The 56468-nt window shown below is 64.5% G+C and carries 56 protein-coding genes (1 of these 56 running past the window's edge); 35 read left to right on the top strand and 21 right to left on the bottom strand.

The annotated features are described in order from the left end of the window. From J2W36_RS20165 to J2W36_RS20110, 12 genes are all read left to right on the top strand, one after another. Nucleotides 1-530: the 3' portion of an extracellular solute-binding protein gene (locus J2W36_RS20165; protein WP_307691558.1), read on the top strand. Its footprint begins 1288 nt before the window's first position; the window shows 530 of its 1818 coding nt (coding positions 1289-1818); its start codon lies beyond the left edge, outside the window; the stop codon is at nt 528-530. Between the two features lie 13 nt (nt 531-543). Further along, a complete protein-coding gene (locus tag J2W36_RS20160) occupies nt 544-1584 on the top strand; it encodes a microcin C ABC transporter permease YejB (RefSeq protein WP_307691557.1) in 1041 nt (346 codons plus the stop codon). After that, complete coding sequence (locus tag J2W36_RS20155; protein ID WP_307691556.1) at nt 1568-2677, top strand: ABC transporter permease; 1110 nt, start codon at nt 1568-1570, stop codon at nt 2675-2677. Before J2W36_RS20160 ends, J2W36_RS20155 begins: the two co-directional genes overlap by 17 nt. Continuing rightward, the gene (locus J2W36_RS20150) at nt 2674-4284 is read left to right on the top strand and encodes an ABC transporter ATP-binding protein (RefSeq protein ID WP_307691555.1); all 1611 of its coding nucleotides are present in this window, start codon (nt 2674-2676) and stop codon (nt 4282-4284) included. Before J2W36_RS20155 ends, J2W36_RS20150 begins: the two co-directional genes overlap by 4 nt. A 24-nt stretch (nt 4285-4308) precedes the next feature. Further along, a complete protein-coding gene (locus J2W36_RS20145) occupies nt 4309-5514 on the top strand; it encodes a YbfB/YjiJ family MFS transporter (protein ID WP_307691554.1) in 1206 nt (401 codons plus the stop codon). 174 nt (nt 5515-5688) lie between these two features. Beyond that, nucleotides 5689-6324 carry a ribosome maturation factor RimP gene (gene rimP / locus J2W36_RS20140; protein ID WP_307691667.1) on the top strand — a complete coding sequence of 212 codons (636 nt, stop codon included), beginning with the start codon at nt 5689-5691 and terminating at the stop codon, nt 6322-6324. 18 nt (nt 6325-6342) lie between these two features. Next, nucleotides 6343-7827: a transcription termination factor NusA gene (gene nusA / locus J2W36_RS20135; RefSeq protein WP_307691553.1), complete on the top strand. Its 1485-nt coding sequence runs from the start codon at nt 6343-6345 to the stop codon at nt 7825-7827. A gap of 24 nt (nt 7828-7851) precedes the next feature. Next, nucleotides 7852-10791: a translation initiation factor IF-2 gene (infB, locus tag J2W36_RS20130; protein ID WP_307691552.1), complete on the top strand. Its 2940-nt coding sequence runs from the start codon at nt 7852-7854 to the stop codon at nt 10789-10791. A gap of 150 nt (nt 10792-10941) precedes the next feature. Then, nucleotides 10942-11313, top strand: coding sequence for a 30S ribosome-binding factor RbfA (rbfA, locus tag J2W36_RS20125; RefSeq protein WP_140838664.1), 372 nt, complete (start codon nt 10942-10944; stop codon nt 11311-11313). A 2-nt stretch (nt 11314-11315) separates the two neighbouring features. Further along, entirely contained in the window at nt 11316-12284 is a 969-nt protein-coding gene (truB, locus tag J2W36_RS20120) for a tRNA pseudouridine(55) synthase TruB (protein ID WP_307691551.1), read from the top strand. Next, nucleotides 12281-14104, top strand: a complete 1824-nt coding sequence (gene typA / locus J2W36_RS20115; protein WP_307691550.1) for a translational GTPase TypA — start codon at nt 12281-12283, stop codon at nt 14102-14104. Before truB ends, typA begins: the two co-directional genes overlap by 4 nt. 38 nt (nt 14105-14142) lie before the next feature. Continuing rightward, a complete protein-coding gene (locus J2W36_RS20110; RefSeq protein ID WP_307691549.1) occupies nt 14143-15039 on the top strand; it encodes a DMT family transporter in 897 nt (298 codons plus the stop codon). 108 nt (nt 15040-15147) lie between these two features. Here the strand turns inward: J2W36_RS20110 and J2W36_RS20105 are convergent, their stop codons facing one another. Together J2W36_RS20105 and smpB are read right to left on the bottom strand one after the other, a co-directional pair. Beyond that, complete coding sequence (locus J2W36_RS20105; protein WP_307691548.1) at nt 15148-15537, bottom strand: COG4315 family predicted lipoprotein; 390 nt, start codon at nt 15535-15537, stop codon at nt 15148-15150. A 155-nt stretch (nt 15538-15692) separates the two neighbouring features. Continuing rightward, nucleotides 15693-16178, bottom strand: coding sequence for an SsrA-binding protein SmpB (gene smpB / locus J2W36_RS20100; protein ID WP_307691547.1), 486 nt, complete (start codon nt 16176-16178; stop codon nt 15693-15695). Nucleotides 16179-16237: 59 nt separating this feature from the next. Between smpB and J2W36_RS20095 the strand changes: the two genes are divergently transcribed. The 10 genes from J2W36_RS20095 to J2W36_RS20050 all read left to right on the top strand — a co-directional run bounded on the left by J2W36_RS20095 (nt 16238) and on the right by J2W36_RS20050 (nt 24421). Then, entirely contained in the window at nt 16238-16684 is a 447-nt protein-coding gene (locus J2W36_RS20095) for a type II toxin-antitoxin system RatA family toxin (protein WP_307691546.1), read from the top strand. Next, on the top strand, nt 16684-17016 hold the full coding sequence (locus tag J2W36_RS20090) for an RnfH family protein (protein ID WP_307691545.1): 333 nt from the start codon (nt 16684-16686) through the stop codon (nt 17014-17016). The genes J2W36_RS20095 and J2W36_RS20090 overlap by 1 nt, the downstream gene beginning before the upstream one ends. A gap of 118 nt (nt 17017-17134) precedes the next feature. Then, complete coding sequence (guaB, locus tag J2W36_RS20085) at nt 17135-18604, top strand: IMP dehydrogenase (protein WP_307691544.1); 1470 nt, start codon at nt 17135-17137, stop codon at nt 18602-18604. Between the two features lie 76 nt (nt 18605-18680). Further along, nucleotides 18681-18929 (top strand): type II toxin-antitoxin system Phd/YefM family antitoxin, encoded by a 249-nt coding sequence (locus J2W36_RS20080; protein ID WP_307691543.1) that lies wholly within the window; start codon nt 18681-18683, stop codon nt 18927-18929. Then, complete coding sequence (locus J2W36_RS20075; protein ID WP_307691542.1) at nt 18926-19360, top strand: type II toxin-antitoxin system VapC family toxin; 435 nt, start codon at nt 18926-18928, stop codon at nt 19358-19360. The genes J2W36_RS20080 and J2W36_RS20075 overlap by 4 nt, the downstream gene beginning before the upstream one ends. Before the next feature lie 9 nt (nt 19361-19369). Then, on the top strand, nt 19370-20989 hold the full coding sequence (guaA, locus tag J2W36_RS20070) for a glutamine-hydrolyzing GMP synthase (protein WP_307691541.1): 1620 nt from the start codon (nt 19370-19372) through the stop codon (nt 20987-20989). A gap of 575 nt (nt 20990-21564) precedes the next feature. Beyond that, complete coding sequence (locus tag J2W36_RS20065) at nt 21565-22374, top strand: AraC family transcriptional regulator (protein WP_307691540.1); 810 nt, start codon at nt 21565-21567, stop codon at nt 22372-22374. Between the two features lie 91 nt (nt 22375-22465). Then, a complete protein-coding gene (locus J2W36_RS20060; protein WP_370869360.1) occupies nt 22466-23137 on the top strand; it encodes a B3/B4 domain-containing protein in 672 nt (223 codons plus the stop codon). Beyond that, the gene (locus J2W36_RS20055; protein ID WP_307691538.1) at nt 23134-23745 is read left to right on the top strand and encodes a LysE family translocator; all 612 of its coding nucleotides are present in this window, start codon (nt 23134-23136) and stop codon (nt 23743-23745) included. The genes J2W36_RS20060 and J2W36_RS20055 overlap by 4 nt, the downstream gene beginning before the upstream one ends. A 163-nt stretch (nt 23746-23908) precedes the next feature. Beyond that, entirely contained in the window at nt 23909-24421 is a 513-nt protein-coding gene (locus J2W36_RS20050; protein ID WP_370869363.1) for a hypothetical protein, read from the top strand. A gap of 69 nt (nt 24422-24490) precedes the next feature. Here the strand turns inward: J2W36_RS20050 and J2W36_RS20045 are convergent, their stop codons facing one another. Further along, the gene (locus tag J2W36_RS20045; RefSeq protein WP_307691536.1) at nt 24491-25150 is read right to left on the bottom strand and encodes a helix-turn-helix transcriptional regulator; all 660 of its coding nucleotides are present in this window, start codon (nt 25148-25150) and stop codon (nt 24491-24493) included. A gap of 67 nt (nt 25151-25217) precedes the next feature. On the opposite strand from J2W36_RS20045, the gene J2W36_RS20040 reads away from it, so the two are divergent. Then, nucleotides 25218-26663: an MFS transporter gene (locus J2W36_RS20040; RefSeq protein ID WP_307691535.1), complete on the top strand. Its 1446-nt coding sequence runs from the start codon at nt 25218-25220 to the stop codon at nt 26661-26663. After that, nucleotides 26660-27145 (top strand): DUF2165 family protein, encoded by a 486-nt coding sequence (locus J2W36_RS20035; RefSeq protein ID WP_307691534.1) that lies wholly within the window; start codon nt 26660-26662, stop codon nt 27143-27145. Before J2W36_RS20040 ends, J2W36_RS20035 begins: the two co-directional genes overlap by 4 nt. A 112-nt stretch (nt 27146-27257) precedes the next feature. On the opposite strand, the gene J2W36_RS20030 is transcribed toward J2W36_RS20035, so the two are convergent. After that, complete coding sequence (locus tag J2W36_RS20030) at nt 27258-27638, bottom strand: GFA family protein (RefSeq protein WP_307691533.1); 381 nt, start codon at nt 27636-27638, stop codon at nt 27258-27260. 66 nt (nt 27639-27704) lie between these two features. Next, a complete protein-coding gene (locus J2W36_RS20025; protein ID WP_370869359.1) occupies nt 27705-28766 on the bottom strand; it encodes a DMT family transporter in 1062 nt (353 codons plus the stop codon). Between J2W36_RS20025 and J2W36_RS20020 the strand changes: the two genes are divergently transcribed. The 4 genes from J2W36_RS20020 to J2W36_RS20005 all read left to right on the top strand — a co-directional run bounded on the left by J2W36_RS20020 (nt 28748) and on the right by J2W36_RS20005 (nt 33070). Next, nucleotides 28748-29317 carry an XRE family transcriptional regulator gene (locus J2W36_RS20020; RefSeq protein ID WP_307691532.1) on the top strand — a complete coding sequence of 190 codons (570 nt, stop codon included), beginning with the start codon at nt 28748-28750 and terminating at the stop codon, nt 29315-29317. The genes J2W36_RS20025 and J2W36_RS20020 overlap by 19 nt on opposite strands. A gap of 289 nt (nt 29318-29606) precedes the next feature. Continuing rightward, nucleotides 29607-30968, top strand: a complete 1362-nt coding sequence (locus J2W36_RS20015; RefSeq protein ID WP_307691531.1) for an acyl-CoA dehydrogenase family protein — start codon at nt 29607-29609, stop codon at nt 30966-30968. A 119-nt stretch (nt 30969-31087) separates the two neighbouring features. After that, nucleotides 31088-31729 (top strand): helix-turn-helix transcriptional regulator, encoded by a 642-nt coding sequence (locus J2W36_RS20010; protein WP_307691530.1) that lies wholly within the window; start codon nt 31088-31090, stop codon nt 31727-31729. A 21-nt stretch (nt 31730-31750) separates the two neighbouring features. Continuing rightward, nucleotides 31751-33070 carry an acyl-CoA dehydrogenase family protein gene (locus J2W36_RS20005; protein ID WP_307691529.1) on the top strand — a complete coding sequence of 440 codons (1320 nt, stop codon included), beginning with the start codon at nt 31751-31753 and terminating at the stop codon, nt 33068-33070. Between the two features lie 115 nt (nt 33071-33185). Here the strand turns inward: J2W36_RS20005 and J2W36_RS20000 are convergent, their stop codons facing one another. After that, the gene (locus J2W36_RS20000; RefSeq protein ID WP_307691527.1) at nt 33186-34136 is read right to left on the bottom strand and encodes an AraC-like ligand-binding domain-containing protein; all 951 of its coding nucleotides are present in this window, start codon (nt 34134-34136) and stop codon (nt 33186-33188) included. 249 nt (nt 34137-34385) lie between these two features. Here J2W36_RS20000 and J2W36_RS19995 point away from each other — a divergent pair, with 249 nt between their 5' ends. Then, entirely contained in the window at nt 34386-34814 is a 429-nt protein-coding gene (locus tag J2W36_RS19995; protein WP_307691526.1) for a nuclear transport factor 2 family protein, read from the top strand. 24 nt (nt 34815-34838) lie between these two features. Continuing rightward, on the top strand, nt 34839-35606 hold the full coding sequence (locus J2W36_RS19990; RefSeq protein ID WP_307691525.1) for an SDR family NAD(P)-dependent oxidoreductase: 768 nt from the start codon (nt 34839-34841) through the stop codon (nt 35604-35606). A gap of 93 nt (nt 35607-35699) precedes the next feature. Here the strand turns inward: J2W36_RS19990 and J2W36_RS19985 are convergent, their stop codons facing one another. Then, on the bottom strand, nt 35700-36092 hold the full coding sequence (locus J2W36_RS19985; RefSeq protein ID WP_307691524.1) for a hypothetical protein: 393 nt from the start codon (nt 36090-36092) through the stop codon (nt 35700-35702). 42 nt (nt 36093-36134) lie between these two features. Then, nucleotides 36135-37562, bottom strand: a complete 1428-nt coding sequence (locus tag J2W36_RS19980) for an MFS transporter (RefSeq protein ID WP_307691523.1) — start codon at nt 37560-37562, stop codon at nt 36135-36137. 91 nt (nt 37563-37653) lie between these two features. Here J2W36_RS19980 and J2W36_RS19975 point away from each other — a divergent pair, with 91 nt between their 5' ends. After that, on the top strand, nt 37654-38541 hold the full coding sequence (locus J2W36_RS19975; RefSeq protein WP_307691522.1) for an AraC family transcriptional regulator: 888 nt from the start codon (nt 37654-37656) through the stop codon (nt 38539-38541). 60 nt (nt 38542-38601) lie between these two features. Here the strand turns inward: J2W36_RS19975 and acs are convergent, their stop codons facing one another. The 11 genes from acs to J2W36_RS19920 form a co-directional block, all read right to left on the bottom strand. Next, on the bottom strand, nt 38602-40569 hold the full coding sequence (acs, locus tag J2W36_RS19970; protein ID WP_307691521.1) for an acetate--CoA ligase: 1968 nt from the start codon (nt 40567-40569) through the stop codon (nt 38602-38604). Between the two features lie 45 nt (nt 40570-40614). Next, nucleotides 40615-41523 carry an acyltransferase domain-containing protein gene (locus J2W36_RS19965; RefSeq protein WP_307691520.1) on the bottom strand — a complete coding sequence of 303 codons (909 nt, stop codon included), beginning with the start codon at nt 41521-41523 and terminating at the stop codon, nt 40615-40617. Continuing rightward, entirely contained in the window at nt 41520-42389 is an 870-nt protein-coding gene (locus tag J2W36_RS19960) for a triphosphoribosyl-dephospho-CoA synthase (RefSeq protein ID WP_307691519.1), read from the bottom strand. Before J2W36_RS19960 ends, J2W36_RS19965 begins: the two co-directional genes overlap by 4 nt. Then, entirely contained in the window at nt 42386-43066 is a 681-nt protein-coding gene (gene mdcG / locus J2W36_RS19955; RefSeq protein ID WP_307691518.1) for a malonate decarboxylase holo-[acyl-carrier-protein] synthase, read from the bottom strand. The genes J2W36_RS19960 and mdcG overlap by 4 nt, the downstream gene beginning before the upstream one ends. 34 nt (nt 43067-43100) lie before the next feature. Beyond that, nucleotides 43101-43802 (bottom strand): biotin-independent malonate decarboxylase subunit gamma, encoded by a 702-nt coding sequence (locus J2W36_RS19950; protein ID WP_307691517.1) that lies wholly within the window; start codon nt 43800-43802, stop codon nt 43101-43103. A gap of 13 nt (nt 43803-43815) precedes the next feature. After that, nucleotides 43816-44694: a biotin-independent malonate decarboxylase subunit beta gene (locus J2W36_RS19945; protein ID WP_307691516.1), complete on the bottom strand. Its 879-nt coding sequence runs from the start codon at nt 44692-44694 to the stop codon at nt 43816-43818. Further along, nucleotides 44691-45023, bottom strand: a complete 333-nt coding sequence (mdcC, locus tag J2W36_RS19940) for a malonate decarboxylase acyl carrier protein (RefSeq protein WP_307691515.1) — start codon at nt 45021-45023, stop codon at nt 44691-44693. The genes J2W36_RS19945 and mdcC overlap by 4 nt, the downstream gene beginning before the upstream one ends. A 13-nt stretch (nt 45024-45036) precedes the next feature. After that, nucleotides 45037-46719 carry a malonate decarboxylase subunit alpha gene (mdcA, locus tag J2W36_RS19935; RefSeq protein WP_307691514.1) on the bottom strand — a complete coding sequence of 561 codons (1683 nt, stop codon included), beginning with the start codon at nt 46717-46719 and terminating at the stop codon, nt 45037-45039. A gap of 36 nt (nt 46720-46755) precedes the next feature. Next, on the bottom strand, nt 46756-48129 hold the full coding sequence (locus tag J2W36_RS19930; RefSeq protein ID WP_307691513.1) for an SLC13 family permease: 1374 nt from the start codon (nt 48127-48129) through the stop codon (nt 46756-46758). A gap of 160 nt (nt 48130-48289) precedes the next feature. Further along, a complete protein-coding gene (locus tag J2W36_RS19925; protein ID WP_307691512.1) occupies nt 48290-49204 on the bottom strand; it encodes a LysR family transcriptional regulator in 915 nt (304 codons plus the stop codon). 36 nt (nt 49205-49240) lie between these two features. After that, nucleotides 49241-50338, bottom strand: a complete 1098-nt coding sequence (locus J2W36_RS19920; protein ID WP_307691511.1) for a DUF72 domain-containing protein — start codon at nt 50336-50338, stop codon at nt 49241-49243. A gap of 101 nt (nt 50339-50439) precedes the next feature. Here J2W36_RS19920 and J2W36_RS19915 point away from each other — a divergent pair, with 101 nt between their 5' ends. The 3 genes from J2W36_RS19915 to J2W36_RS19905 are packed head-to-tail and all read left to right on the top strand — an operon-like array spanning nt 50440 to nt 53172. Continuing rightward, on the top strand, nt 50440-51060 hold the full coding sequence (locus tag J2W36_RS19915) for an FMN-binding negative transcriptional regulator (RefSeq protein WP_307691510.1): 621 nt from the start codon (nt 50440-50442) through the stop codon (nt 51058-51060). A 16-nt stretch (nt 51061-51076) separates the two neighbouring features. Continuing rightward, nucleotides 51077-52189 carry a tRNA adenosine(34) deaminase TadA gene (gene tadA, locus J2W36_RS19910; protein ID WP_307691509.1) on the top strand — a complete coding sequence of 371 codons (1113 nt, stop codon included), beginning with the start codon at nt 51077-51079 and terminating at the stop codon, nt 52187-52189. Then, nucleotides 52186-53172, top strand: a complete 987-nt coding sequence (locus J2W36_RS19905) for an LD-carboxypeptidase (RefSeq protein WP_307691508.1) — start codon at nt 52186-52188, stop codon at nt 53170-53172. The genes tadA and J2W36_RS19905 overlap by 4 nt, the downstream gene beginning before the upstream one ends. On the opposite strand, the gene cadR is transcribed toward J2W36_RS19905, so the two are convergent. Continuing rightward, nucleotides 53166-53669, bottom strand: a complete 504-nt coding sequence (gene cadR, locus J2W36_RS19900; protein ID WP_307691507.1) for a Cd(II)/Pb(II)-responsive transcriptional regulator — start codon at nt 53667-53669, stop codon at nt 53166-53168. The genes J2W36_RS19905 and cadR overlap by 7 nt on opposite strands. Nucleotides 53670-53753: 84 nt before the next feature. Here cadR and J2W36_RS19895 point away from each other — a divergent pair, with 84 nt between their 5' ends. Beyond that, a complete protein-coding gene (locus tag J2W36_RS19895) occupies nt 53754-56105 on the top strand; it encodes a heavy metal translocating P-type ATPase (RefSeq protein ID WP_370869362.1) in 2352 nt (783 codons plus the stop codon). A gap of 91 nt (nt 56106-56196) precedes the next feature. Here J2W36_RS19895 and J2W36_RS19890 read toward each other — a convergent pair. Further along, nucleotides 56197-56468: hypothetical protein (locus J2W36_RS19890; RefSeq protein ID WP_307691506.1), on the bottom strand; the 272-nt coding region annotated here is incomplete at its 5' end.

Genomic DNA, 56468 nt, shown 5'->3' with positions numbered 1-56468 from the left:
ATGCGAAGAACCAGCCCATGGTGCTCGAGTACCTCGACAGCAAGGAGGGCGGCGCACGCACCGTGACGCCGTGGGTGCGCGCCCTCGAGAAATTGGGTATTACGCTGAACTTCGTGAGCGTGGATTTCGCGCTCTACCAAGAGCGGCTGGACCGCTTCCAGTTCGACATCACCACCATCAACTTTCCGGGTACCAACAACCCGGGCCAGTCGCTGCTCGAGATATTCGGCAGCAAGGCGGCCAAGACCGAGAGTTCGGGCAACTACATGGGCGTGTCGACCCCGGCGGTTGATGCGCTGCTCAAGAAAATCGTCGAAGCTGACACCAAGGCAGATCTGCTGCCGGCCTGCCGCGCGCTCGACCGGGTGATCATGCACAGCCACTACCTGATCCCTCAATGGACGCTGTCGAGCTACCGGTTGGTCTACAACGGTTGGCGACTCGGCTTCAAGGCACCGATGCCGCCGTATGCCGGCGCGGAAGACTGGGTCATGAACATCTGGTGGGCCAAGGCGCCGCCCAAGCCCTAGAAGGACGCGCACCGTGCTTGCCTATATCGTCAAACGACTGCTGCTGTTCATTCCGACCTTGTTCGGTGTGCTGCTGCTGACCTTCGTCGTGGTCCAGTTCGTGCCCGGGGGGCCGGTCGAGCAATACCTCGCAGAGGCCAAGGCGGCTGCGGGGCGTGGTGGCTCTGGCGGCTTCGAGTCGGGTGGCGGCAGCTATCGTGGTAATCAGGGCGTCGATCCGAAGAAGCTCGAGCAGATCAAAGCGCTCTATGGCTTCGACAAACCCGCACATGAGCGCTTCTTCAGCATGCTGGGCCAGTTTGCGCGCTTCGACCTCGGCCGCAGCTTCTTTCAAAACAAGGATGTGTGGACGCTGATCCGCGAGAAGCTGCCTGTCTCGATCAGCCTCGGGCTGTGGACTTTCTTCATCAGCTACGGCGTGGCCATTCCGTTGGGGATTGCGAAGGCGGTGCGCGCGGGCTCGCGCTTCGATCTCATCAGTACGCTGTTCGTGCTGGTGGGCTACGCCATACCGGGCTTCGTTCTGGGCGTGGCATTGCTCGTGGTCTTCGGCGGGCAACTGCAGTGGTTCCCGTTACGTGGCATCACGTCGTCGAATTGGGACGATCTGAGCTGGGGGGCGCGCATCGTCGACTACCTTTGGCACATCACACTGCCCGTTACGGCCATGGTGCTGGGCAGCTTCGCGGTGACGGCCATGTTGACCAAGAACGCTTTCCTCGAGGAGATTCGCAAGCAGTACGTGCTGACCGCGCGTGCCAAGGGTCTCGGTGAGCGGCAGGTGTTGTGGAAGCACGTGTTCCGCAATGCCCTGATTCCGATCATCACGGGCTTGCCCTCGGCCTTCATCGGCGCGTTCTTCGCGGGCTCGCTACTGATCGAGACGCTGTTCTCGCTCGACGGGCTGGGCTTGTTGGGATACGAGAGCGTGATCCGGCGCGACTACCCGGTCGTCTTGGGTACGCTCTATTTCTTCACGCTGATCGGTCTGTTTACCAAGCTGATTTCCGATCTTTGTTATGTCTGGGTGGACCCGCGTGTCAAATTCGACTGAGACCACCGTGCTCGTCGCGGCACTCGCCGATGCCGAGGTGCGCCCCGCATCGCCCGTATCCACCACAGCGCATGTGTCGCCGGGGCGTCGCGCCTGGCTGCGCTTCAAGCACAACCGGCTGGGCTTCTGGAGCCTCGTGATCTTCACGGTGCTGGTCGTCATGAGCCTGCTCGCCGAGGTGTTGTCTACCGACAAACCGCTCGTCGTGCGCTACGAGGGAACGACCTACTTCCCGGTGCTGCGTGATTATTCCGAGAAAACCTTCGGCGGCGACTTCGAGACCCCCGCCGACTACCTCGACCCGTTCATCCGCGACCGCATCACGAAGGGTGGCAACTGGGCCGTCTATGCGCCCAACCCCTACGGCCCCAAGACGCTCAACTACTTCGCCAAGGCGCCAAGCCCGGCCGCGCCGACGCGCGACAACTGGCTGGGCACCGACGACCGGGGGCGTGATCTGCTGGCCCAGCTCATTTATGGCTTCCGCGTCAGCGTGCTCTTCGGCCTCGCACTGACCGCCATCGGCACGGTGCTCGGCATTGCAGCGGGGGCCGTTCAAGGCTATTTCGCGGGCAAGACCGACCTGGCCTTCCAGCGCTTCATCGAGATCTGGGGCTCCATGCCGGAGCTGTATCTGCTGATCATTTTCAGTGCCATTTTCGCGCCCAGCGTGTCGCTGCTGCTCATCCTGCTGTCGCTGTTCGGCTGGATGGGGCTTTCGGACTATGTGCGCGCTGAGTTCCTGCGCAACCGGCAGATGGACTACGTGCGGGCTGCGCGCGCGCTGGGCGTGGGCAACCTGCAGATCATGTGGCGCCACATCCTGCCCAACAGCATGACGCCGGTCGTTACCTTCCTGCCGTTTCGCATGAGTGCAGCCATCCTGGCGTTGACCTCCCTGGATTTCCTTGGCCTGGGCGTGCCGCCCGGCACACCCTCGTTGGGTGAACTGCTGAGTCAGGGCAAGGCGAACATCGACGCCTGGTGGATTTCGCTGTCGACCTTCGGCGTGCTGGTGGTCACGCTGATGCTTCTCACCTTCATGGGCGACGCGTTGCGCGATGCGCTCGATCCGCGAAAGGCCGACCGATGAAGGCGCTGCTCGACGTCAAGGGCCTGCGCATCGGCTTCGCAGGCAAGGAGGTGGTGCATGGCATCGACTTCCAGATCGGTGTGGGCGAAAAGCTGGCGCTGGTCGGCGAGTCCGGCTCCGGCAAGACGGTGACTGCGCTGAGCCTCTTGCGTCTGGTGCAGAACGCCGAGGTCGCTGGTGCCGCGCAGTTCGCGGGCGCGGATGGCGGCGCGCGCGACCTGCTCGCGATGCCTGAGCGTGCGTTGCGCGGCATCCGCGGCAAGGAGATCGCCATGATCTTCCAGGAGCCCATGACCGCGCTCAATGCGCTCTACAGCGTGGGTGACCAGATTGCTGAAGTGCTGGAACTCCATAAAGGCCTCAGCCAGCGCGATGCGCAGGCGGTGGCGGTGCAGTTGCTGGCGGACACCGGCATTCCGGAGCCGGCGCGACGGGCGCGGGCGCTGCCGCACCAGCTCTCCGGCGGCCAGCGCCAGCGCGCGATGATCGCCATGGCGCTGGCTTGCAAGCCACGCCTGCTGCTGGCCGACGAGCCGACCACCGCGCTCGACGTCACGGTGCGCGCCCAGATTCTCGATCTGCTGGCCGACCTGCAGCGCAAGCACGGCATGGCCGTGCTGCTGATCACGCACGACCTCAACCTGGTGCGGCGTTTTGCCGACCGGGTGGCAGTGATGGAAAGCGGTCACATCGTCGAGCATGGCGCCGTGGCCACCGTGTTCGACGCACCTCGGCATCCGTACACCCGCAAGTTGATCGACAGCCGGCCCACGCGTGACGTGGCGGCCGTGCCGGCGCGCGCCGATGCCGCGCCGGTGCTCAAGGCAACGGCGTTGCGCGTGAGCTATCCGGTGCCGATTGCCGGCGTGGCGGGCTGGTTTCGCAAAGGCGCCTTCGTTGCAGTGCAGGGTGCCGATTTCCGTATAGCGCCCGGCGAGACGCTGGGCGTGGTGGGGGAGTCGGGCTCCGGCAAGTCGACGCTGGCGCTGGCGGCGCTGGGGCTGTTGCGCCACGAGGGCCAGCTGGACGTGGCGGGCCAGCGCTGGGCCGCCAGCCGCCAGAGCGACCGCGCGCTGCGCCGGGTCATGCAGGTGGTGTTCCAGGACCCGTTTTCCTCGCTGTCGCCGCGCATGACGGTCGAGCAGATCGTGGGGGAAGGGTTGACCGTGCATGCGCCGGAGCTGGACACGGCCGCCCGTCGCGCGCGTGCGCTCACCGCGCTGGCCGACGTTGGCCTGACGCAGGCGCAGTTCCCTGCGCTGCTCGATCGTTATCCGCACGAATTCTCCGGCGGCCAGCGTCAACGCCTGGCGATCGCGCGCGCGCTCATCGTCGATCCGCAACTGCTGGTGCTCGATGAGCCGACCAGCGCGCTCGACGTCACGATCCAGAAGCAGGTGCTTGGCCTGCTGCAACGCCTGCAGCGCGAGCGCGGCCTGAGCTTCCTGCTGATCACGCACGATGTGGAGGTGATCCGCGCGATGGCGCACCAGGTCATCGTCATGAAGGACGGTGCCATCCTGGAGTCGGGGCCGGTCGACCAGGTGCTCGATGCGCCCAGCCATCCCTATACACGCAAGCTGGTCGCCGCGGCGCTGGCAGACTGACTGACTAACAAGGCATCACCCGGAATGCAGACTCTCGGATACGACCGCCGCGGCGCCTGGCGCGCCGCGCTGGCTTGCATGGTCACGCTGGCGGTGGCCATGGGGCTGGGGCGCTTCGCCTTCACGCCCATGCTGCCGATCATGCTGCACGAGGGCAAGCTCGACCTGCAAGGGGGTGGTTTGCTGGCGTCGCTCAACTACCTGGGCTATTTCGTGGGCGCCGTGTCGTGCGCGTCGATCCGGTTTCGCGCCGCCTTCATGGTGCGCGCGGGCCTGGTCGCCACTGCGGCGCTGTTGCTCGGCATGGGGCTGCTGCACGGCTTCACTGCTTGGGGCGTCCTGCGCACCCTGGCGGGCGTCGTGAGTGCCTGGACATTCGTATTCGCTTCCGGCTGGGGCCTCCGGCGCCTGGCGGAAACCGGTTCGCCGGCCTTGGGCGGTGTGATCTACACGGGCCCGGGCATCGGCATTGCCGCCACGGGCCTGCTGGGCGGGGCGGTCGGCCGATGGGGCTCGCAGGTTGGCTGGATCGGGCTGGGTCTTCTCGCCGTGGTGCTGATCGCCATCATCTGGCGGGTGTTCAATGATGCAGCCCCCGCCACGACGCCAGGCAACGCGCCCATGGCGGCAGCGCCGACGCGCACCAATCCGGCGGCGGACCACCGCGATGCGCGCTGGCTGGTCGGTCTGTACGGGCTGGCGGGGTTCGGCTACATCATCACGGCGACCTTTTTGCCCGTCATCGCGCGGCACGCACTGCCCGGCTCGACCTGGCCTGACTTCTTCTGGCCGCTGTTCGGTCTTGCCATCGTTCCGGGCGCGTTGATCGGTGCGCGGGCGCCTGCGCATTGGGACAACCGGCTGCTGCTGGCGATCGCCTACGCGTTGCAGTCTGCCGGCGTCTTGCTGACAGTCGCCTGGCCGACCATCACCGGGTTTGCGCTTGGAAGCCTCCTTCTGGGCATGCCATTTACGGCAATCACCCTGTTCGCAGTAAGGGAAGCACGCCGGCTGCGCGGTGACGCGGCAGCGGGGCTGATCGGCTACGCGACCGCCTCCTACGGCGTCGGCCAGATTCTGGGACCGCTTTTTGCGGCGCCGCTGGCCCAGCGGACGGGCTCCTTCGGCGTTCCGCTGGTCGCCGCCGCGGCGGTGCTGGCGCTCGGCGCGGGGCTATTTGTCTTCGTCTGGCGTCGCGCTTTAGCCGCTCCCCAGAGCGCCGCCTATTGAATGCCCCTGTTTTTAAACACAATTGGCATATAATTCGAGGCTCACGACCAAACGGGCGGGTACCAACCGCCCGTTTTTTATTTGGTCGAAGCATTCTCGAAGTGGCTGGTCCGGCGTAGCGGCAAAGCGGCGCAGGGATGGCATCGGGCAACACCAGAAGGCGAATACAGACACGTGGCATTGCAGCAGACAGTGGAACAGACCGTGGCCGGGCTCGGCTATGACTTGGTCGAGATCGAGCGCTCGGCCGGAGGGTTGCTGCGTGTCACGATCGATTTGCCCTGGCAGGGCGCTGCGGCAGAAGGTGCTGCAGTAGGCGCACCTGAGCCGTTCGTGACGGTGGAAGACTGCGAAAAAGTCACGCGTCAGTTGCAGTTCGCCCTCGAGGTGGATGGTGCGGAATACAAGCGGCTCGAGGTGTCCTCGCCCGGTATCGACCGCCCGTTGCGCCATGAGCAGGATTTCGAGCGTTTCGTCGGCGAGGTGATCGACGTCACGCTCAAGGCCCCCATGGGAGCGGCCGCTGGCGGCCTCGTGTCGGCCTCGCGCAAGAAGTTTCGCGGCACGCTCGAGCGTGCCGATGGCGGTGGCTGGCAGATCGTCTGGAGCCAGGAGCCCGAAGGCAAGTCGGCACCGAAGCCGGGACAAAGAGTCAGCAAGAAGCGCCCGCCCGCACCGTTGCAGGCGCTGGGCTTCGTATTGGCCGAACTGCGCGAAGCGCGGCTCGCGCCGATCGTGGATTTCAAGGGTCGCAAGGCCAGGACCTCCGAGGGTTCATCGGATATTGGCGGCACGGAAGTGTCGGACTGACAAGAGGAGCGTAGTGGCATGAATCGCGAAATGTTGATGTTGGTGGATGCGATCTCGCGCGAGAAGAACGTCGAGCGCGACGTGGTCTTTGGCGCGGTCGAATCGGCGCTGGCGCAAGCGACCAAGAAGCTCTATCCGGGCGATGTGGACATCCGCGTCGCGGTCGATCGCGACAGCGGCGACTACGAAACCTTCCGTCGTTGGCACGTCGTTCCCGATGAGGCTGGCCTGCAGCTGCCCGAGCAGGAAATCCTCCTGTTCGAAGCCAAGGAAGAAATGCCCGACATCGAAGTCGACGAGTACATCGAGGAATCGGTGGACTCGGTGCCGATCGGTCGCATTGGTGCCATGGCCGCCAAGCAGGTCATCCTGCAGAAGATTCGCGACGCCGAGCGCGAAATGCTGCTCAACGACTTCATGTCCCGTGGCGACAAGATCTTCGTGGGCACGGTCAAGCGCCTGGACAAGGGCGACATCATCGTGGAAGCCGGGCGCGTCGAAGGCCGCCTGCGTCGCAGCGAGATGATCGCCAAGGAAAACCTGCGCAACGGCGACCGCGTGCGGGCCATGATCATGGAGGTCGACCTGACGCTGCGCGGCGCGCCGATCATCCTGTCGCGCTCGGCGCCTGCGTTCATGATCGAGCTGTTCCGCCAGGAAGTGCCCGAGATCGAACAGGGTTTGCTGGAAATCAAGAGCTGTGCCCGCGACCCTGGTTCGCGTGCCAAGATCGCCGTGCTGTCGCACGACAAGCGTGTCGATCCGATCGGCACCTGTGTCGGCGTGCGCGGCACCCGCGTGAACGCGGTGACCAATGAACTCGCCGGCGAGCGCGTCGACATCGTGCTGTGGTCGGAAGACCCCGCACAGTTCGTGATCGGCGCCCTGGCCCCGGCTAACGTGTCGTCGATCGTGGTCGATGAGGAAAAGCACGCCATGGACGTGGTGGTCGACGAGGAAAACCTCGCCATCGCCATCGGCCGTGGTGGACAGAACGTGCGCCTGGCTTCCGACCTGACAGGGTGGAAGATCAACATCATGGATGCGAACGAGTCGGCCCAGAAGCTGGCACTCGAAACCGACTCCAGCCGCAAGCTGTTCATGGAAAAGCTCGATGTGGACGAGGAAATCGCCGACATCCTGATCAACGAAGGTTTCACCAGCCTCGAGGAAGTGGCCTACGTGCCGATCTCCGAGCTGCTCGAAATCGAGAGTTTCGACGAGGACACCATCAACGAGCTGCGTTCGCGTGCCAAGGATGCGCTGCTCACGATGGAGATCGCCAAGGAAGAGAGTGCGGAGGGCGTTTCGCAGAATCTGCGCGACCTCGAAGGTCTCGACGCCGAACTCATTCCGAAATTGGCCGAGGCGGGTGTTCACACCCGTGACGACCTGGCCGACCTCGCGGTCGACGAACTCACCGAGATCACCGGCCATTCCGCCGATGACGCCAAAGCCCTCATCTTGAAAGCCCGTGAACATTGGTTCGCGGGCCAAGAGTGACGGTCATGGAGGCACGAACCACATATGTCCAGCACCACTGTCGCCGAGTTCGCTAACGAGCTCAAGAAGACCCCCGAAATCCTGCTTGACCAGCTCAAGAGTGCAGGCGTGCCCAAAGCGGCACCCACCGACGCGCTCACCGAGTCTGACAAGCAGCGCCTGCTCGGCTTTCTCAAAGCCAGCCACGGCACGGCCGAGCCCGAGCGCAAGAAGATTACGCTCGTCAAGAAGTCGACCAGCGAAATCAAGCAGGCCGACGCCACCGGCCGTGCCCGCACAATCCAGGTGGAAGTGCGCAAGAAGCGCACTTTCATCCAGCGCGACGAGGGCCCGGCGGCGGTCGAACAGGTGGAAGTCGAGGCTGCGCCGGTCGTGATCGAACCCGAAGCACCCAAGGTCGACGAGGCAGAACTGGCACGCCGCGAGGAAGAAGCCCGCCGCCAGGCCGAAGCATTGCGACGCCAGGAGGAAGAATTGGCCGAGAAACGACGTGTACGCGAGGCTGAAGAAGCCCGTGAGCGTGAGATTTCAGAACGCGCAGAGCGTGCCGAGCGCGCCGAACGCGAAGCTCAGTTGTTTGCGGACCACCGCGCTGCCCAGGCTGCGGCCAAGTCGGCGCCGGCCCGCAATGCTGCGCCGGCGGTGCCTAACGCGGCCGCCGTGGCTGCCGAAGACGCCAAGGCTGCGGCGGCGGCTGCAGCAGCACAGGCCAAGGAAGATGCGAAGGCAAAGGCTGCCGCCGACTCCAAGGCACGTGCCGACGAGGAAGCCGCGCGCGCCAAGGATCTGGACGAACGCCGCCGCAAGGCGCTGGCCGAAGCCGAAGCCATCCGCGCCATGATGAATGCGCCGGCACGCGTGCTGGTGCCGCACAAGGCGCCCGAGAAGCCTGCACCCGTCCCCGCTGCCAAGACCGTGGGAGGCGTCAAGGGCACGCTGCACAAGCCGGTCGCCCCTGCGGCACGCCCCGGTGCGGCCGCACCGGCTGTGCCGGGCAGCACCGCGCCTGGCGCCAGCAAGGATGTCAAGTCCGCCAAGCTGTCGTCGAGCTGGGCCGGCGATCCTGCGAAGAAGAAGGAAATCAAGACCCGCGGTGACGCCAGCGGTGGCGTGGGTCGTGGCAATTGGCGTGGCGGACCGCGTGGTCGCCGTGGCAACGACCGCGGTGGTCACGAAGAACATGTGCAGGCCGCACCGGTGGAGGCGCGCGTGCTCGAAGTGCACGTACCTGAAACCATCACGGTGGCCGAACTCGCGCACAAGATGGCCGTCAAGGCACAGGAAGTCATCAAGCAGCTGATGAAGCTCGGCATGATGGCGACCATCAACCAGTCGCTCGACCAGGACACCGCGATGATCATCGTGGAAGACATGGGCCATACGGCCGTGGTCGCTGCGCTGGACGATCCGGAAGCCTTCACTGACGAGGACGTCGGCGCCCACGTGGGCGAGCCTTTGCCGCGCGCACCGGTCGTGACCGTCATGGGTCACGTCGACCACGGCAAGACCTCGCTGCTGGACTACATCCGCCGTGCCAAGGTCGCCTCGGGCGAAGCCGGCGGTATCACGCAGCACATCGGCGCTTATCATGTCGAAACCGCTCGCGGCATGGTGTCCTTCCTCGACACCCCGGGTCACGAGGCGTTCACCGCCATGCGTGCCCGTGGTGCCCAGGCCACCGATATCGTCATCCTCGTGGTGGCGGCCGACGACGGCGTCATGCCGCAGACCAAGGAAGCCATCAAGCACGCGAAAGCTGCGGGTGTGCCGATCGTGGTTGCCATCAACAAGGTGGACAAGTCCGACGCCAACCTGGACCGCGTCAAGCAGGAACTGGTGGCCGAAGAGGTCGTGCCTGAAGAGTACGGCGGCGACGTGCCGTTCGTGCCGGTGTCGGCCAAGACCGGCCAGGGCATCGACGACCTGCTCGAGCAGGTGCTGCTGCAGGCCGAAGTGCTGGAACTCAAGGCACCGGTGGATGCCGCCGCCAAGGGTCTGGTCATCGAAGCACAGCTCGACAAGGGCCGCGGTCCGGTTGCCACCGTGCTGGTTCAGTCCGGTACGCTCAAGACCGGTGACGTGGTGCTGGCAGGTTCGACCTACGGCCGCGTGCGTGCAATGCTCGACGAAGATGGCAAGACCATCAAGTCGGCAGGTCCGTCGATTCCGGTGGAAATCCAGGGCTTGACCGAAGTGCCGCAGGCAGGCGACGAGTTCATGGTCATGGCCGACGAGCGCCGTGCCCGCGAAATCGCGACCTACCGTGCAGGCAAGTTCCGCAACACGAAGCTGGCCAAGCAACAGGCAGCCAATCTGCAGAACATGTTCACCGACCTGTCGGCGGGCGAAGTGCAGACGCTGCGCATCATCATCAAGGCCGATGTGCAGGGTTCGCAGGAGGCGCTGGCCCAGTCGCTGCTCAAGCTGGCGACCGACGAGGTCAAGGTGCAGATCGTCTACGCGGCCGTCGGCGGCATCAGCGAAAGCGACATCAACCTCGCGATCGCTTCCAAGGCGGTGGTCATCGGCTTCAACGTGCGCGCCGACGCTGGTGCGCGCAAGCTGGCCGAAGGCAATGGCATCCAGCTGAACTACTACAGCATCATCTACGACGCCGTCGATGAAGTGAAGGTGGCGATGTCCGGCATGCTGGCGCCCGAGCGTCGTGAAGAAATCATCGGTACGGCCGAGATTCGCACGGTGTTCGTCGCCTCCAAGATCGGTACCGTTGCAGGTTCGTACGTCACGTCGGGTTCGGTCAACCGCAGCGCGCATTTCCGCCTGCTGCGCGACAACGTCGTGGTCTACACGGGCGAAGTCGACTCGATCAAGCGCATGAAGGACGATGTCCGCGAAGTGCGCGAAGGCTTCGAGTGCGGTATCAAGCTCAAGAACTACAACGACATCAAAGAAGGCGATCAGCTCGAATTCTTCGAGATCAAGGAAATCGCCCGGACACTTTGATCACCCCCAGTCTTCGCGCACTTCGTGTCGCAACGCCCACCCCCTTGCAGGGGCAACACCTGCGGCCCGGCAAACCCGGTTCCGCGGTGTTTCGCGAAGGGTTCACGAACGCGATGAAGTCTGAGACGATGACGAGTCCTCGCTCCTCACATGCCTAAAAGAAAAGCTGCCGCCCCTAACCGCGCGTTCAAGGTTGCCGATCAGATCCAGCGCGATCTGACGGAGTTGATCGCGCGCGAGTTGAAGGATCCGCGCGTGGGCATGGTCACGATCCAGGCGGTCGAGGTCACGCCCGACTACGCGCACGCGAAGATCTACTTCAGCCTGCTCGTGGGCGATCCGGTCGTCACCACCGAGGCGCTGAACCAGGCCGCAGGCTTCCTGCGCAACGGCCTGTTCAAGCGCCTGCAGATCCACACCGTACCGACGCTGCACTTCCTGTTCGATCGCACCACCGAGCGTGCGGCCGACATGAATGCGCTGATTGCCCAGGCCGTCGCCTCCCGTTCGAAAGACGAATGACGGTGAACGCGCCACGCACACGGGTGCAGCGGCGCCCCGTGCATGGGGTGTTGTTGCTCGACAAACCACTCGGCCTTTCCAGCAACCAGGCGTTGCAGAAAGCCAAGTGGTTGCTGCGCGCTGAAAAAGCGGGTCACACCGGGACGCTCGATCCGCTGGCGACCGGCGTGTTGCCGTTGTGCTTCGGTGCAGCCACCAAGTTCAGCCAACTGCACCTCGATGCGGACAAAACCTATGAAGCGACGGCGCGTCTGGGCGTGAAGACGTCCACCGGGGATGCCGAAGGCGATGTGATCGCCGAGCGCCCGGTGCAGGTCTCGGTCGATGATCTGGCACGCGTTCAGGCGCAGTTCACGGGCCCGTTGCGTCAGGTGCCTCCCATGCACAGCGCCCTCAAGAAAGACGGCAAGGCGCTCTACGAATATGCCCGTGAAGGCATCGAGATCGAGCGCGCGCCGCGCGATGTCGTGATCCATGAATTGTCGGTGACGGCGATCGAGCCCGAACTGATCCGCATCGTCGCTCGCGTGAGCAAGGGCACCTACATCCGAACGCTCGGCGAAGACATCGGCGAAGCGCTCGGTTGTGGCGCCCATCTGCGCTCGCTGCGGCGCATTGCAACCGGCGATTTCGGCCAAGCGCAGTGCGTGACGCTGGCTGCGCTGGAGGCGATGGGCGAGGACGTGCGCCTGGCCCAACTGCTGCCGCCCGAAGCCCTGGTGGCCGGCCACGGTCGCGTCATGCTGGGCACGGAAGATGCGGCACGTTTTCTCTCCGGCCTGCGCCGGCGCGGCGACTGGGCCGATGCCGACGAAGTGGCCGTGTTCGGCAGCGCGCCGGTCGCCTTCCTGGGCACCGCGCACGTGACGGCCAACGAATTGATCCCGGGGCGCTTGCTGAACCCCATCGAAATCCAGCAAATCCTTTTGAACGCACCTCAGAACGCACCTACCTGCGAAACGACACCATGAGTACCAAGCAAATCCGCAATATCGCCATCATTGCCCACGTGGACCATGGCAAGACCACGATGGTTGACCAGCTTCTGCGCCAGTCCGGCACGTTCGCCGACCATGAAAAGGTCGTCGACACGGTGATGGACAACAACGCGATCGAAAAGGAACGCGGCATCACCATCCTGGCCAAGAACTGCGCCGTGACCTGGGAAGGCACGCACATCAACATCGTCGACACCCCCGGCCACGCGGACTTCGGCGGCGAAGTGGAACGCGCACTGTCGATGGTCGACGGCGTGGTGCTGCTGATCGACGCGCAAGAAGGCCCGATGCCCCAGACGCGTTTCGTGACCAAGAAGGCACTGGCGCTGGGCCTCAAGCCGATTCTGGTCGTGAACAAGGTCGACAAACCGGGTGCGCGCCCGGACTTCGTGGTCAATGCCGCCTTTGACCTGTTCGACAAGCTTGGCGCTTCCGATGAGCAGCTCGATTTCCCTGTCGTCTATGCATCGGGTATCAACGGCTGGTCGTCGCTGGAAGAAGGCGCACCGGGCGAGCAGTGGGGCCCCGACATGTCGGCCCTGTTCAACACCGTGCTCAAGCACGTGCCGCCCCAGAAGGGTGACCCGGCTGCGCCGCTGCAACTGCAAATCTCCGCGCTCGACTTTTCGACTTTCGTGGGTCGCATCGGCGTGGGCCGCATCAGCCAGGGCACGATCAAGCCGATGATGGACGTCGTGGTCATGGAAGGTCCGGACGGCAAGGCCATCAAGGGCCGTGTCAACCAGGTGCTGACCTTCCAGGGTCTGGACCGTGTCCAGACCCCGGAAGCCGGTCCGGGCGAGATCGTACTGATCAACGGCATCGCCGACCTGAACATCGGCGTCACCGTGACCGATCCGTCCAGCCCTGCGCCGCTGCCGATGCTCAAGGTCGACGAACCGACGCTGACCATGAACTTCTGCGTGAATACCAGCCCGCTGGCAGGCCGCGAAGGCAAGTTCGTCACCAGCCGCCAGATCTGGGACCGCCTGCAGAAGGAACTGCAGCACAACGTGGCACTCCGCGTGAAGGAAACCGACGAAGAAGGCATCTTCGAGGTCATGGGCCGTGGTGAACTGCACCTGACCATCCTGCTGGAGAACATGCGTCGCGAAGGCTTCGAGATGGCCGTGAGCAAGCCGCGTGTGGTGATGAAGGACGTGGACGGCGAGAAGTACGAACCCATCGAACTGGTGACTGCCGACATCGAAGAACAGCACCAGGGCGGCGTGATGCAGGCGCTGGGCGAACGCAAGGGCGATCTGGTCAACATGGAGCCGGACGGCCGTGGCCGTGTGCGCCTGGAATACCGCATTCCAGCGCGCGGCTTGATCGGCTTCACGAACGAATTCCTGAACCTGACGCGCGGTTCGGGCCTGATCTCGAACATCTTCGACAGCTACGAGCCACACAAGGGCGACATCGGTGGCCGCAAGCAAGGCGTGCTGATCTCGATGGACGACGGTGAAATCTTCACCTACGCCCTGGGCAAGCTCGACGACCGCGGCCGCATGTTCGTGCGCGCCAACGACCCGGTGTACGAAGGCATGATCGTCGGCATCCACAGCCGCGACAACGACCTGGTGGTGAACGCCACGCGCACCAAGCAGCTGACCAACTTCCGCGTGTCCGGCAAGGAAGATGCGATCAAGATCACGCCGCCGATCGATCTCACGCTGGAATACGGTGTGGAATTCATCGAGGACGACGAACTGGTCGAAATCACGCCCAAGAGCGTGCGCCTGCGCAAGCGCCACTTGAAGGAAAGCGACCGCAAGCGCGCCAGCCGCTGAGCTGACGCCACACCCGCCCGCAGCGCATACGTCGTGTCATGAAACATGGTCGCGCTGTGGCGCTCATGGTCCTCGTCACCCTGATGTGGGCGACAGCGGGCGTGGTCACACGCCAGCTCGAGGCCGCGCGCAGCTTCGAGGTGACGTTCTGGCGCAGCCTGTTCACCGTGGGGGCCCTGTTGGTCATCCTGCCGGCATGGCAGGGCCGGGGGGTGTTCCTCCGGATGCGCCAGGGCGGCGCTGCCTTGTGGATTTCCGGCCTTTGCTGGAGCGTGATGTTCACCGCCTTCATGGTGGCGCTCACCATGACGTCCACGGCCAACGTGCTGGTGACGATGGCGGTCGGCCCGCTGTTCACCGCACTGGTGGCGCGCGTCGTCATCGGGCATCGTCTGCCCGCTCGCACATGGGGCGCCATCGCGGTGGCCGGTGCCGGCATTGCCTGGATGTACGGACGGCAGTTTGGACAGGGGTCGATGGCCGGCACGTGGGTCGCCCTGTGCGTGCCCGTGGCCGTCGCTTTCAACTGGACGGTCACACAGCAGGCCCAGGCCCGCGGTCATGAAGTCGACCTGATTCCTGCCGTGCTGATGGGTGCCGTGCTCTCCACGCTGTACACGCTCCCGCTGGCCTGGCCTTTTCAGGCGAATGCGCACGATCTGTCCTTGCTGGCCGGCCTGGGTATCTTCCAGTTGGCGATTCCCTGCATCCTGGCGGTGATGTGCGCGCGCGTGCTGAAGGCCCCCGAGGTTGCGTTGCTCGCCCTGCTGGAGGTGATTTTCGGCATTGCACTCGCCTGGCTGGGCGCAGACGAGGTGCCTGCGCCCTCTGTGCTCGCAGGCGGGGCGCTGGTGATTGGTGCCTTGCTGGTCAACGAAGCGCTGGGGTTGCGCGAGCGGCGTCGACTGCCGGCGATGACGCCTCCTGTGGCCTGAAGGCCCGTCTCAGATGCCCATGAAAAAAACCGGCGTAATAGCCGGTTTTTTTCATGGGGCGACGTGGTCTGGGGCGTGCGCGTCAGACCACGGCTTGGCTCCGTTGGCTCAGGGCCGTGCGAGCTTCCAGGCGCCGTTGGCAAAGCCGTCACCGGTCTTGTCACCGGGCTTCGTGTCCTTGGCCCAGTAGTAGAGCGGCCAGCCGTTGTAGGCCCATTGCTTCTTGCCATCGTCACGCACGACGACGGTGTAGCCGCCCATCGGCTTGGCAGCCTCGGGTGCCAGCAGCGCAGGCCAGTTGGTGGCGCACTGTGCGTTGCACACCGACTTGCCGGCATTGGGGGTGTCGCGTGCAAACGTATAGAGCGTCATGCCGTTCGGGCCGATCAGCACGCCGTCGACCGTGCGGGTCGGCGTGTCGGGCGCGGCTGCGGTTTGCATGCCGCCGCAACCGGCGAGCAGGGCGGCTGCGAGGATCGATGCGCTGAGCAGTTTCATGAAGTTTTCTCCTTCGGTTAAAAATCGGTGCGAGTGAGTGCGCACGACAGTTTAGGCGTCGCCTGGCATTCTGGTGGTAGGCCAGCGTCGCGACATGGTGCCAATTGCTTCGAAGCGCATGTCTGATTCGGCAGTGCCAAGGGCATGCAGCAGCCTCAGCGCGTGCGGCTCTTCATGGCGCGCTCGACTTCGCGCTTGCCCTCGCGGTCCTTGATCACGTCGCGCTTGTCGTGCTCGGCCTTGCCCTTGGCCAACGCCACCTCGCACTTGACCTTGCCGGCCTTCCAGTGCAGGTTGATGGGCACCAGGGTGTAGCCCTTCTGCTCGATCTTGCCGGTGAGGCGGCGGATTTGCTCCTTGTGCAGCAACAGCTTCTTGGTGCGGATCGAATCGGGCGTGGTGTGGGTCGAGGCACTGCGCAACGGGTTGATCTGAAGGCCGACGATGAACATTTCGCCATCGCGGATCACCACGTAGCCGTCGGTCAGCTGGACCTTGCCTTCGCGCAGCGACTTGACTTCCCAGCCTTCGAGCACGAGGCCGGCTTCGAAGCGTTCTTCGAAGAAATAGTTGTAGGCCGCCTTCTTGTTGTCGGCGATCCGGGTATTGGAGGAGGAAGTGTCTTGTTTTTTGGTGGCCATGGAATCAGGTGGTGCTGCATGGCTTCAATACAATCGTTCGCGCACGCTGTGCCGATTCTATGAAAACTGTTCACAAGTCCGTCCTCATCTGGTACAGCGCCGAAGAAATGTACGCGCTGGTCACCGACGTCGCCCGTTACCCGGAGTTTTTGCCGTGGTGCGACAAATCGCGTGTCATCGAAGCGAACGATGCGGGCATGACGGCCGAAATCGGGCTGTCGTTCGGTGGCATCCGCCAGAGTTTCACCACCCGGAACACCCACGTGCAGGGGCGCTCGGTCCAGCTCAAGCTGGTGAACGGACCCTTCTCCAATCTCGATGGCACCTGGAAGTTCAACCCGGTCGGCGAAGAGGGCGAGCGCGCCTGCCGCGTCGAGCTTGACCTGAGTTACGGCTTCAGCAACTTCGCCTTGCAGGCGCTGATTGGCCCGGTGTTCGACAAGATCGCTTCCAGCCTGGTAGAGGCTTTCGTCAAGCGCGCCGAGCAGGTCTACGGCAAGGCGTGATGATCGAGGTCACGCTGGCTTACGCGCCTGCGCCGCGCCAAGTCTTTGAGCAAACGGTGCTGCTGCCCAAGGGTGCCACGGTCGGCGATGCCGTTCGTGCAAGCACGCTTACGCGGCAGTTCCCGTTGCTGGACTGGCGTGCGATGACGCCGGGCGTGTGGGGCAAGGCGGCAGCCTGGGACGGCCCGCTCGCGCACCTCGACCGCGTCGAACTGTGCCGTGCGCTCACGGTCGACCCGAAGGTCGCGCGGCGCGAGCGCTTCCAGCGCCAGGGTGCGGGAGCCACCGGGCTGTTCAAGCATCGGCGCGAAGGTGGCAAGGCGGGGTACTGATCCTTGCTGCCTGTGGCAGAAGGCCACGATGCCGGAGGGGGAGGACAAGGACGATTTTGCATGGGGCTGCGGGTAAGTACCGTGCCCTCGTTACAATCCTTCTTTTGGAGCTTTCCCCATGCGCCTTCTCGGCAAAGCGCTCACCTTCGACGATGTGTTGCTGGTGCCAGCGTTCTCCCAGGTCCTGCCCAAGGACACCTCCCTCTCCACCAAGCTTTCCCGCAACATCACGCTGAACCTGCCTCTGGTTTCGGCGGCGATGGACACGGTGACCGAAGCCCGACTCGCCATCGCCATAGCCCAGGAGGGTGGCATGGGCATCGTCCACAAGAACCTCACTGCGCAGCAGCAGGCGGCCGAAGTCGCCCGCGTCAAGCGTTATGAGTCGGGCGTGCTGCGCGATCCGGTGGTGATCACGCCATCGCACTCGGTGCGTCAGGTCATGGCGCTGTCCGATCAATTGGGCATCTCTGGTTTCCCTGTCATCGACGCGGGCAAGGTCGTGGGCATCGTCACGGGACGCGACCTGCGTTTCGAGACCCGCTACGACGTGCCGGTCAGCGAGATCATGACGGGCCGCGACAAGCTCATCACCGTGCCCGACGGCACCACGCTGGCCGAGGCCAAGGCGCTGCTCAACAAGTACAAGCTCGAACGCCTGCTCGTCATCAACAGCGACTGGGAACTCAAGGGTCTGATTACCGTCAAGGACATCACCAAGCAGACCAGCTTCCCGAACGCAGCGCGCGACCCGAGCGGTCGGCTGCGCGTGGGCGCGGCGGTCGGTGTGGGTGACGGCACCGAGGAGCGCGTCGAGGCGCTCGTGAAGGCCGGCGTCGACGCCATCGTGGTCGACACGGCGCACGGGCACAGCGCCGGCGTGATCGAGCGCGTGCGCTGGGTCAAGCGCAACTATCCGCAGATCGACGTGATCGGCGGCAACATTGCCACTGGCGACGCGGCGCGCGCGCTGGCCGACGTGGGAGCGGATGCGGTCAAGGTCGGCATCGGTCCGGGCTCGATCTGCACCACCCGCATCGTGGCTGGCGTGGGCGTTCCGCAGATCATGGCGGTCGACAGCGTGGCGACGGCACTGCAGGGCACCGGCGTGCCGCTGATCTCCGATGGCGGCGTGCGCTACTCGGGCGACATCGCCAAGGCGATCGCTGCAGGCGCCAGCACCGTGATGATGGGCAGCATGTTCGCTGGCACCGAAGAGGCGCCGGGCGAAATCGTGCTGTACCAGGGTCGCAGCTACAAGAGCTACCGCGGCATGGGCTCGATCGGTGCGATGCAGCAAGGCAGCGCGGACCGCTATTTCCAGGAATCGAGCACCGGCAACCCGAACACCGACAAGTTGGTGCCCGAGGGCATCGAAGGTCGCGTGCCCTACAAGGGATCGATCGTCTCGATCGTCTACCAGATGGCTGGTGGTGTTCGTGCCAGCATGGGCTACTGCGGTTGCGCGACCATCGCCGACATGCAGAACAAGGCCGAGTTTGTGGAAATCACCACCGCAGGTATTCGTGAAAGCCACGTGCATGACGTGCAGATCACGAAGGAAGCGCCAAACTACCGCGCTGAGTGAGTGAAATCTGGCCCGATCTTGAAAGTCGGGCCAGATTATTATAAGATTGTGGCCAGATTCAATTTTTCTGGCCCCAATGCAATCCATCGGTATCGCTGAAGCCAAGAACAACTTCTCGGCATTGATCGACTTGGTCGAAAAAGGCGAGGAAGTGCGCATCACGCGCCACGGCAAAGAGGTGGTGCGCATGTTGCCGGTTCGGCGCAAACCGGTGATCACCGACGAGCAGATCGCCCGCGAACTCGCGCAGATTGCGGCGCTGCACGCCACCATCGGGCCCGGACCCACGGCGCAGTCCCTGCGCGACGAAGGGCGCCAGGCATGAGCGCTTTCGTCATCGATGCTTCTGTGGTCGCCGCCTGGCTGTTGCCCGATCGGGCCAGCGACGCGACCCGCAGGCTGTACGCCGCCATACGGCGCGACGAGGTCGAGCCGCAGGCGCCCAACGCCTGGCAATGGGAATGCGGCAACATCCTGGCCAACGGCGTACGCCACGGCAGAATTCCCAACGATGCCGTCGAAGGATTGTGGAGCGTGCTCGATGCCGTGCGGCATCGCGTGGAACTGCATGAGCTCGCGCCGGCGCAACACAAAGCGGTGCTCGCCGTGGCCATCGATGCCGGTGTCTCGCTCTACGATGCGGGCTACCTGTGGCTCGCGCGCTCTCTCCATCTTCCGCTCGCGACCTTCGACGAGCAACTCATCCTGGCTGCGCCCGCCTGCGGCGTGAAGCTGTTCGACATCACAACGCTCTGAGTCCACGCCATGCAACACGACAAGATCCTCATCCTCGACTTCGGCTCGCAAGTCACTCAACTGATCGCACGCCGCGTGCGCGACGCGCACGTGCTGAGCGAAGTGCACCCTTGCGACGTGAGCGACGAATGGGTGCGTGCCTATGCTGCCGACGGCAGCCTCAAGGGCGTGATCCTTTCAGGCAGCCATGCGAGCGTTTACGAAGACACGACCGACAAGGCGCCGCAGGCCGTGTTCGATCTGGGCGTACCGGTGCTGGGCATCTGCTACGGCATGCAGACCATGGCGCATCAGTTGGGCGGCAAGGTTGAAAGCGGGCACAAGCGCGAATTCGGGGCCGCTGCCGTACGTGCACGCGGCCACACCGCGCTGCTCAAGGACATTGCCGACTTCACCACGCCCGAAGGTCACGGCATGCTCGACGTCTGGATGAGCCACGGCGACAAGGTCACCGAGCTGCCGCCCGGCTTCAAGCTGATGGCAACGACCGACAGTTGCCCGATCGCCGGCATGGCTGACGAGGCCCGCAAGTTCTATGCGGTGCAGTTCCATCCCGAAGTGACCCATACCAAGCAGGGCGATGCCATCCTGCGCCGCTTCGTGCTCGACATCTGCGCGGCCAAGCCCGACTGGGTGATGCGTGACCACATCGCCGAGGCCGTGGCGCTGATTCGCGAGCAGGTGGGCGATGAGGAGGTGATTCTCGGCCTCTCCGGCGGTGTCGACTCGTCGGTGGCCGCGGCGCTGATCCACCGCGCCATCGGCGACCAACTCACCTGCGTCTTCGTCGACCATGGCCTGCTGCGCCTGAACGAGGGTGACCTTGTCATGGAGATGTTCGAGGGCAAGCTCAAGGCGAAGGTGATTCGCGTCGACGCGAGCGAGCTGTTCCTCGGCAAGCTCGCCGGCGTGAGCGATCCCGAAGCCAAGCGCAAGATCATCGGCGGCGAGTTCGTCACCGTGTTCAAGCAGGAGGCGGCCAAGCTGAAGGCCGGTGACGGGGGACACAAAGGTGCGACCTTCCTGGCGCAGGGCACCATCTACCCTGACGTGATCGAGTCGGGCGGCGCCAAGAGCAAAAAGGCAGTCACCATCAAGAGCCACCACAACGTGGGCGGCCTGCCGGAGCAACTCGGCCTGAAGCTGCTCGAGCCATTGCGCGACCTGTTCAAGGACGAAGTCCGTGAACTCGGCGTGGCGCTGGGCTTGCCCCCCGAAATGGTCTACCGCCACCCGTTCCCTGGTCCGGGCCTGGGTGTGCGGATCCTCGGCGAGGTCAAGAAGGAATACGCCGACCTGCTGCGCCGCGCGGACGACATCTTCATCCAGGAACTGCGTAACTTCATCGACCCGGCCACCGGCAAGAGCTGGTACGACCTGACCAGCCAGGCTTTCACCGTGTTCTTGCCGGTCAAGAGCGTCGGCGTGATGGGCGACGGCCGTACTTACGACTACGTGGTGGCACTGCGCGCGGTGCAAACCAGCGACTTCATGACTGCGGACTGGGCAGAGCTGCCCTATGCGCTGCTCAAGAAGGTGTCGGGGCGCATCATCAACGAGGTGCGCGGGATCAACCGCGTGACCTATGACGTGAGCAGCAAGCCGCCGGCGACGATCGAGTGGGAGTGAAACCGGGTCCTTCGGGGACTATCGCCAGCAATCGAAAGTCTTCGTAAGTCGTTGATTCAAAAGGATTTACGTCTCGAAGGCTATCGGTGGCTATCGCCGACCAGCGAAACGGTTTGGCGGTAAAGCTGACGGTAAGAACCGAGCCCGGATTCAGACCCGCTTGCTTACTATCCAGTCTTTCTCGGTCTGGACGGTAAAAAGCTCGCTGAAAAGCTAGGTTTCATGCGGGTTCCCAGGCATCTTCAGGTCTCCTGGCCCCTGACGGTAAAAACCGTCATCACCAGGAGGTAAATCCTCGATGCTGACCGACACTGCGCTACGCAACCTCAAGCCGAAAGCCGCGCCGTACGTTCAAGAGCCGTCTGCTCGTCGAGGTCACCCCGGACTTGCGAGCACTGCTTTCGGTGGCTTGTTCCATGCGGGGGCGCATTGATGGCTCCAGTTGCTCTCTGTACACAGGTCATCATGGTGACTATCGGGAGCGATCTGCACAACTCACTGGGGCGGAGAGGGGAGAGCTTCGTCAGGTCTGCCATTTGAGATGTCTGCAGCCAAGTCATGGAGGCCTGAACAGAATGGAGAACAAGCGAATCAGGTTGTTGCGCTGCCGCAGGAGCGGCGTCGAAGCTGTTACAGCGGACACGACGCTCGTCTTCGGCCGTCACACCCACGATCAGTTCGGCGTCGGCCTGATCGAGCGCGGCGCGCAGAAGTCGGCGAGCGGCCGGGGTGTCGTCGAGGCAAGTGCGGGCGACATCATCACCGTCAATCCCGGCGAGGTGCACGACGGTGCGCCGATCGGTGATGGCGGTCGGTCGTGGCGGATGCTCTACCTGAACCCCGAACTCGTTGCCGAGCTGACCGCCGACATCGCCGAAGGGTGGACGGCAACCGCTGTCGAGTTCACCCAGCCCGCGGTCAGCGACAGACGCATGGCAGACGGTTTCAGGAAGCTCTTCCAGGCGATGACTGCTGGCGATGCAGTCCACGATGGACTTAAGGCGGACGAGACGCTGTTGCTCTTCCTGGGCGGCTTGCTGCAGACCAAGGCCGGCGAGGGACGGTCGGTGCCAGCCGGAATCGCATCGGCACGCGCCTTGATCGACGACGACCCGGTTGCAGCGTTGAGCCTCACCGCCCTGGCACACGAAGCCGGGCTCAGCCGCTACCAGTTCCTGCGCGCCTTCGCGCGAGCAACCGGCCTGACGCCCCACGCCTACCTCATGCAGCGGCGCATCCACCGCGCACGCCAACTGATCGGTCGCGGTGCGCGGCTCGCCGACGCGGCCGCCGACAGCGGCTTTTCCGATCAGAGCCACATGACGCGGCTGTTCGTGCGCAGCTTCGGCATCGCGCCGGGCACCTATGCCAAGGCAGTCGGCTGAGCCAAACGCACCTGCAATTTCATTCAAGACGGCCAGGCGGCCGCAGGCCAGGATCGGGGCTGAATCTCTCCCTTTCACCCGAGGCCTGATCTTGCTGTTCTCCTACGCACCCTGCATTCACCGCGACTTCCCTGAACTTGCCTCACGCGTGCTTCGCCTGGAAGGTGTGACGCCCGCCGCCCCGGCGGCAGACCCCGTGGCCCGCTTCATCGCGCTCGCCAAGCAGCGCATCGCACTCACTGCGGAGAGCGACCTGCCGGAGATCCAGGCTTGGCGGCGCGCTTTCGGGAAGATGGGGCTGAAGCCGACCCAGTACCGCTGCGCCTCCGAAGCGCTGCTTCGCCGGCTTCGCAAGGAAGGCGACTTGCCTTCGGTTCATCCTCTGGTGGACCTTTGCAATGCCGCGTCGGCCGCCTTCGCCATCCCGATCGCGGCCATCGACCTCGACAGGATCGACGGAAACCTCCAGGTGCGGCCCGCCATTGGCACGGAGATCTACGAGACGTTCGCGGGCGACATCGAGCATCCGGAGGTGGGCGAGATCATCTTCGCCGACGAGAGCGACCGCGCCCACGCGCGGCGGTGGGCGAACCGCCAGAGCGGCCATTCGGCAGTGATGGACAGGACCACCCATGCGCTCATCGTGGCGGAGGCCATGCACGACACGGCGGCCACAGATGTCGCTCGGCTGATCGCGACACTCCGAACGACGATCTCAGTGCTCTGGCCTTGCGCAACTCTCACAGAGGTGCAGGTGCCATGAACATCGAGTTCCTGATCACGTCGCTGATCGTCGTCGCTTCACCCGGGACGGGCGCACTCGTGACGTTGGCCGCAGGCCTGTCGCGTGGCGCACGCGCATCGGTCGTCGCAGCCCTGGGCTGCACGCTGGGCATCGTGCCCCACATGCTCGCGGCGATCACCGGTCTGGCTGCGCTCCTGCATGCCAGTGCCCTCGCTTTCGAAGCGATCAAGTACGCCGGCGTCGCCTATCTGGTGTACATGGCATGGATGACGCTCAAGGTGGATGGCCCCTTGAAAATCGAGCCCGACGGCGCCGACCGTTCCGACGGGGAGGTGATCCATCGGGCGATCCTGGTGAACCTGCTCAATCCCAAACTGTCGATCTTCTTCTTTGCCTTCCTGCCGCAGTTTGTCGATCGCGGCGAGGCACGGCCCACGCTTCTCATGCTGGAACTCTCACTGGTCTTCATGGCGATGACGTTCGCGGTCTTCGTGGCCTACGGGGTCTTCGCGGCGAGTGTTCGCGACCGCGTCCTTTCGCGCCCAGGTGTGCTCAAGTGGATGCGGCGGGGCTTCGCGGCCGCTTTCGTGGGGCTCGGGGTGAAGCTGGCGCTGGTGCATCGGTAGGACCAGCTTCTTCGCAATGGTCATATTGCCGCACAAACCGAACGTCTAAGTCGCGCATACGGCCTGAACCGTTTTACGGCAGTTGATTTTTAGAATCGGTTCTATGGAACTGATCGACCGCTACCTGCCGCATTACCAGTTCGCAGAAGCGCACAGTCGCTACATTCCGGCCTCATCAGCACGCGTACTCGACGTCGTCGGTCGGCCTGATGTGGTGGACGACCCGGTCGCTCGCGGCCTGATTGCGCTGCGCGAGATGCCCAATCGGCTCGCAGGTCGTCTGGGCTTTGCGTCCAACCTGCAGCATCGCCCGTCGTTCGGACTCGACAACTTCACCTTCCTGGGGCGAGATGGCAACCACGAAATCGCCTACGGCTTGGCTGGTCGCTTCTGGCAGTCCGATTACGGGCTCGTCCCGGTGGCCGACGCGCCAGCCTTCGCCGCCCTGGAGTCGTCGGGCATCGCCAAGCTGGTGATGAACTTCACGGTGGAGGCCGAGGGGTCTGGCACGCGATTGACGACACGCACGCGCGTCTGGTGCGGCGACGATGCGACCCGCCGCAGCTTTCGCCCTTACTGGCTGCTGATCAGGCCGGCGAGCGGGTGGATCCGGCGGCGTCTCCTGAAACGCGCACACGACGCGGCACTGCAGCCTTCGCCGACGAGCCCTGCCTGAAGGCTCGATCCACGGCCTCCCCGTAGGTCGGTCTTCGCATTTGCATGGCGATCAACACCTAAGCTTCGTTTATGCGTGCTCGACGACGCGGTACACGCACCGGGCGGCACCCGCCAACAGATGCTGTTCACGGCTGACAGAGGCATTCGCGCCGAGAACCTCTTGGAACAGCTGCAGTTCGGAGCGGCAGAAGCCCTGGCAGGTTCGCGCGGCGATGCAGATCGGGCAGTGATCCTCGATCAGTAGCCAGTCCTGGGTGTCACGCTCGACCCGGGCCATGTAGCCCTCTTCGGTGCGCACGGCGGCGAGTTGCTCGAGCCGCTTCTGCAGGGTCGGGCCCTGGCAGACCTGGAGATAGATCGCCTGCGCATCCGCCCCGCGTTGTGCGATCAGTCGATCCATACCTTCTTCGCCGAAGAGCTTGCGTACCGACCCGATCATTTGCACGGTCAGCTGTGCATGTGTGTCCGGGAAGCGGCCGTTGCCGGCCTCGGTCAGCACCCAGTTCTGGCGCGGGCGCCCGACGCCCGGCAGCGTCTCCTGCCGACCCGCGATCAACCCCGACGTCAACAGCTTGTGCACCTGTTGGCGGGCTGCTTCGGGGGTCATTTCCAGCGCCTTTGCCAGCACGGCCGTCGACGCAGGGCCCTTGGTCTTGATGAAGAACAGGATGCGGTCGGCCGTGGGGGCATCTGCTAATTTATCCAAGTTATTGCTTGTGTAATTCATCGGACCAACCTATTATCCAAGTGATTGCTTTGATTTTAAGCCTGTCACATTCCTGCCTGCAAATGCCATGAGCACCCATCCTCATCCCCATCCACCTGTTGCCGCCCCCTGGATCGACCTGTTCAAGGGCCGCAATGGCTGGCTTGCCCTGGCCCTTACGGGGAGCGTGGCGCTGCACGCAGTCAACGTGCACATCGTCACCACGGTCCTGCCGTCGGTAGTCCAGGACATCGGCGGCCTGGACTGGTATGCCTGGAACACCACGCTCTTCGTGGTGGCCTCCATCCTGGGGGCGGTGCTGTCGGTTCGGGTGCTTGCGGTGGCGGGTCCCCGCAATGCCTGCTTGGCCGCTCTGGCGGTCTTCGCGCTGGGTTCGGCCGTCTGTGCAGGCGCGCCGTCGATGCCATGGATGCTGGTCGGGCGCAGTGTGCAGGGGTTGGGTGGCGGCACGTTGGCCGCCCTGAGCTATGCGCTGATACGGATCGTCTTCGCGCCCGCCCTGTGGCCGCGCGCCGTGGCACTGGTCTCGGGCATGTGGGGCGTCGCGACCCTGTGCGGACCGGCGGTGGGCGGTCTGTTTGCGCAGGCCGGACATTGGCGATGGGCCTTCTGGACGCTGCTGCCAGTGTCGCTCGCGCAGGCGCTGGTGGTGGCCATGAAATTGCGCCCGGCCAGCGGTCGGGATCCGGCCGGCCATCGGCACGCAGGCATCCCGCTGGTGCAGGTCGCGTTGCTGATGGCCTCCGTGCTGGCGGTGGCGGCCGGCGGCCTGTCATCGGTGCTGACAGTGCAGGGCGCTGGTGTTGCGGCGGGGTTGGCGCTGGGCGCGGTGGCCATTGCATGGGATCGCCGCGTGCCTGTGCGACTGCTCCCGTCGGGCGCCACGCGCCTGCAATCGCCTCTGGGTGCGGTCTATGCGAGCATCGCCTTGCTGCTGGTCGGCACCACCACCGAGATCTTCGTTCCGTACTTTCTGCAGGTGCTGCACGGCCATACGCCGCTGGCTGCGGGTTACCTCACTGCGGCCATGGCGGCCGGCTGGAGCGCGGGCTCGTTGCTTTCCTCGGGATGCACGGCGGGCCGGGCCGAGCGCCTGCTGCATGCAGGGCCGATGCTGTGCACGGCAGGCCTGCTCGCCCTGGCGGCGCTCATGCCTTCGGGCGCCGGACTGTCGGCGAGCGCATTCACTGCGCTTTGCGGCGTCGCGCTGGCCTGCGTCGGCGCTGGCGTGGGTATCGGATGGCCGCATCTGGTCACACGCGTGCTGACATTGGCGCCGCCCAACGAAACCGACACGGCATCGGCGGCCATCACCACGGTGCAGCTCTATGGCATGGCCATCGGCGCGGCGCTGGCAGGCCTTCTGGCGAATGCGGCGGGTCTCACCCATCCGGGAGGCGAGGCCGGCGCCCAGTCTGCCGCCGCATGGTTGTTCGCCACCTTTGCGCTGGCACCCGCAGCCGCCGCGTTGCTGGCGCGCCGAATCACCCGTCGACAAGGACTTCAACCATGAGCTTGCATCACTCCCTTTGGCTGTTCATGGCCATTCACGCCGTCGGCCTGGCCGTCTGGCTGACCATCAGCGTGATCAACAATTGCCGAGCCTTTAGCGGGTCGACGGCGGCCGTGGGTGCAACGATGTCCATGGCGCCGCTCAAGCAGCCGCCGAACATCGACACGCCGCTGCTTTCGCGGGCGATCGGCTCGCATGCTTTTCATCGCATGGCGCTGTGGGTGGTGCTGGCGTTGCAGGCGGTGGCCGCGGTCGCGTGCTGGACGGGCTGCTGGCAACTGCTGGTCGGGGGAGACCTGGACGCGGCCCGGCCCTGGCTGAATGTTGCCCTGAGCGCCTTCACCGCCTTCCTCTTTGCCATGCATCTTGGCGGCTTATGGTTCGCCTACTGGATTCGGCAGGAAGGGCTGCAGTTGACCCACATCGCCCTGCTGGTCTGGGCGGTCGCGGCGTTCTTCCTTTTCAACACGACGTGGGCATGAGTGGGCCAGGGCCATCCCATTTGGAGTCGACCAGCACAGTGATCTTCGTCAGGCGGCAGGACGATCAGGTCGGATACCCAGCCAGCACAGAACACTAGTCAGCCCCTGGTACTCAAGACAGATCCGCGCCGTTCACGAGTTTGACCGGCACGTCTGCCAGATCCACGCCCTCGAGGCAGCGCGCGTTGATGGCCCATCCGACGAATGGGTGCTTGCCCTCGGCCTTCTCTTGCGCGGTGGGCGCGCTGGGTATGCGAAACGGCATGATCCCGCACCTGGGGCAGAAATAATCCTTGGCGGTCCGCGAGTGCCATTGATAGACGGTCAGGTTCTCCAGCGGCGTATGCAGGCGAAGCGCCGACTTGGGAACCCGGTGAATCAATGCGCCCCGGCGTCTGCATACGGAGCAATTGCAGCTCCGGACGTGGTCGAGATCCATGTCGACCTCGAAGCGGCACGCGCCGCAGTGGCATGAACCTTGGTAAGTTTTCATAGGCTGGGGATTGTCGCCCGCGGTCCTTTTCAAACGACCGTCTTCAGGCCGGATCGCATGACCTGTTCACTGCGACCCCCTGCGAGGCAGGGGAAGCCGCCATCCAAAATTCATGCCCGCTACCGCCGCAAGGGTGGCCACCGCGCCGCCGATCTGCACGGGGCCCAGTCGATGCCCGAAAGCCCACGCATCGACGAGGATCGCAACGATTGGATAGATGAACGAGAGGACACCGACCATGGCGGTCGATATCTTCTGGATTGCGCTGTACAGCAAGGTGGACATCAGGCCGGTGTGAACGAAGCCGATGGCCAACAGCAACCCCCAGACGCGCCATGGGGATTCGCCGCTCGGCCCAGCCGCGAAAGGCATCAGCAGCAGCGCGCCCACGATCATCTGGATCAGGACGATCAGGCGCGGCGGCACTTCCTTCAGGCGCTTGGCCATGGCCGCGGCCAGCGCGTAGAAGAACGCGGCTGCCAGCGCCAGTCCGACGCCGGCCAGGTCGTTGGATGCGTGCCCACCGGCTTGATGTCCTCCAATGACGATAAGCAGGACACCGCCGAAAGCCACGCCGAGCCATCCGGCTTTGGGCGCCGTCAGCTTTTCCCCAAAGAACAATGCGCCCAGCGCCACCAGCATGAACGGCTGGGTGTGGTAGGTCACCGTAGCGATTGCAATGGAGGCGTGCGAGTAAGCCGCAAATAGCAGGATCCAGCTGGCCGTCAGTGCGCAACCGCCCAAGGCGGCCATGCCCGCCTGCTTCGCAGTGATCGCACGGCTGCGCAACAGACCCCCGCTGATGCAGGCCATCAGCATGGCGACCGCGCCGAATGCACAGCGCCAGAAGACGACGGAGATTGCGGGCATTCCCGTTTGAAGCACGAACCAGCCGACCGTGCCGGCGATGACCATGGCGATGGTCATCTCCCATGTTCCTGAGGTTCTTGAGTGCAAGATAGGTCCTGTGATGGGGTGCCATCTGGGGTGAGATGCCAGATGGCCAGAAAGAACGTCGTTCGATATGCCGAACAATTGGTCGATATGTTGCCCATAAAAGAGTTGTTCGTCAAATAGAACATGTGTTTGTTTTGGTGATAATCCGAACGATGTCGCCCCGTCATACAACCACTCCTTCGCCGATCGGTCTCCTGTCTGTCGCTGTGAGGCGCGAGCGCGAACGTCTTGGCCTGTCTGTGTCGGAGCTGGCCAAACGTGCGGGCGTCGCCAAGTCGACGCTCTCTCAACTCGAGGCCGGTGTCGGGAACCCGAGCCTGGAGACGCTATGGGCGCTGGCGACCGCACTGAACGTGCAAGTCACCCAACTCATTGCCCAGCCCCGTTCCGAGGTCCGGGTGATCCGGGCAAACGAAGGTGTGGCACTGAGGGCGGAGCAGTCGAACTACGCAGCCACGTTGCTGGCGGTCTGCCCCGCCGGCGTTCAACGTGATCTCTATCGCCTCGCGGTCGAGCCTGGTGCGCCCCGCGAATCCGCGCCGCATGCGCCGGGTACGGTCGAACACATCGTCATCTGCAGCGGGCGTGCCCGACTGGGGCCGGTCGGGCAACTGGTCGAACTTCTCCCGGGCGACTACGCAAGCTATTCGGCCAGTGAAGGGCACGTGTTCGAGGCGCTCGAGCCTCACACCACCGCGGTCATGCTGATCGAGCACAGTTGACGCTGAGCGACGCTCGCCAGGCATCCCTCCGCCGTTTCGGCACGTTCCCGGACATGTCTGGCTTACTGTCCGGATGTCAGCACAGAGCAACCGCACCAGAACAGCTTGCCCTGCACGCCAACCACCCTTTTGCTTGCCAAAAGGGTGCGCAATGAGGGTGTCGCACGCCTGCTTTCGACATTAATTAATGGCATAAGCTTTGCTTTGTGGGAAGGCCACCCAGTTGGACACACGGAAGGCGGATGTCCAAGCCAGTGGTTTCCTCAACCCTTCTCACAAAGGTATCGAAATGGCTATCGACTTCACCATGTCCACGGAACAGAAAAAGATCCAGGCGACAGCACGCGATTTCGCGGAGAACGTTCTGGCGCCTGTTATCCCGGGGGCCGACCAGGATCCCGACCCGTTGCAGGCCCACGCCAGGACCAAGCCGGCCTATGTGGAGGCTTATAAGCGCGGCATTGCCATGGCGATGCTCCCCGCGGCCTATGGTGGGGGCGGCATGTCGTGCCTTGACTTCACCATCGCGGCAGAGGAAATCTGCGCCGTCGACCCAGGGTTTGCATGCACGGTCCTGTGCAACGGATTGGGCCTGATGCCTGTGTCCTGGTACGGCTCGGAGGAGCAGAAAAAGCGCTTCATCGGCGCAGCCACGTCCGACCCCACGCACGAATACCTCGGTGGCTGGACGGCCGGCGAGCCGCCCGGCGGCACCGGCGGAACCGCGAACTTTGACAGCCCGCTTGCCGCCGCCGGCATCGGCCTGACGGCGGTACTGGACGGTGACCATTACATTCTCAACGGCACGAAAAAGTGGTCGTCTGCGGGCGGTTGGGACGCACGCGGCGTGAACGCGCAGACCGTCATCGTGCGCACCAACAGCAAAGTGGGCGGAACGCAAGGTCTGTCGGCGCTCATTGTTGAGCGCGGAACGCCCGGCATTACCTACACTTTCCTCGACAAGGAAGCGCACCGGACCGCATCCAACGCCCTGATCCAGTTCACCAATGCGCGCGTACCGGTCGATAACCTGCTTCCGGGCGCCGAAGGAAATGGCGACCTGGTCATCAATCGCAACTTCGCGTGGTCGGGCCCTGTGGCCGCCATTGCTGCTGTGGGCGTTGCACGCGCAGCCTATGAGGCTGCGCTGAAGTTCGCGAAGAAGAACACGTCGGGCTCGTTGACCCCGATCATCCAGTTCCAGAACGTCGGCTACGTGCTGGGCGATGTCGCGGCCAAGATCGAATCGGCCCGCTACTTCGCCTGGCGCGCCTCCGACTATCTGGACAAGCACGACCAGCATGCCGAACTGGTCGGCGCCATGTGCAAGATCAATGTCACCGAGACGATGTTCGACTGCGTCTACAAGTGCATGCAGATCGTGGGTGTCAACAGCCTGAGCAAGGAGTACACCTTCAATAAGTACCTGCGCGATGCGGCTCTGCTACCGATCTACGATGGCGGCAACATGGGAATGCAACGTCGGCGCGTGCATGGCGTTCTGGCACACGAGAGTTTCAATCCGCGCGCGGCGATGGACGACGAGTCCGTGTACTTCTCCAAGGAGATGGAGTCGATCGGCACAGTGGCGGACCTGTACAAATCCACCACTGCGCTTCCTGAGGCGACGCAGGAAGCGGTCGCCGCGTAACCGTCACGCCCGCCGAGCCCACGCCGCGCCAAGCTCCTGAGGCTTGTGCAGGTCGCGGGCTCGTTGCCTGGCCTTGCACATGACATGGGCGGCAGGAGTGCATGGATAATTGTGTGCTCATGGACCTCATCGTTATCGGCGACAGCCGCCACCAGATACTGAGCCACTTGCTCGAGCAGAAGATGGGTGCGACCGTCGAGGAGTTGATGGGTGTTCTGAAGGTCAGCCGCACGTCGATCAATCAGCACATCGCTGTGCTGGAGCGCGAAGGCTACGTCCGCAAGGCCGAGCAACGGCGCACGGCGGGCCGGCCGGTTCGCTGCTATGCCTTGACCGAGAACGGACAGAATTTCTTTCCCAAGAAGTATTCCTGGTTCTCCAAGGTGCTGTTATCGACGCTGCAGGAGCAGCTCGGCGACGACAAGCTGTCGTCCTACATGTACGACCTCGGACTGAAGATGTCCGCCGATCTCATTCCGCGGCTGGTGGGCAAGAACCGCATCGAGCGCGTCGCCGAGATCGTTCGCATCATGAACGAGACCGGTTTTCGGGCCTCCGAGATTGATGCAGAGCCTTCCGACAAGTTGCCCCGTGTCGAGTGCACGAATTGTGTTTACCACGACTTGGCCAAGGATTACCCCGCTGTCTGCCGGTTCGATATCGGCTTTCTGTCGGGGCTCATGGGCGCGGAAGTCGAGCACCAATCTTGCATGCACCGGGAAGCGACGGCCTGTCGTTTCCGCTTCAAGCCATATTCCTAGTTCCTTCCTGGAGAGCAGCGCATGGCCATCGATTTCACGTTGACCGGTGCTCAAAAGAAGCTGCAGCGAAATGCGCGCGATTTCGCCTGCGAGATCCTGCAGCCGATCGTTCAGGCCGCCGACGAAGAACCGGACACGCAGAAGGCTTTCCAGATGATGCGGGGCGCTTACATCGAGTGCTACAAGCTCGGCTTCGCGACCGGTTTCCTGCCGCGCGAATACGGTGGCGGCGGCATCAGCAATCTCGATCTGCAGATCGTCTCAGAAGAGATCGCAGCGATCGATCCGGGCTTCGCGACCATTCTGTTGGTCAACGGACTGGCCCTCATGCCCCTGGCCTGGTTCGGCTCGGGCGAACAGAAGCAGCAGTGGCTGACGCAAGCGACCAGCGATCCGCGTGGCGAGTACCTTGCCGGCTGGACCGTGAGCGAGGCGGTAGGAGCGAGTTCGGGAGGCACCGCGAACTTCGACCATCCCGACGCCGCACCCGCAGGCATCGGACTCGTTGCTCGACACGACAAAGGCCGCGGCGAATACGTGCTCAACGGCACCAAGTACTGGCCATGCAACTCGGGCGGATGGGATCTTCAGGGTGCCAATGTCAATGTCTGCATCGTTCGCACTGCCGAGGACAAGGGCGGTACGGAAGGACTCAGCGCCATGCTTGTTCCACGAGGCACGGCGGGGGTGCGGTACGAACAACCGATCTCCAAGATCGGCCACCGGCTGTGTCAGAACAACAGCATTGTTTTCGAAGACTGTCGCGTTCCGGAGGAGAACCTGTTCGCTGCGGGTGACGGCGATCTCGTCATCAGCAAAGCGTTCACGTGGTCGGGACCGGTGGCCGCCATCGCTGCCGTGGGCGTTGCCCGCTCGGCTTATGAATACGTGCTCCACTGGGCCAAAACGCGCACTGCGGGCGGTCGCACGCCCATCATCCACCAGCAAGCGGTGGGCTACCTGCTGGCAGATATCGCCATGAAGATCGAGGCGTGTCGAGCCTTTTCCTGGAAGGCTGCGCACTATCTGGACCAGCATGCGAGCGAGGGCCACGTGGCTGGGGCCATGGCGAAAGTGTTTTGTGGAGAGACGCTCTTCCCCGTCGTTTTTCGCGCGATGCAGGTGATGGGCGTCAACGCTCTGGACCGCCGCAACCCGATGGAAAAGTTTCTGCGTGAAGCTGCGGTATTCCCGCTCTACGACGCTGGCAACGTTGGCATGCAGATGCGAAAGATCTGGGGCGCGATGAGCGATCCGGCGTTCGATCCGCGTGCCATCGCCCAGTCGCGGGCCATGCCCTTCAGCAAGTCGATGGAGGCGGCAGGATTGCGGACGCCTTAGACCACGGCACAAGCAACGCCTGATCGGCGCAATCGTGACCGTCCAACTCCCAGAAGGCCCTTCAACCCGTAGAAGGCAAGTCAGCCATTGAGGCAACGCATGAATCGCTTGGCTGTCATTGAGTCCGCGACTTCTGAGCAAAGGAGCGTGGCGACGCACCGTAGTGCTGCTTGAACAGGCGTGAGAAATGTGATGCGTCGTTAAAGCCCCAGCGCATCGCGATGTCTAACACCGCCGGGCACGCGGTTGTCGAGAGCTCTCTGGCACAAGCTTCGAGACGTCGCGCACGAATGAATCCGCTGACGGAAAGTGGCTCTGACTCAAAGAGCGAGTAAATGTAGCGGCGAGAGATGTTGAACCGCGCCGCGATGCTTTCAGGGCTGAGCAAAGGGTCTGTCAGATGATCGTCGATGTAGCTTTCAATCGTGCGGCGCAGGGCGCCACGGATCGTCGAATCATCCCGCGCCGATGGGTCGGTGGACGAACCCAGCGTCAGTCCAAGCAGATCGGTGAGCGCGCTGCTCAGTCCCTCCTGCTTGCTCACGGTCAATGAATCATCCAGCGTCCCGAGCGAGCGTGCAAACTGAGTGGCAACCAAGCCCAAGCCCGTCGACCCGCCGATGCGGCGCGCGGTGGCGTGGCGCAGCGTTCCGACGCGTCGACCGAGCTGATGGCGCGGAATACGGAAGGACAGTACCTGCCAGTTGCTGCTGTACGCCAGGAAGTAGGGGCGCGTGGTGTCAACGATGTAGAACTCGTTGGGCCGCACCAAGGTCTCGCGCCCGTCCTGTCGCACAAAACAGGTGCCTTGCTGCTGGAAGTTTGCAAAGCAGAATTCAACCGGGTCTCGTCGGATTTCTTGCAGGCGTCGGTCATTGTGTTGAGCAGACGCAGAAATCATCGTTTGCGTTGTTTCGCCAAAGGAACGAGAGCGCACAGAGCCTCGAAACACGGGCTCGCTGTCAATTCGGATCGGGTTCAGCGAAACGAATGCCTCGCACAGGACTTCGCGCCAGTAGCTGAACTGCTCGTGGGAAGCCACAGCGTCGGTAGTCCAGGTTTGCATTGATGCACCTCGTTGAAGCCATCTATTGGCAAGTGGCGGAAGCACGCAAAACGCGTGCCAAAACGAAGGCGCAGCGCAGGCACTGCGGGAACGAATCGTCAAGTCACCGTGCACTTCCTGACAAGACGCCAGAAGTCCTCGTCCGTACCTTCGGTGCTGTCGGTCCAACATGCCCGCTCAGTTTTATTTGTGGCGAATCATCCGACAGCCCCAACGAATCAATCTGCACAACCTTCACAGGAGTAATAAATGACTGCCTCTGCCGATCCATTCAAAACCGCGTCGATCCAGGAGATCAAAGAACTGAACGCACGATACAACTTCGCAGTCGACGAGCGTGAGCCAGATGCCTGGGCCAACTGCTTCACGAAGAATGGTGTCTTCAACGCCTTGCTCGAGGGCGAGCGACCTGTCGGCACCGAACAACTCAAGAAATTCGTTTACACCGTGAACGAAGCTTTTGGACAGATGCACCATCTCACCACCAACGAGATCATCACGTTCGATGGAAACACGGCGCGGCAGAAGTGCTATTTGATGTTTTTCTACAAGAAAAACGGCGTGCTCGAGGGAACCCTCTGCACCTATGACGATTGGCTCGAAATGGAAGAAGGTGCATGGAAATACAGCCGCCGCGACGTATTTGTCAAAGCCAAGTTCACCGATCTCAAAGACTAACGCTCAACCTGCATTGGAGATAATATGGAATTCAAAGACAAAGTCGTGTTGATCACCGGGGCGGCTGGCGGCATTGGCAAGACCACGGTGCGTGCTTTCTACGATCAAGGTGCCAATCTGGCGCTGGTCGACCTGCACCAAAACGCGTTAGAAGTGCTTGCGGCGGATCTAGAGCTTTCTGCTGAGCGGGTGCTTCTCATTGCTGGCGATGTGAGCCAGGAGGGCGATGTGCAGCGCTACGTCCAAGCGACTACCGAAAGATTTGGTCGCATTGACATTTTCTTCAATAACGCAGGTATAGAAGGCAAGCCGGGTTCCCTGGTCGAGACGGACGCCGCTACTTTGGATGCCATTCTCGACGTCAATGTCAAAGGTTCTTTCTTTGGCATCAAACACGTGCTGGGCGTCATGCTCGAGCAGAAAGCAGGTTCCATCGTCAATACGTCTTCAATGGCTGGCCTCATCGGTTTTCCTGCGTTAGGTGTGTATACAGCATCGAAACATGCGGTGATTGGCTTGACCCGAGTCGCGGCGCAGGAATCGGCGCACGCGGGCATTCGAGTCAACGCCGTTTGCCCTGGGCCCGTCAATACGCGAATGATGCGCGGCATCGAGGCGGGTCTTTCTACGGACACGGAATCGATCAAGTCGCAATTTGCTTCTTTGGTCGGATTGAAGCGCTATGCAGAGCCTGAGGAAATCACGCAGGTTGTTTTGTTCCTTGCGTCGGATAGAGCATCTTACGTGACCGGGAGCATCTACACGGCGGATGGTGGTATGACAGGCATGTGAACGCGAGATTGAAAGATCTCTGCGAGGAATAGCATGGAAAGACGCTGGAGACAACCGCTTGCAGTCGCCGCTGGAGGGCGTGTTCCTCAGCACTCAACCCGCAATCGCCAAGCCATCGGCGCAAGCCTGCTCCAGCGTCGCGGCCATGCGCATTGGAATGCCAAAGGCTTTCTCCGCCATGGCCGACTGGGCGGCCAGCGCTGTGCGCCGTACGTCGTCGGGCTCGACGCTGATGACGGCCTTGCAGCAAGCGCCCAGTGCCTGTTTGTTCTGCTTGAGCCAGAGGCCTCGCCGCTTGCGATCTTCATGTGCTTCCTCCGCTCGGGCTTGGGGATGAACCAGCACGAAGGCCTTTCCATGGGCCAAAAGCGCCTGCATCTCGCGCTCCCATTGGGCTGCGTAACCGGGCGATGTTTCGCCTTTCGCGAGAACCAATGGGAACCGTGCGACGTCGTGAAGGGTGAAGTCTGCGGAATTCAAGGTCATGCTTTTCTCCTGTGTCGATATTCATCCAAGGTGGCGGAAATTTCAGGCCGGCGGCCCCAGGCGCAAGGACACCAGGCCGCACAGCAAGGCCAGGCCCGCTGCCGTGAAGAATGCGGCATGGTTGCCGGCCAGCACGGCGCTCTGTGCATCGATGCCTGTGGGCTGCTCCTGCACGATGGCTCCGGCCAGCGTTGCCAGTGCGGCCACCCCCAGCGCGCCGCCCAGTTGGCGCGCGGTGTTGGCCAGCCCGGAGGCCAGGCCGGCGTCCTGCATCGGCACGCCCGAGGTCACCGCATGCGTGGCCGCCAGGATCAGCAGGCCCAGGCCAGTGCCGACCAGCAGCGTCGGCCCGAGCACGTCGTGCATGAACGCCGCTTGTGCAGGCAATCGGCCCAGCCAGGCCAGACCCGCCGCGGCGAGCAACGCGCCCCACAGCGGCAGCCGCCGGCCCGTGCCCGCGCCGATGGTTTTGGTGAACAGCAGCCGCACCGCCGCCAGCATCAGGCCCATCGGCAGCATGGCCAGACCGGTTTCGCGCGCGCCATAGCCCGCGACCTGCTGCAGGCTGGTGGAGATCAGGTAAATCGATGCGGCGAGCAAGGCACCCAGGCCCAGCATCAGGAGGTTGCCTACGGCGAGCCCGGGCAGTCGAAAGATCGACAGGCGCACCAGTGGGCTGGCGCTGCGCCGTTCGATCACAACGAACAACACCCACAGTCCCAGCGCCAAGGCCAGTGCGCCCAGCACAAGTGGTGAACACCAGCCCAGCGCGGTCGATTGGGTGATGCCATAGACCAGCAGTGCGCTGCCTAGCGTAGACGCCAGCGCACCGGGCACGTCGAGTCGTGGTCGTGCTGTCTGCGCCGCGGGTGCGAGCAAGCTGGAAGCGATGCCCGCCATCAGTGCCAGACCGACCGGTACGTTGACGAACATCACCCAGCGCCAGCCTGCGCCTTCGGTCAGTACGCCGCCGATGACCACGCCCAGGGCGAAGCCGGCCGAGTTCAGTGCGGCCCACAGCGACAGTGCACTGGCGCGCGCCTGCTTGTCGTGGTGCGTCGCGGCCAACACCAGCGTCATGGAGGAGGTCGCCAGCACGGCGGCGCCGACGCCCTGCACGGCGCGCGCTGCCAGCAGCAACGCGGCGCCAGAGGCCAGGCCGCCCGCCAGGCTGGAGAGCGTGAAGAGGAACAAGCCGGCCAGCAGCACCGGCCGCCGCCCATAGAGGTCGCCCGCGCGCGCCGCCAGCAGCATGCAGCCGCCGAAGCTCAGCAGATAGGCATCGATCACCCACTGCTGGGCTTCATGGGACAAATGAAGGTCGCGCTGCATCGCCGGCAGCGCCACGTTCACGATGGAGCCGTCCATCACCACCATGAAGGAGGCGAGACAGGCCATCGTGATGACAAGCCACAAGGGCAGGTGAGGGCGCAGCAGGGGCGCGGGAGAGAGAGCGGTGGCGGTGCGCATGAGCACTCCAGTGGTTGGTGATGGCCCAGTGTCCGGCGGGCCGAGGCAAACCTGATAACGTTATATGGACGTAAAACAATGGAATTCGGCCATGCCAGCGATCCCGTCGACGAAGCAGCAGGCGGTCATCTCGCCGAACGTCGCGCTGTTCGATCTCAGCGAACGTGTCGACGGCCCCCTGCTCATCGCGGTCTGGGGCAGCGAGAAAACGGACAGCGAATTCCAGCTCGGCACGCGCGAGACCGGCTGGCACCAGCACCTGCGTGGCCAGATCTTCTGCATCGAGAACGGCCTGGTGCACGTGCGCACCGGCCAGGGGTCATGGCTGCTGCCCCCGCATCGCGCCGGCTGGGTGCCGCCGGGCATGCCGCACATGGCCAACATCAGCGGGGTGATGAGTGGCTGGAACGTTCTGGTGACGCCCGAGGCCGCGCGGGCCTTGCCCACCGACCCCTGCGTCGTGGGTGTCAGCGAATTGATGCGTGCACTGGTGCGCCGCGCGGTGGGCTGGAGCGGGCAGGGCCGGCTCACCGCCGCGCAGCGCCGGGTGACGGCCGTGCTGCTGGACGAACTGCGCCTCGCTCCCCGCGAGCCCCTGCATCTGCCAATGCCCACCGACCGGCGGCTGCTGCGCATCGCCCATGCGGTGCTGGAGGCACCAGGTGATACGCGCACGCTGGATGAATGGGCTTCATGGGCGGGGCTGTCGCCGCGCAGCCTGACGCGGCTGTGCCAGTCCGAGCTGGGCATGAGTTTCGCGCAGTGGCGTCAGCAGGCGGGACTGGTTCATGCCCTCGAGAGCCTGGCCCGGGGCGAGTCCGTGGCCCGCGTGTCCGATGCGCTGGGTTACGCCACACCCAGCAATTTCATCGCGATGTTCAGGCGGGCCTTCGGGGAATCACCCGCGCGTTACTTCGCGAACCGGGCAGGGCCCGGGCGTGCACCTTGGGCTCCCAACACCGAACACGAAGCGCGGTGACCACGCGAACCGAGGCCCAAAAGGCAGGCCTGGCATCTGTTCACGCGGGCGCGACCCGAATCAGTTGCTTTGCGCCAACTGTTCCAGCACGGCCGGATTTTCCAGCGTCGAGATGTCCTGCGTGACGGTCTCGCCCTTGGCAACGGAACGCAGCAGGCGTCGCATGATCTTGCCGCTGCGGGTCTTGGGCAGGTTGTCTCCGAAGCGGATGTCCTTGGGCTTGGCGATCGGGCCGATTTCCTTGGCGACCCAATTGCGCAGTTCGGTGGCGATCTTCCTGGCCTCGTCGCCGCTGGGACGGGCACCCTTCAGGACGACAAACGCGCAGATCGCTTCGCCCGTGGTGTCATCCGGGCGGCCGACGACCGCAGCCTCTGCCACGAGGGCCGTACACGACACCAGGGCAGACTCGATTTCCATGGTGCCCATGCGGTGGCCCGACACATTGAGCACGTCATCGATGCGCCCGGTGATGGTGAAGTAGCCAGTGTCGGCGTCCCGGATCGCGCCGTCGCCGGCCAGGTAGAAGCCCTTGAGCTCGGCCGGGAAGTAGCTGGACTTGAAGCGCTCGGGGTCGCCCCAGATCGTTCGTATCATGCTGGGCCATGGCTTCTTGACCACCAGGATGCCGCCTTGTCCGTTAGGCACGTCGTTCCCCGTCTCGTCCACGATGGCCGCCGCGATGCCTGGAAAGGGCAGGGTGCAGGAGCCGGGCACCAAGGGCGTGGCGCCTGGCAGCGGTGTGATCATGTGGCCGCCTGTCTCCGTCTGCCAGAAGGTATCGACGATCGGGCAGCGGCCACCGCCGACGTGCTGGTGGTACCACTCCCAGGCGGCCGGATTGATCGGCTCGCCGACCGACCCGAGGATGCGCAGGCTCGACAGATCGTAGCGCCGAGGGTGCACGGTTTCGTTGCTCTCCGCGGCCTTGATGAGCGACCGGATGGCGGTGGGTGCGGTGTAGAAGATGCTCACCCGGTGGTCCTGGATCATCTTCCAGAAGCGTCCTGCATCCGGGTAGGTGGGCACGCCCTCGAAGACCACCTCGGTAGCGCCCAGCGCCAGGGGGCCGTAGGTGATGTACGTGTGGCCAGTGACCCAGCCGATGTCGGCCGTGCACCAGAACACGTCGTCCGGTTTCAGGTCGAAAGTCCATTGGCTTGTCAGCGCCGCATGCAGCAGGTATCCGCCGCTGGCATGCTGGACGCCTTTGGGCTTGCCGGTCGAGCCTGAGGTGTACAGCACGAAGAGCGGATGCTCGGCGCCCACCCATTCTGGCTCGCAGGTGGCCGGCTGGTCCTGCATCTCTTCATGCAGCCAGCGGTCGCGCGCCGCGTTCCAGCCAATGGCCGCTCCCGAACGCTGATAGACCAGCACGTTGGTCACCGACTCGCATCCCCCCAGGGCGATGGCTTCGTCGACGATGGCTTTGAGCGGCAACTGCTTGCCACCGCGCACCTGTTCGTCTGCAGTGATGACCATCACCGCTGCGGCGTCGTGAATGCGGTCGCGCAGGCTCTGCGCGGAGAAACCGCCGAAGACCACCGAATGGGTGGCTCCGATCCGCGCGCAGGCTTGCATGGCGACCACACCTTCGATGCTCATCGACATGTAGATGACGACGCGGTCTCCCTTCTGCACACCCCGCGCCTTGAGCGCATTGGCCAGGCGGCAGGTGCGCTCGAGCAACGCACGGTAGTTGATCCGCGTCACCTGGCCGTCGTCAGCCTCGAAGATGAGGGCGGTCTTGTCGCCGAGTCCGCTTTCGACATGGCGGTCCAGGCAGTTGTAGGAAACGTTCAAGGTGCCGTCCTCGAACCACTTGAAGAACGGCGCCTGGCTGTCGTCCAACCCTTGAGTGAACGGTGTGCGCCAGCTGAGGAACTCACGCGCGAGCCGGGACCAGTACCCGTCATGGTCCGCTTCTGCCTGAGCGACCAGTTCGTTGTAGGCCGACGTGCTCGGCACATGGGCCTCCTTGATGTCCGCTGCGGGAATCAGGCGGGTTTTTGCATCATTCGTACGCATGGTGAATCTCCTGGGGACATGGGTGGCGTGGTTGAAACGAACGGATCATCTGTCGTCGTGGCTGGCCAGCCAGGACGCAATCGCCGCGGCGCTGCGAAAGTCGTCGCACGCGCGGGCCGGCACGTTGGGATAACGCTGATTCCACATGCGAGCCAGCGCCTGCCCGGGACCGATTTCCAGGACGCAGCGTATGCGTCGCGCCATGACGTTTTCCATGCATTCGTCCCAATGGACGGTGGTGGCGATCTGGGCCGCCAGCGCCTGCCCGGCCGACCGGGCATTCCCAATGCGATCGGCAGCGTTGCTGAACAGGGGAATTTGCGGTGCCCGCAACGCCACGTGTTCCAACGTGCCGGCGAAACGCACCGCCGCCTCGCGCATCCAGGGAGTGTGGGACGCCACGTTGACGCGCAGCCGTGTGCATTGCGCACCTTCGGCGGCGGCCGCCTGCTCTGCGTGCCCCAACGCGGCCAGGGGCCCGCCGAGGATCACGCTTTCCAGGCCATTGCGAATGGCGATTGCAAGGCCGGTTTTCGCACACAGCTTCTCAAGGCTTGGGGTCGACAGGCCGGTGACGGCCAGGAGTCCGCCAGGATCGCGCTCGGCACATTCATCCATGGCCGCGGCCCGATGCTGCGCGAGTGCCATGGCCGATCCAGCGTCGAACACGCCTGCCGCGCTGAAAGCCGCCAATTCCCCCACGCTGTAGCCCGCAATGGCCGCGGGGCGCGCTACCCGGCTCGCCAACTGGTTCCAGGCGGCCAGCGCCAGGCCCGTCAGCAGGGTCTGCGCATTGCCGTTGCGTTCGGCCCAGGCGGGGTTCTCCAGTGCCAGACGCCAGTCGGCCACACCCAGTCGCGCTCGCATGTCGTTCACCATGGCATCGTCGACTATCCAGGGCAGCATCGCCGGATGCTGGTTGCCCTGACCGGAGAACAGCAGCGCGAAGCTCATGAGGCCACGCAAATGCGCGCGATCAGGCAGGCGGCCGCCAGCGTGTCGGCTGCGCCACCAGGCGACAGGCGCCGTGCCACGAACGCGTCGGCGATGGCATGCGCGTGCGTCATGCCGCCGGGCCGGGCGATACCGCCTTGATCCACGAAGTCTTGCGCCATGCGCTGCGCGTCGCGCAAACCGGCGAGGCCGCCACGATGGGCGAGGTTGCTGTCGTCGAGGACCGCCATGATGTGAAAGAGGGTGTCGAGCCGCGCCTCCGGCGGCGTGAGGCCACGGCGTTGCGCCGCTTTCAGCGCGGGCAGTGCCGTGTCGAACAGCACCGGGAAGGCGAGTGCCGCCTCGGTAGAGGCACTGCGAAGCCCGAATCGCCGCGCCGCGATACCGCCGGGCAGCGTCGAGACGCGCTGGCTGCGGCTGGCGAGCGCGTCGCCCCAGTGCCGGCGCAGTGCCGTCCGCACGGCGTCGCCATGCAGCGCGCCGCCTTCGTCGTGCAGCGCGGCGCCTGCCGCCGCGCACAGCAGGCCGAGCATGAAGATGGCGCCGCGGTGCGTGTTGACGCCGCCGGTGGCATGGCGCATCCGTGCTTCTGCAGCGATGCCGCTGCGCTCCAGCACGTCGAAGCCAGCGCCTTCGAAGCCGGCCTGGGCGATGTGCACGAAGTAATGGCGCAGCGAGAACATGCTGCGCATGAAGGTGTGCGCATCCATGTCGGTGTGGCTGCCGCAGTCGGTCAAGGTCACCAGCCCAGGCTTGGGCGCGAGCGAAAGCTCGTCGTGCAGCGCGAGCGTGGCGGCACGCCCGATGTCGGCGGGCGTGAGCGGGCGCTGCCGCGGCATCGTCATCGGGTACGCGGGCGCGATCATTGCACCACCTCAGCCCCGGCATGCGCGCACCAGTCGGTGCCATGCTCCAGGGTCACCGTGCTCAGGTGCTTGACCAGCACTGCGCGTGCACGTCCGCTTCGCCATTCGAGCCATTCGCGCCATGCGACCGATGCACCGCTGTCGAAGGCGAGCTCGCCGTCCAGCCGGGGCAGCGGGGCTGCGCACGAGGCCAGTGCCAGTGCCACCGCATCCGCCTGCGCGATGCCGTCGACGGCGATGCACAGATCGAGGTCCGACGCCGGATGCACGAAGGGCATGCCGGTGATTGCCTGCCAACCGTAGCTGCCGAAGACGCGCGCCTTCGCGCCACAGGTGTCAAGCGCGCAAGCGAGGTCGTGCAGGGCGGCATCGGCACGGACCGCAAGGAGTGGCCGCACCTGCAGGAGCTGCGGGAATTCGTCGAAGCCCAACACGTCGGCCTGGGCTGCTTGCAGCGTCAGCCGGCGTTTGCCCCAGTGCAGGGGCGCGGGCAGTCCCAGCGCGATCGCGCCTTCATGGCGTTCGGCTGCGGACTGGCGAGTGACCACCAGTGGAAGCCCGTGGGTGGACCAGTGCGTCAGGCACGCGAGTGCCTGCGCGTCCCAAGGGTGTTGCAGGATGGAACCCCAGCCCGCGTCGTTGAGCCGGACGAGTTGGTGGCGTCGCAAACTGGGCATGGCGTGCCTTCGGTCGTTCAACGGTTTTCTGTGTTCAGGCCGCGTCCAGCACGCGTTGGACCACGGACGCGGCCAGCTGGCGCCCACCGCGTTCGGCACCATCGCGCGCGCGCAAGTCCTGCGTGGGTGTGTGTTCCAGGGCGTTGCGCAGCGCGGCCTGCAGGTCGCCCTGCCAGAGCGCCCGCACGCCGCCCATCGTCACGTAGTTCTGCACGCCGGGCGCAAACACCGGGTTGGACAGGGAAAGCGCTTCGAGCCGCTCCTCGGGCAGCTTGGTGACGCGGGCCATCGCAGGAATCCGCATCACCCGGATCTCGGCCTCGGGCAGGGCGTAGCAGGCGTCGGCGATCAGGCCGGAGGTGATGAAACCCCCCGACAAGGCCTGGTCGTAGACCAGCCCGATCACCCGATGTCCCTGGCGCCGCGCAAAATCGATCGTGGCGCCAAGGTGCGCCATCGCACGGTTGATGCCGAGCAGTTCGTCGCGACGGCGCAACTGCTGCCCCTGGGTGTCGATCAGCAGCAGAATGGGCTGCCCAGGATGCTGGGCGATGGTGTCGAGCACCCCGCGGGCCTGGGCCAGCGCCAGCTTGACGCCGATCGGCGCGTGGTTCGTCGTGCCGATCACGGTGAGCGGCTTGCCTTCGAAGACGACGTCGCCCTCGAGGAAGTCCCCGTCGGCGCGCACGCCGTGGTCGGGGCCGAAGAGTTGTGCGGCGAGAGATGTCCACTCCATGGGATGCTCCTGTTTAGATGATGCGCAGCGCGCGTACCGCTTCGACCGATAGTTCGGGAACCTGGTCGGCGTCGACCACGCCGAGCGCCTGCCACAGTTGTGTGGCGTCGTCGCGCTCCGTGTCGGTGGACGAGAGCGCGTGCAGACGCTGGGCGAGGAGCAGATGCTCTGCTTCCAGTGTGGCCAGGGTCAATGGCGCCGAATGCCCGAGGGCCGCGATGGCGGCGGCGCGAAAGGCGGCAACGTCGTCTTCGACCAACGCATCGCAGTCACCGGTCAGCCAGCGGTGCTTGCCGCCGGTGGTACGCCAGACGAGCGCGCGGTCGCGTGAGTCGAATTCCTCCACGCCGTGGGAGGCTTCGATGACCTCGGGGCCGGACATGGCCAACCGGCCGGTGTCGCTCATCACGATGTAATCGGCGCAGCGTGCCACGATGCCCATGCCACCGAAGCAGCCGTTGGCCCCCCCGATCAGGACGATCACCGGAATACCGGCCACGCGCACGTCGAGCAAGGCACGCATCACTTCCGAGACGGCGATGAGTCCCGCATTGGCCTCGTGCAGCCGCACCCCGCCGGATTCTGCGAGCAACAGCACCGCTTGCGGCCGGTCACGCAGCGCACGCTGCAGCATGCCGACCAGTTTGGCGCCGTGCACTTCGCCGACGCCGCCTCCCATGAATTCGCCCTCTTGCGCAGCGACGAAAACCGGGTGACCGTCAAGCGTTGCGCGCCCGACGGCCACGCCATCGTCGAAGGCCGACGGCACGCCCAACTGCGCCAGGTGCGGGCTCATGACTCGCTCGCTCGGCGGCAGCCATTCGTGAAAGCTGTCGGGGTCGAGCAGCAATGCGAGCCGTTCGCGCGCCGAGCATTCGGCAAAGCTGATCATGGCCGGCCTCCCTGGATTTCGGCCACGGCCTGGTCGAGCCGCAGGCTCACCACCGCAGGCGTGGCGCCCATGTCGTTGATCGAGACACGCACGCCCGCCAAGGCGTGGCGCGCGTTGAAGTCGTCCATGACGGCCTGCCATATCGCTTCGAAGCCGCGCGCCGAGGTCTCGACACGCACCGCGCAATCATGGCCGTCGACCGCCTCGAGCAGCACCTCGAGATTGCCGGAACCGACCACGCCGACCAGCACCGGCGCGAAGGCACCTGCAGGTCGACCGCCGGAGAAGGAAAAGTCCAGGGTCTCAAGCCCTGCGGGAACGTCGCTCATGGTGAATCTCCTGCTACCAGTTTCTGAAGCGCCTGGGCGGCTGATACAGCCCGCCCGAAGCGCGGACGAGGTCGCGCATGCTGCGTGCGGCCAGCAGGTTGCGCGTGGCCTGGCGCGGGTCGATGCCAAGGTCCTGAGGCCTTCGGATCACACCCCGATCACGCAGGTTGTCTACCGCACGCCTGTCGCGCGCAAGCCCGACCGCGGTGTAGCCGGCCACGCCGCGGATCGCCTGCTCGCGCTCCGCATCGTTGCGGCAGAGCAGCAGGTTGGCGATGCCTTCTTCGGTCAGGATGTGGGAGACATCGTCGCCGTAGATCATGATCGGCGGCAGATCCATGCCGGCCTGCTGCTGCAGCGTCCAGGCATCGAGCCGGTCAACGAAGGCCGGTTGCATGTGCTCGCGGAATGTTTCGACCATCTGCACGACCAGCTTCTGCCCGCGTGGCGTGCCGGCCGCGCCGGTGCGCCCGTCGCGCGCCTCGCGTCCGGCCTTGAGCCAGGCGGGGCTCGAATGGCGGCGGCCCCGGGCATCCGCACCCATGTTGGGCGCGCCGCCGAAGCCTGCAATGCGTCCCAGCGTGGCCGTGGAGCTGTTGCCGTCGAGGTCGATCTGCAAGGTCGACCCGATGAACATGTCGCAGGCGTAATGGCCGGCGGCCTGGCAGAACGCGCGGTTGCTGCGCAGGCTGCCGTCCGGCCCGGTGAAGAACACGTCGGATCGGGCCCGGATGTAGTCCTCCATGCCAAGCTCGGAACCGAAGGAGTGCACGGACTTCACCCAACCCGCCTCGATCGCCGGGATCAGCGCCGGATGGGGGTTCAGTGCCCAGTGCTGGCCGATCTTTCCCTTGAGTCCCAGGGACTCTGCATAGGTGGGCAGCAGCAGTTCGATGGCGGCCGTGTCGAAGCCGATCCCGTGGTTCAGGCGTTGCACGCCGTACTCGGCGTAGATGCCCTTGATCGCCATCATGGCCATCAGGATCTGCACCTCGCTGATCTGCGCGGGGTCGCGCGTGAACAGCGGTTCGATGAAGTTCGGCCGCGGCGCCTTCACCACGAAGCTCACCCAGTCGGAGGGGATGTCGATGCGTGGCAGCGTCGTGGTCTTGCCATCCACCCACTCGTTGACCTGCGCGATCACGATGCCGCCGGAGAATGCCGTCGCCTCGACGATGGCCGGCGTGTCCTCGGTGTTCGGGCCTGTGAACAGGTTGCCTTGGGCATCCGCTGCGTGGGCCGCGACCAGCGCCACCTTGGGCGTCAGGTCCACGAAGTAGCGCGCGAACAATTCAAGGTAGGTGTGGATGGCGCCGATTTCGATGCGTCCGCCCGACACCAGCTTGGCCAGCCGGGCACCCTGGGGACCCGAGAAGCTGAAGTCCAGGCGCGAGGCCACGCCGTTCTCAAAGACATCCAGATGTTCCGGCAATGCCAGCACCGACTGCACCATGTGCAGGCTGTGGACACGTTGCGGATCGACGTTCACCAGGGCTTGCGCGAGGAAGTCGGCCTGCTTCTGGTTGTTGCCTTCGAGACAGACCCTGTCGCCGGGCATCAGCACCGCTTCGAGCAAGGTGCCGATGGCATCGGCGTCGACGCGCTTGCCGACGAGCCCTGTGCCGAGCGCGCTCGATGCGCGCGCCAACCGCGCGTTGCGGTCATCTGCCTTGGTGTTCCAGAGCCTGGAGTTCATGATGAAGATGAATTGCGGAGTTGAAAGAAAGGCGCGCTACAGCACCACGAAAAGAAGCCACACCACGACGGGCGCCAGGATTGTCACGATGGCGCCATACATCATCAGTTGCCTGAAGAATACGTCGCGGTCCACGCCCTTGGCATTGGCGAGCACCAGGGCGCCGTTGGTGGAGAACGGGCTGACGTCGACGATCGTGGACGACACGGCCATGGCGGCGATGAAGCCGATGGCGCCGACGGCGGCATCGCCTTGCAGGAAGGGCACGGCCAGGGGGATCAACGAACCCAGCACGGCCGTCGACGAGGCGAAGGCAGAAACCACGGCGCCGACGAAGCACAAGAGCAAGGCTGCCATCAGTGGGGAAGTGAGTCCCGCCACGCTGTGGCCCACGAAGTCGATCGTGCCCATTTTTTCCATCACGCCCACATAGGTGCTTACGCCCACGATCAGCATGATTTCGGGCCAGGACACCTGTCCCAGGGCGCGCTTCTGGAGATTGGGGGCCATCAGCGTGAGCACGAGACCGATGGTGATCGAGACGAAGCCGATGTCCTGCTTGAAGAACAGCGTCAGCACGGCCAGTGCGACCAACCCGAGCACGGTGGCCATCTGGTACACGCGCGAGCCTGCTTCGGCGGGGGTGCTCGATGCGGCGTCCATCAGCGAATCGCTGTCGGGGGTGCGGGTGCGGCGCTCTTCGCCGAACGACTCGCCTTCGGCGTCGCCGTAGACTTGCGCGCCGCCCTGGCCGTGCGCCACCCTGCCGACGGCGGGCACGGTGCCATGGGCATCGGCCTTCTGGCGCAGCAGCTTCGTCCCACCGAACATGAAGAACAACAGCGTGGCCACTGCCAGGTTGACGCCCAGGCTGGCCATCATCGTGGCCATTTCGTTGAGCGGCAGACCCGCCTTGGCCACGATCTTGTTCGTGATGCCGCCGTAGATGCTGATGGGTGAAAAGCCGCCGCCCTGTGCGCCGTGCACGACCATCAAGCCCATCAGCAGCGGGCTGATGCCGTACTTGGCGGCAAAGCCCAGCGCGATCGGCGCGATGATCGCCACCGCCGCCGGACTGACCGCACCCACCGATGTGAGCAATGCCGCGATGAAGAACATGATCCACGGAATGGCGGCAATGCGCCCACGCACGGCTCGCACCGCCAGCCTGACGAGCCAGTCGATCGTGCCGTTGTTCTGGGCGAGCGCAAAAAGGTACGTGATGCCGACCAGCGTGAGGAACAGGTCGGCGGGAAAGCCACCCATGATGGCCTTGGCGTTCATGCCGGCGACCAGCGTTCCAACCAGGAAGGCGCCGACGAAGGCAATCACACCCATGTTGATAGGAAGCACCGTGGCCAGCACGAACATGCCGACCAGCGCGTAAATTGACAGCCAATGGGAACTCATCGATATGTCTCCGGAGATTTTTTTATGGTGACGCGCAACGACGCGCGTCTGGGTACGAACGGTACGTACTCCCTCCTGGACGATCAATGAACTGGATCGCGGCACCCTTACGCCAACTGAAATGATCGAGGGTTAACCCCCTGTGCGGAGTCGGCGATGCTCAGCCGAGGTCCGCCTTGGACGTGCGGCAAAACGAGAGCAACGCGAGCAGGGTGGGATCGCGCTCGCGGGTCTTCAGGAAGCTCAGCGAGATCGTCTGGCGCATGAGGTACCTGGCCTGCAGCGGAATCAGTTCGATCTGCTGCGGCATGACACTGCGCACGCGTCCGGGCAGCAGCGTGCAGCCGACGCCGCCGCATACGAGGTTCATGAGTGAGAAGATGTCGCCGGTCTTCATGACGACATTGGGTGTGAAGCCCGCGACGCGAAATGCTTCCATGAAACCGCTGTAGGTCACGAACCCTTCGCTGAGGGTGACGAAGCGTTCATTGGCGCACGCACCCAGGTCGATCTGCTGCATGCCGCCGTACCGCGAGCCCATCGGTGCTGCGAAATAGATGTCGTCCTCGAACAGCGCTTCGGACTCGACGTCCGACGCCTGGTCGGGTGAGCCCATCAGGGCGGCATCGATGGCGCCGTCACGCAGTTTTCGCAGCAGATCGGCGTTGGAGCCCAGTACGAGTTCGGTCTGGAGGTCCGGTTTGCGCAGCTTCATGCCCATGACCAGCTTTGGCACGGTCCGGTTCGTCAGCGAATAGAGCGACCCAATGCGGATGCGGTCGGCCGAATAGCCCGCCAGTTCACGGGTGGAGCGAACGCCCTCCGCCATGGTGCGGAGCACCTCCCTTGCCAGCTCGGCGAGCGCCTGGGCCGCCTCCGTCGGATGCAGGTTGCGTCCCTCGTGCCGGAACAGGGCACAGCGCAATCCTGTCTCCAGTCCGTGCAGGGCGCGGTGAACGCTGACGGCGCTGATCTCCAGCATCTCGGCGGCGCGACCGAGGTTGCCGGTCTCCATGAAGGCCAGCAGGATCTCGAGTCTGCGGAAGGTGATCTCGTCGTCGATGTGAGGGGTCATGCGCTGCCTGCCTGGGACGCGAATCGTACGCCAGCCTCAGCGGCGTTCGGGCGCCGGCATCTCCTGCCGGCGCTCAAGCGCTTGCGCCAGCGAGCGCACCGTCAACGGCGCCGAACCTTCGGCCTTGTTGCTGACCGTCACATAGGCGTGCTGCCCCGCACGCGTGGTGGCGTCGATCACGCGCGCCAATACGGCGCGGGTGTCCGGATCGGGGTCGACCACCTGGTCGAACGGGAGGTACAGCGCGCGCGCATCTTCATAGCCATAGGCGCCGTGCAACCGGTTCAGGTTCCAGCGGCAGACCAGCGGACCGGGCCAAAGCGCTCGCAAGAGCGGCAATTGCGCCTCGATCGGCGGCAGCTTGGGATGCAGGCCCAGGCAATAGGTCGCCCCCGCTTCGCGCAGCACGTCGACGAATGCCGGCGTCAGGAATTCGGGGTTGCGCACTTCGACGGCCGTCACGGCGTCGGGTGCGGTGGGCGCGAGCGCGGGCAATGCACACAGCAGCGTGCGCAGTCGTTCGAGCACCTCGGGCAAGCGCGCGAGCATCGGGACGGGCAGGGGGCTCAGCTGGAAGACCAGCGCGCCGAGCTTGTGTCCCAGTCCGTCGAGCGCGGGCTGCACGAACTGTTGCACAGCCAGCAGCGGGTCGAGAAACACCGGGTTCGGCTGCATGCCTCGGCCATTCTCGTCGCGCACCATCGCATCGGCGACGACGCTGGGCGCCTTGACCACGAAGCGGAAGTCGTCGGGCACCTGCGCCGCGTAGCGGGCGAACTGGCTGGCTGTCAGCGGCCGGTAGAACGTGCGATCGATGCCCACGGCGCGCAGCAGCGGATGCTGCGCATAGGCGGGCAGGCCGTGCCTGGACAGGACGGATTGCTCGTAATCGCCCTCCCAGACCAAGCCGGCCCAGCCCGGGAAATGCCAGGACGAGCTCCCCATGTGCAGGCGCGCAGGAAGGCCGGCCGCAATCTGCTGCAGGGCAGGGTCGGGCGCGACGGCAGTCACCAGGGTCTCGCGAGCGGCGGTGGCACGCCGGGCGCGTGGTGCCGCTTTGCCTTCAGGTGAGGGTGCCGGTGCGGGTGTGGGCGGCGGCAGCGGATCGAGGTCGTCGAAAAGGGAGTCCTGCATGGCGTTGGCGATTGTCGGCCAGGCGAGCGTACCTCGGCACAGGCGACGTGGCGCGGCGCGACTGGCGGACAATCGAGGCAGTCCACACCCGGTGATCGACCATGTACATGCCCCCACAGTTCCAGGCCAAGGATGCGGCGCTCGCGCTGGAACTCATGCGCGCGCATCCGTTCGGCAGCCTCATCTCCAACGACGATGAAGGCCTGCCCTATGTCACCCATCTGCCGATGGTGGCGGAGGCACGCGATGGCGAGCCGTTCTCGCTCTGGGCACACTGCGCTCGGCCGAACCCGCATTGGCGGTACTTGGCGGCGCGGCCCCGTGCGGTCGTGACGTTCCTCGGGCCGCATGCCTATCTGTCGCCTGCGGTGTACCCCGACCTCGCGCGCGTGCCAACCTGGAATTACCTCGCCGTGCATTGCACGGTGGAAGCGCGCATCGTCGACGAGCCGCAGGCCAAGGATGTGTTGCTCAAGCAACTCATCGGCGAGCACGAGCCAGCCTATGCCCAGCAATGGCGCGACCTGGGCGAAGTGTTCCAGCACAAGATGCTCGCCGGCATGGTGGGTTTCGAATTGCGCGTGACGGACCTGCAATGCAAGATCAAACTCAACCAGCATCGCAAGGAAGCGCACGCCGCCATGCAGGCGGTGTATGCCGAAGGTTCGCCTGACGAACAGGCCCTGGCGGTCTGGATGCAGCGGCTCGGAATGGTCGATTGACCAAGGGAACGTGGCCATGACCGACCGCGACTGGATGGCGCTCGCACTCGCCCAGGCGCGCGAGGCGGGCGCCGCCGGCGAAGTGCCGGTAGGCGCCGTGCTGGTGCGCGATGGCGTCTGTATTGCCACGGGCCGAAATGCGCCGGTGGCCCTGCACGACCCGAGCGCGCATGCCGAAATCAACGCGTTGCGTGCAGGCGCGGCAGCCCTGGGGAACTACCGGCTCGACGGTTGCGAACTGTTCGTGACGCTCGAGCCCTGCGCCATGTGTGCGGGCGCGATGCTGCATGCGCGGCTCGCGCGGGTCGTGTTCGGCGCACCCGACGCCAAGACCGGTGCGGCCGGCTCGGTGGTCGACCTGTTTGCGCAACCCCAGCTCAACCATCGCACGAAGGTCACCGGCGGTGTGCTGGCCGATGCGTGCGCAGGCGTGCTCCAGGCGTTCTTCGGCGAGCGGCGCAGGCAGGCGAGGGCGCAGGCCCAACCCCTGCGAGAAGACGCGCTTCGTACGCCGGATGCCTGTTTCCTGGGGCTTCCCGACACCACCGATGCCGCGTTCACGCCGCACTACACCCAGGCGCTGCCGCGGCTTCAGGGTTGGCGCATGCACTACCTCGACGAAGGAGAGGGCGATGCCGGAACGCTGGTGTGTCTGCACGGCCCGGGCGAATGGAGCTATTTCTTTCGGCATCTCCCTGGCAGCACGACGCTGCGTGTGCTGGCGCCTGACCTGATCGGTTTCGGCAGGAGCGACAAGCCCAAGCAGGCCACTGCGCTGACACTCGACTGGCATCGGGACGTGCTGGTCGATTGGCTGGCCGAGCAGCAGCCGGGACCGTTCGTGCTGATCCACAGTGCAGCCGCAGCGACGTTGGCCCAGGCCGTTGTCGCCGTCCTGGCCGATGTGGCGCAGCGGTCGGGCACTGCAAGCCCCTGCCGGGGCCTGCTGCTCGCGCCTGACGCAGGCAACGCCGCCGCAGCGGCACTGGCGTGGCGCGCGCCGTTTCCGGACCGTGGCCACGAAGCGGCCTTGCGGGCCTGGCCGCCTACACCGATGGGCCGCAGCGGCCCCTCGCCCGCGCAGGCAATGCAATTGGTGCAGGACGCAATGGGATACTTCGCCTCGTGAAAAAACACATCTACATCTATTCGCCCTCCAGCGCCGTGCGCGACAAGCCTGCCTTCCGCCGTGGCGTTGCCCGGCTCAAGGCCTTGGGGTACGAGGTCGAAATCGACGAGGCCGCGCTCACTGCACACCAGCGTTTTGCTGGCGATGATGCGACGCGGGTGGCCGCCATCGGGCGTGCGGCGGCCAGCAAGGCCGACATCGCACTGATCTCGCGCGGGGGCTACGGCCTCACGCGCATCCTCGACACCCTGCCCTACAAGGCTGTGACAAAGGCCATCGAACGTGGTACTGAGTTCGTCGGTCTGAGCGACTTCACGGCCTTCCAGAATGCGTTGCTGGCCAAGACTGGCGCAGTGACCTGGGCGGGCCCGGCCGTGGGCGAGGATTTCGGCGCCGAAGCCGGTCCTGACGACATCATGGAAGCCTGTTTCGACGATCTGGTCGGCGGTCAGGGCGAAGGCACCGGCTGGCGCCTGCCGGCGCGCGACGGCGACGCACCGACCTTGCGCAACGTGCAGGACGCCGTGCTCTGGGGCGGTAACCTGTGTGTGCTCACCAGCCTGCTCGGCACGCCGTATTTTCCGGCCATCGACAAGGGCGTGCTCTTTCTGGAGGACGTGGGCGAGCACCCTTACCGCATCGAGCGCATGCTCGACCAGTTGCTGCATGCGGGCGTTCTGGGTCGCCAGCGGGCCGTGGTACTCGGCCAGTTCACCAACTTCAAGAAGGTACCGAACGACCGCGGCTTCGGTCTGAAGACCGTGACCGACCGGCTGCGCACTTCATTGAAGAAAGTGCCGTTGCTCACCGGGTTGCCTTTTGGCCATGTGCCCACCAAGGTTCTGTTGCCGGTGGGAGCCAAAGTGCAGATGGCCGCCGAGGGCCGCGACGTGTTCATGATGTGGGGCCATCGGCATGCCCATGACGATGCGGCGCATTCTGCGCATGGTAGCCATGGCCGTGGCGCCCACCACGGTCATTGATCGCTGAGGGCCGGGCTGTCCGCCTGCGCTCTTGTACCGGGTGCGTGGCTGCCGTGGACATGTCCGTCGCCGCCGCGCCGCGACGTGGCGCCTACCGCGAGCGAAGAAGCCTGGGTCAGTTCGTTCAGGATGCCGCAATGCTCCGCATCGGGGCTGTCGTGGCATTGCCTGCGCAGGTCTTTGAGGTGGGTCTCCAGCGTCTTGAGTTCCTGGATGCGATGCGCCACATGGCCAATGTGTGCGTCGAGCAGCGCGTTGACCTCCGCGCAACTCTCCAGCGGCTGGTCCTTGAAGCGCAGCAGGATGCGGATTTCGTCGAGCGTCATGTCGAGTGAGCGGCAATGGCGAATGAACGCCAGCCGCTCCCCGTGCGCTGGCGTGTAGATCCGGTAGTTGGACGTGGTGCGTTGCGGCACGGGCAGCAACTGTTCGCGCTCGTAGAAGCGAATGGTCTCGACGGGGGTCTGGGTGGCCGCAGCCAGCTCGCCTATCTTCATGGCGGTCTCCGATGAAATGCACGATCAAGGGCTTGACTCTAAACCTGCTTCAGGGTTTCCAATGGACACATGAAAGAAAGCCTCATGAGAAACCAGGATGTGGAAACAGCAGCTGGCCCCTGTGCCGCCGCTCACGACGACTGCTGCGCGCCGACGGTGCTTCGTGCCGGGCATGACCATGCACATGGCCATGCGCCGGATCCCGCCCAGCATGACGCTCAGGGGCCAGGGCGGCATGCCCACGGTTCCGAACATGCTCACTGTTCTCATGAGGTGCCACCAGCCGCGCACGTGGGCGCTGTCGCTGGAGCCTTCCGGATTGCGACCATGGACTGCGCGGCCGAGGAATCGGAAATCCGGCGCGCGCTCGAGCCGGTGGAGGGCATCCGCAGCCTCAAGTTCCAGTTGGGCGCACGTACGTTGGTGATCGACGCGCCCGAGGCGGTCGTCGGGGCTTCGCTGGCCGCCATTCGACGCATCGGATTCGATCCGCAGCCTCTCCAGACGGCCGCCGATGGGGGGCCTGCCGACGCGCACTCGCCGTCGCACGGCGCATATGGCGGGGGCATGCCACGGCTTGTGGCTGCATTGGCCCTGGCGCTGATTGCCGAGTTGCTGGCGTTTTCAGGTGGTGACACATGGCTCATGACCGGCCTGGAAATGGCATTGGCCGCCGTTGCGATCGGGCTGGCGGGTCTCGATACATATAAGAAGGGCATGGCGGCGTTGCTGCGGGGCCGACTGAATATCAACGCTTTGATGAGCGTTGCGGTCACGGGGGCCTTCGTGATCGGCCAATGGCCCGAAGCGGCGATGGTGATGGCGCTGTATGCGATCGCGGAATGGATCGAGGCACGTTCGGTCGATCGCGCGCGCAACGCCATCCAGGGCCTCATGGCGCTCGCCCCCGAAGAGGCGGACGTCCGCCAGCCTGACGGCAACTGGCTGCGCGTGCCTTCCGCTCAGGTTGCGGTTGATGCCGTGTTGCGGGTGCGTCCTGGCGAGCGACTGCCGCTCGACGGGGTGGTCACCGCAGGGAGCAGCGCGATCGATCAGGCCCCGGTGACCGGCGAGAGTATTCCTGTGGACAAGGCGGTCGGCGACACGGTGTTCGCAGGCACCATCAACCAGACAGGGCTGCTGGAAGTCCGCGTGACCGCGGGCGCCACGGACAGCACGCTGGCACGCATCATCCACTCGGTGGAGCAGGCACAGGGGTCTCGCGCAAAAACCCAGCGTTTCGTCGACCGCTTTGCGGCTGTCTATACACCGGCTGTCTTCTTGATTGCACTCGCGGTGGCGGTCGCCATGCCTTGGGTGATGGGCTGGACTTGGCTCGAAGCGATCTACAAGGCCCTTGTGCTCCTGGTGATCGCCTGCCCGTGCGCCCTTGTCATCTCGACGCCTGTGACCGTGGTCAGCGCGCTGGCTGCAGCGGCACGGCGCGGCATTCTGATCAAAGGCGGAACCTACCTGGAAGACGCCCGAAAGCTCAAGCTGGTCGCCTTCGACAAAACCGGGACGATCACCCAAGGCAAGCCGACGCTGGTGGAGACCCAATGGATGGGCTCACATGCCGGCGACGATCATATGCGCGCGGTCGCGCTGGGCTTGGCGATGCAGTCCGATCATCCCGTCTCCAAGGCGATTGCCTCAGGATTGGGTGCGCCTTCCGGAGGGGAGTCCGTCACAGAATTCAAGGCGTTGGCGGGGCGGGGCGTGGAGGGCGTCGTCCGCGGCGTGCACTATGTGCTGGGCAATCGGCGGCTCTTGGAAGAGCGCAGCCAGGGCGGCCCGGCGCTCGACGCCTTGCTCTCGAACCATGAGGACGCTGGCCGCACGGTCTCGCTTCTGGCCTCCAGTGCCGGGGTGATCGGTCTGTTCGCCGTGGCCGACACCATCAAGGACCACGCACGCGCAGCCGTGGCCGAACTCAAGGCGTTGGGCGTGGGCGCTGCCATGCTGTCCGGCGACAACATGGCGACCGCCCGTCACATCGCGAGCCAGGCAGGCATCGATGAGGTCGAGGGCAATTTGCTGCCCGAAGACAAACTTGCCGCCGTCCAGCGTCTACAGCAGCGCCATGGCATGACTGCAATGACCGGCGACGGGATCAACGACGCACCGGCCCTCGCCCAGGCAGACATCGGTATCGCAATGGGTGGCATGGGAACGGACGTGGCGATGGAGGCTGCCGACGTGGTGATCATGACCGACGATCTGCGGCGTATTGCCGCAACGATCAGGCTGTCACGCAAGACGCACGCGGTGCTCTGGCAGAACATCAGCCTCGCTTTGGGGATCAAGGCGGTGTTCCTTCTGTTGGCTGTTTTCGGCAGTGCGACCATGTGGATGGCTGTTTTCGCAGACATGGGTGCCAGTTTGCTGGTCGTCGCGAATGGTTTGCGCTTGCTCAAGGTGTCCGTGGACCGTTGAACGCAGGCGTGGCGTCCGCATGCCATGCCGGCGAGAGCCATCCGAAATTTTTACTCTCACGGGCTGGCGAGAGCGCAAAAACCGTTCTATACTAGCGGGCTCGACACGAAGCTGACACACGGCGCAAGCGGTGAAGTTGGTGTGGCAGGAGGCCTTCAGGGTTGATCTGCTGGGTGGAGAGAAAAAAGACCTTTAGTTTTGTCTGGATTGAAAAATCCGTGACATAATCGAAGGCTTCGCTGGAAGCGAGTTTGGTGTGACTGAGGAAGTTGTGCTGAGTGAGTGGAGGGTGAAAAAAGTCTTCGAAGGCTTGCAGGTTTTGCAAAAAGCGTGTGATAATCGAAGGCTTCGCAGAAAGCGAAA

This window comes from Variovorax ginsengisoli (assembly GCF_030811835.1).
GTDB classification, from domain to species: Bacteria; Pseudomonadota; Gammaproteobacteria; order Burkholderiales; family Burkholderiaceae_C; genus Variovorax; species Variovorax ginsengisoli_C.
This window is presented reverse-complemented; position numbering and strand designations above follow the sequence as displayed.

Coding starts and splice junctions, on each gene's coding strand:
- J2W36_RS20150 (WP_307691555.1), top strand. CDS start 2,674: ATGAAGGCGCTGCTCGACGTCAAGGGCCTGCGCATCGGCTTCGCAGGC.
- J2W36_RS20145 (WP_307691554.1), top strand. CDS start 4,309: ATGCAGACTCTCGGATACGACCGCCGCGGCGCCTGGCGCGCCGCGCTG.
- nusA (WP_307691553.1), top strand. CDS start 6,343: ATGAATCGCGAAATGTTGATGTTGGTGGATGCGATCTCGCGCGAGAAG.
- infB (WP_307691552.1), top strand. CDS start 7,852: ATGTCCAGCACCACTGTCGCCGAGTTCGCTAACGAGCTCAAGAAGACC.
- rbfA (WP_140838664.1), top strand. CDS start 10,942: ATGCCTAAAAGAAAAGCTGCCGCCCCTAACCGCGCGTTCAAGGTTGCC.
- typA (WP_307691550.1), top strand. CDS start 12,281: ATGAGTACCAAGCAAATCCGCAATATCGCCATCATTGCCCACGTGGAC.
- J2W36_RS20110 (WP_307691549.1), top strand. CDS start 14,143: ATGAAACATGGTCGCGCTGTGGCGCTCATGGTCCTCGTCACCCTGATG.
- J2W36_RS20105 (WP_307691548.1), bottom strand. CDS start 15,537: ATGAAACTGCTCAGCGCATCGATCCTCGCAGCCGCCCTGCTCGCCGGT.
- smpB (WP_307691547.1), bottom strand. CDS start 16,178: ATGGCCACCAAAAAACAAGACACTTCCTCCTCCAATACCCGGATCGCC.
- J2W36_RS20095 (WP_307691546.1), top strand. CDS start 16,238: ATGAAAACTGTTCACAAGTCCGTCCTCATCTGGTACAGCGCCGAAGAA.
- J2W36_RS20090 (WP_307691545.1), top strand. CDS start 16,684: ATGATCGAGGTCACGCTGGCTTACGCGCCTGCGCCGCGCCAAGTCTTT.
- guaB (WP_307691544.1), top strand. CDS start 17,135: ATGCGCCTTCTCGGCAAAGCGCTCACCTTCGACGATGTGTTGCTGGTG.
- J2W36_RS20080 (WP_307691543.1), top strand. CDS start 18,681: ATGCAATCCATCGGTATCGCTGAAGCCAAGAACAACTTCTCGGCATTG.
- J2W36_RS20075 (WP_307691542.1), top strand. CDS start 18,926: ATGAGCGCTTTCGTCATCGATGCTTCTGTGGTCGCCGCCTGGCTGTTG.
- guaA (WP_307691541.1), top strand. CDS start 19,370: ATGCAACACGACAAGATCCTCATCCTCGACTTCGGCTCGCAAGTCACT.
- J2W36_RS20065 (WP_307691540.1), top strand. CDS start 21,565: ATGGAGAACAAGCGAATCAGGTTGTTGCGCTGCCGCAGGAGCGGCGTC.
- J2W36_RS20055 (WP_307691538.1), top strand. CDS start 23,134: ATGAACATCGAGTTCCTGATCACGTCGCTGATCGTCGTCGCTTCACCC.
- J2W36_RS20045 (WP_307691536.1), bottom strand. CDS start 25,150: ATGAATTACACAAGCAATAACTTGGATAAATTAGCAGATGCCCCCACG.
- J2W36_RS20040 (WP_307691535.1), top strand. CDS start 25,218: ATGAGCACCCATCCTCATCCCCATCCACCTGTTGCCGCCCCCTGGATC.
- J2W36_RS20035 (WP_307691534.1), top strand. CDS start 26,660: ATGAGCTTGCATCACTCCCTTTGGCTGTTCATGGCCATTCACGCCGTC.
- J2W36_RS20030 (WP_307691533.1), bottom strand. CDS start 27,638: ATGAAAACTTACCAAGGTTCATGCCACTGCGGCGCGTGCCGCTTCGAG.
- J2W36_RS20020 (WP_307691532.1), top strand. CDS start 28,748: ATGTCGCCCCGTCATACAACCACTCCTTCGCCGATCGGTCTCCTGTCT.
- J2W36_RS20015 (WP_307691531.1), top strand. CDS start 29,607: ATGGCTATCGACTTCACCATGTCCACGGAACAGAAAAAGATCCAGGCG.
- J2W36_RS20010 (WP_307691530.1), top strand. CDS start 31,088: ATGGACCTCATCGTTATCGGCGACAGCCGCCACCAGATACTGAGCCAC.
- J2W36_RS20005 (WP_307691529.1), top strand. CDS start 31,751: ATGGCCATCGATTTCACGTTGACCGGTGCTCAAAAGAAGCTGCAGCGA.
- J2W36_RS20000 (WP_307691527.1), bottom strand. CDS start 34,136: ATGCAAACCTGGACTACCGACGCTGTGGCTTCCCACGAGCAGTTCAGC.
- J2W36_RS19995 (WP_307691526.1), top strand. CDS start 34,386: ATGACTGCCTCTGCCGATCCATTCAAAACCGCGTCGATCCAGGAGATC.
- J2W36_RS19990 (WP_307691525.1), top strand. CDS start 34,839: ATGGAATTCAAAGACAAAGTCGTGTTGATCACCGGGGCGGCTGGCGGC.
- J2W36_RS19985 (WP_307691524.1), bottom strand. CDS start 36,092: ATGACCTTGAATTCCGCAGACTTCACCCTTCACGACGTCGCACGGTTC.
- J2W36_RS19980 (WP_307691523.1), bottom strand. CDS start 37,562: ATGCGCACCGCCACCGCTCTCTCTCCCGCGCCCCTGCTGCGCCCTCAC.
- J2W36_RS19975 (WP_307691522.1), top strand. CDS start 37,654: ATGCCAGCGATCCCGTCGACGAAGCAGCAGGCGGTCATCTCGCCGAAC.
- acs (WP_307691521.1), bottom strand. CDS start 40,569: ATGCGTACGAATGATGCAAAAACCCGCCTGATTCCCGCAGCGGACATC.
- J2W36_RS19965 (WP_307691520.1), bottom strand. CDS start 41,523: ATGAGCTTCGCGCTGCTGTTCTCCGGTCAGGGCAACCAGCATCCGGCG.
- J2W36_RS19960 (WP_307691519.1), bottom strand. CDS start 42,389: ATGATCGCGCCCGCGTACCCGATGACGATGCCGCGGCAGCGCCCGCTC.
- mdcG (WP_307691518.1), bottom strand. CDS start 43,066: ATGCCCAGTTTGCGACGCCACCAACTCGTCCGGCTCAACGACGCGGGC.
- J2W36_RS19950 (WP_307691517.1), bottom strand. CDS start 43,802: ATGGAGTGGACATCTCTCGCCGCACAACTCTTCGGCCCCGACCACGGC.
- J2W36_RS19945 (WP_307691516.1), bottom strand. CDS start 44,694: ATGATCAGCTTTGCCGAATGCTCGGCGCGCGAACGGCTCGCATTGCTG.
- mdcC (WP_307691515.1), bottom strand. CDS start 45,023: ATGAGCGACGTTCCCGCAGGGCTTGAGACCCTGGACTTTTCCTTCTCC.
- mdcA (WP_307691514.1), bottom strand. CDS start 46,719: ATGAACTCCAGGCTCTGGAACACCAAGGCAGATGACCGCAACGCGCGG.
- J2W36_RS19930 (WP_307691513.1), bottom strand. CDS start 48,129: ATGAGTTCCCATTGGCTGTCAATTTACGCGCTGGTCGGCATGTTCGTG.
- J2W36_RS19925 (WP_307691512.1), bottom strand. CDS start 49,204: ATGACCCCTCACATCGACGACGAGATCACCTTCCGCAGACTCGAGATC.
- J2W36_RS19920 (WP_307691511.1), bottom strand. CDS start 50,338: ATGCAGGACTCCCTTTTCGACGACCTCGATCCGCTGCCGCCGCCCACA.
- J2W36_RS19915 (WP_307691510.1), top strand. CDS start 50,440: ATGTACATGCCCCCACAGTTCCAGGCCAAGGATGCGGCGCTCGCGCTG.
- tadA (WP_307691509.1), top strand. CDS start 51,077: ATGACCGACCGCGACTGGATGGCGCTCGCACTCGCCCAGGCGCGCGAG.
- cadR (WP_307691507.1), bottom strand. CDS start 53,669: ATGAAGATAGGCGAGCTGGCTGCGGCCACCCAGACCCCCGTCGAGACC.
- J2W36_RS19895 (WP_370869362.1), top strand. CDS start 53,754: ATGAGAAACCAGGATGTGGAAACAGCAGCTGGCCCCTGTGCCGCCGCT.